Here is a 57671-nt window from a genome sequence, read left to right on the forward strand (position 1 = left end):
TTGATGACTGCTCCCCATTTATAAGGTGTCTGCAGTTCTCTATATACTCGTTCCATCTCTTCATTGGAAACAAATGGAGTATCCTTTATATTTTTTTCTAAAATTGGTATCATGCTGATTTTCCTCCTGGTTCTTCATGCTTTTGCCTGTTGACAAGCATAATTATATAGAATATATTTAGGAAAGTATATGTTTTCCTGGAACCGTCATTTGTTATTTTGGAAACTAAAGCAGTATTTATCATTCAGTATAGTATCCATCTTATCAAAGCTTCCATTTACAATAAATAATATGAAAGGGGATTTTTATGCCTGTATCTACATATAAAACAGCCTATCTTTCCAATCTCTCCCACAGCATGCCTTCTTTTATTTTTTGTGGGCGTAAAGACTTTGTGCCAAACGAAGTTCATGTTAAAAGAATTTTTCCCGCATTTAACATCATGTTTGTCCGTTATGGCTGTATACACATTATGGAGAATAACCAGCTTTACATTTTAAAGAAAGGGGACTGGTTTATACAGACTCCGAATCTGCTGCATTATGGGGTACACCCCCAGCCGGATCCGGCATCTTTTTATTTCATACACTGCATGCCCCTGGAGGAATGGAATATCAGTGATCGGGGTGTTCCCACTGCGCCTTCTATGGAAATCCTGGACACCGGTTCAGGCATGTTTCCGCCCTATTTTAAACTGCAGATGCCATTGCAATCTTCCTGTTCAGAAAGCACAATGGAACTGGCCGAGCAATTCGTAACACGATACCATCATAATACCCTGTTGGAAAACCAGAGTTCTTTTCAACAATTGCTTCACAGTATGATTCAAAAATCACGCAGATTTACATCGGAACAAAACATTGGAGATGATATTGCAGCTTATATGTATCTTCACTTTTTAGACCGAAATTTCAATCTGGATCTGCTATGCAGTAAATTCGGATTTACCCGGCAGTATGTTACAAAACTGCTAAAAAAGAAAACAGGGAAATCGTTCCTGGAATACATCCGTTATCTTAAAATTGACTATGCCAAAAAGCAGCTGTCTGCAGGAAACGTACAGATAACTGCTTTGGCTGAAAAACTGGGATACAGTGATACGGCTGCTTTTAGTCATATGTTTAAAAAAGAGCTGGGGGAGTCCCCCAACTCTTATTGTAAACGCGTATTTCAAGCATAGGATAGAGAAAATATAGTGTTTTACTTTGCAACACTGATGCAAAAATGCTGTTACCAACATGAATAGCTTACAGTGTTTCTCTCACGGTTCAAAGCGCTTGGTCGCGTACATCGGGCCGTTCATATATGGGATTATGTCCCGCCCCAGGAACAACGGTTAAGGTTTTTACCTTGTATAGTCTACCCCGCCTGGTATCTCATATATTTCCTTACGCCGAAGATACTGCCTCCCAGAATCAAAAGGAATGAACACCCATAACTTAAAAAACGTTCTATTGGCATTCCCCCTGTCAATATATTAGCAGGCAGATAGATTGGAAACCATTTGACTATCATACTGCATAACATAATAAACCTGGTAGGTCGTAACGGCGACAAAATGATTGAGTAAATAATTAAAGGCAGAAGATACATCAGCAGTCCCCAGATCAGCGCAGCAAAACTCTGTTTATGCCTGGCGGAAAAATATAGCGTTATGCAGGTAGTTACCCAGGAGGCAATGAGCCCTGTTACCACATATTGTAACAATACATCTCCTACTGTTCCATAATTTGTATTAGAAAAAACCAAATCTGGAAAAACCAGATCTGCACTTACGGAAAACCCACTGATTCCATATGCGGCTGCAAAAGCACTAAATACCAGGGCAGTGACCGCCAAATATAAAATTGAAGAAAAGCATAGTGCCGCCAATATTTTAGAAACTGCGCTTTTTCGTCTTCCATGTACGGTAATCAGAAGGATATCCGCCGTATGCAGAGCATATTCATCGGAAAATACAGGCGCTGCCGCAATGATAATCAGAACGGAAGTGATCACCATAACCATCATCTGCATCTCCCGAAAATCGTTTCCCCATCCATCTGTGTAACCAAAAGTGTGTGATCCATCCATTAGCTTAGCTATATTCGGTGAATCCTGCTCAGTAACCAGCCTGATTTTTTCTTCTCGGTCAAACCTTTTCGTTGTTAAATTTTCCGTGATATATCTATTGATGCTGTTTTCATAATATCCTTGTTCTGTATTTCCGGTTTTAACGTCTACATCCATTTGGTCAGCTTCAATGGTATATCCAAACCGTTTTATGATATCCTGCACTTTTTCTGTTGTCAACGGTCCTGCATACTCCTGAGCTGTCTTGATATTTTCCCTGATTGCGGCTGTTCTGGTATAGCATTTTCCATCGATATACATATATTCACTGCCAAGAACCGACATCCAGAAGTAAAATGCCAGAAACAGGAGACTACCGATCAAGCCGAAATATATTATTTTTTTTGAATAAATTTTGAACAATTCCATTTTAAAAATTGTCATGCTGTCCACCCGCTTCCTCTGTAAAATACAAATATACATCTTCCAGATTTGGTTCTTCCGGGACAGCATTTTCCATAGGCTTTTCTTTTGCAATAATACGAAGCATTACCTGTCCATTCATATTTTTCAGGTTGCTGATGGCATATTTACAGTTATATTCTTCCGCCTTATTTTCAGGAACGAGACATTCCCATACGTTGCCTCTGGCAAATTCTGTAAGATCATCGGGCACTCCCTGTTTTATAATCCGCCCCTTTTTCATGATCAATATTCTGTCTGCTATATACGCAATATCCGAGACAATATGTGTGGATAAAATTACGATGCGGTTGCTGCCAAGTGCGCTGATAATATTGCGAAAACGGATTCTTTCCTTGGGATCTAGTCCTGCCGTAGGTTCATCTAAGATCAGGATTTCCGGATCATTCAGCAGAGCCTGGGCTATTCCAAGCCTTCGTATCATCCCTCCGGAAAAGGTCTTTATTTTCTGTTTTGCCTCCCCAGACAGACCTACCAGTTCTAATAGCTCCCTGCATTTTTCTTTTGCCATTTCCTTTGGCAATGCTTTTAATGAAGCCAGATACATCATATAGCGCCATGCCGTAAAATCCGGATAGTAACCAAATTCCTGTGGAAGATATCCCAGCATTCTCCGGTAATCTCCACCCAGTTTCTGGATCGGGCTCCCATTACACAGAACCTCTCCTTTAGTAGGCCGCAGTATATTACATATCATACGAAGCAGCGTTGTTTTACCTGCTCCATTGGCACCAAGAAGCCCATATATTCCATTGTTAAAAATAAGGTCTATATGGTCAACTGCCGCCTTTTCGTTGTACTGCTTACTTACCCCCTCCAATTTTAATTCCAGCATAATTCTTTTCCTCCCGTCTTCAGTTTACGTAATAATGCATAAATTTCAATTGCCAATAATATGGTTCCAATTAAGAATACTGCTGTCCATACCGGCAGATAAACTGTGCGGTAAACCCTGGGAATGACAGCCGGTATTGCCGATCCGATACATAAGAAAACAGCCAGGATTATCTGGATCCATTTTCTTCCTGAATTTCTGCCTGCAGACACAAAAAACAGGTAACAGACATTTGACACCACAAACGGAACTAAGATATACAAGCACACTGCAAAAATACTGTACTTCATTTTATCTGCCACGCTAAAAATCATTGCCGTCAAAATACAAAGGTCTATTGCTCCTGAAATCAGCATTTTTATACTCCATATCTGTCCCAGATTCAGAAAACAGCTCTGCTCCAGTTCTGCCATATTCCAGGACAGGCTGCGGCTGATTTCAAATACAGACACCAGCCCCATCAAGGCTGCCAGCATGGATGCCCCGATCAGATACTCCTGCATTTTATCCGGAACCACCCCATACTGTGTAAATAGCAGGATTGCTGCAGCTGCTAAAAGTGCCTGCCCGCTCCAATATTCTTTGGAAATATATTGTAACTGGATTTTCAGTATCTGAAGTTTGGAGGGGCTGTACCTGACTTTCTTCAATTCAACATCCTGACGGATATGATTTAATGCCGCTGCTCTTCTATCCTGGTCAATGAAAATCCGTGGGTCCGGGATATCCTTTTTATTCATAAAAATCCTCCTTCTTCAATAGATGTTTTAACTTCTCCATTCCCTGCTTCATTCTGGATTTCACCGTTGCCGTCTTCGCACCAGTCATTTTACTGATTTCTCTGTATTTCATTTCATAATAGCAATGAAGAATAATGACCTCTTTCTGCATCTGCGGAAGAGCTGTCAGCGCCTTCCATATATAGCCCGAATTTTCTTTCTTTATCATTTGAAACGTCAGATCATCTCCCGATATCTGTTCTTCTTCATATCCCGCTTCTTCATCATTGAGGGAAATATCCACCTGCCGTTTTTTCTCTCCATGATAAAAATCACGGCAGACATTCATTGCTATTGTCAGAAGATAACCTTTTAAATTGCGGTAACGGTAGTTATCTATGTAACGAATGAAACGAAGAAATGTTTCCTGGGCAAGATCATAGGACTGGTCCCGGTCTCCGGTCTGATAACAACAAAACCGGTAGATGTCATCATAATATTTTTCTGCTATATCATTTAGATATTGTTTATTGCCATGTTGTACTTCATGAACCAACTGCCTGTCATCCAAGTATCTTCCTCCTCCTATGTCTTTTTCTCCATAGCTTCTCTTTCCTTCTAAAACTAAACTTTTTCTCCATAACTTTTCTTTCCTTCTAAAACTTTTTCCTCCATAACTTTTCCTCCACAACCTGTCTTTCTTGTTAAAAATAACCCTTATATTTAATATAACTGATCTCTGTCCAAAAAGGTTTTAATTATTTCAAAAAAATACTGCAGGCCTACACATTTTTAATGTGAAGCCTGCAGTATCATATAAATTTGCACTTATTTTATTTGGTTAAATCTATGTCTATGCCGTACAATGCTCTGGAAGCCATTGCTTTCTGGTCTTTTTCCTTAAAAGTAGAGATTGCATTTTCTCCCACATAGACAGACAGTTTCGTTATTTTCCTTCCCTGCAGCGGATATACCTGATAAGATCCGTTTTGGGAACCTTCCTCATAGCTAAAATCCAGTTTTTGGCCATTTTGATCGAAAACTGCCGCTGCATAATCACCGGTTGTCGCAATCCAGTAATTCTCATCTATCTCTTCATCAGTCAGATCCTTCCAAGTATTCCCCTCCTTAAGTGCCGCTGCTTTACCCTCTTTATAATATTTTTTCTTAACTGCAAAGATCTCTTCCTGATTGGCATATAAGCCAGGCAGTATGGTTTTCACCTTGACCTCATACGGTGTTACGATCACTTTTTCTATACCAAATCCATTGCTTTCCTTATTTATATCATAAACTTTTACAGAATCTGTATCAACCTTGACATTTAAATCCATCTGCCAATTCCCCTGTGTTGTAACCAATGGAATGATTGGCTCATATCCTTCCTTAAACTTAGGCTTTTCATTTTCTCCTACCGGTATCTCATATTCCTTTTCATTTTTTATCGATTCCTCTGCCAATTTACTGTCTTCATAGGTTATCGAATCCAGATTCAGCTTAAGATTGAAAGATTTATCTGATTGGGTGTAATCCTCATCCAGATCTATTTTCATCATTCCCTGAAATGTATGTTCATCAATTAAACGCCCTTCTATTTTGCTTATTGCATTATCCTGCAATTCTCCTCCTTCACTAATCTGGGCATTACCTTCGAGCATTAAAGTTGGCAGATGCGTTATTCCATCTTCGTCAGTGTACTCATCATACATATTCTGAAACGGCTGCTCTCCCGAAATGGAAAGTGTTACATAAATGGAAGTTCCATCACAATAAGCCTCTTCTGCTTTCACTAACAGCCCTGCATCATTTGATTCCATAGCAGCACCCTCCAGATTTTGTGCCTTTTCAGAAAAATTTCCTGAAAACTCTACTTCATTTTCTATATCTTTAAAAATCCCCCCAATCACCGGTATCTCAGCTGCTAAAACAGGATTATAAAATCCCCAAATAAAAAATGCTGTAATTAAGGCTACTGTACTTCCGGCGCCCAAGGTCACCTTTTTTATTACCTGCTTTTTACGGATTTTTTTCACCTGTTTCATGCCTCCCATAATTGTTTCATCCAAACGATCCGACGTAGGTACCTCATTCCAATTATTGAACATAAATATAATCCTCCTTTAAGTATTTGCGTAATTCTTCCCTGCCTCTACTCAGATATGCTTTCACTGAGCCTTCCGGAATATCTAATATATCTGCAATCTCATTTACTTTTAAGTCATCAAAATATTTCAGTAATATAACATTTCTATATTTTTCTGGTAGTATATCGATAGCTGCATACAGATCCCATTTTTCTTCCAGTGATACTTCCCCTTCCGGGGCTGAAAGGGGAAGGTCATCATATGGTACCTGATCTTTGTGGCTGCGGAAATAATCTTTTGATGCATTGATTAAAATTCTGGTCAGCCATGTTTTAAAATATTTTGGTTCTTTCATAGTTTTAATAGACGAAAACGCCTTGACCACGCAATCCGAGACGATGTCCAGAGCAGCATCTTCATTTTTTGCATAAAGATACGCAGTCCGGTACAAATAAAGCTTATGCATCTCGATTAATTGCCCGTAAGCATTCACATTGCCATGCATTGCTTTCTTCGCCAGTTTTATTTCATCCAATTTTTCTTACCGCCTTCCTCATGTTTTTCCGGAAAAATCATGTTTTGTAAGATTTGTTTTAATTTTACACTATTTAGACGCGTTAAAGAGGGAAATGGTTACAAATAATTGAGAAAATGATAAGAACTTTTAGAAATGATCTAAAGGATTTTAGATCCTGACCGGCTTGAATTTATCAGCAAAAACTTGACATTCCATGTCTTGTTTCATATGATGATATCTATGAGGTGAAACAAATGAAAAGTAATCGTATGTTTGGCATATTATGCATTTTATTAGAGCAGAAAAAAATTACTGCAAAGGAGCTTGCATCCTATTTTGAAGTATCTGTCCGAACCATTCACCGGGATTTGCTGGATTTATCCAGTGCCGGATTTCCGGTTACCGCTCAGCAGGGAATCGGAGGCGGAATTTCGCTGATGCCGGATTTTTGCTATAGTAAATCAGCTCTTAATAGAGATGACATGGACTTCCTTATTGCCGCCATTCAGGGGCTGGCAAGTATCGACGATCAGGTAAAAATCAAAACCCTTCTGGCAAAACTGCGTTTCAGCAATGAGGATCATTTATTGTTGGAAAATGATGTGATTATTGATTTTACTTCCTGGAATCAAAAAAGCACGTTGACTCACAGTATCAAAAAAATCAGATCTGCGATTGCCGGTCACCAGCTTTTAGAAATGTGCTATTATAGCGGAAGCGGTTATTCCCGCAGAACAGTGGAACCCTATAAATTAATTTTCAAAGAAGAAAACTGGTATCTTTTTGCTTATTGTACCTTCAGGGAAGATTTTCGTATATTTAAGGTCAACCGTATCACTGATTTAAAAATCCGGGAAACCACTTTTGTAGAACGGAAAAATTATAAAATTCCTTCTTTGAACAGTCAATTTGCAAATAACAGCGGTGTTCAGGTCTCCATAAGAATGGATCAATCCTTTGAATTTCTGGCAATTGATCTTTTTGGTTTTGAAAATATAAATACAATAGATAACAATTTATTTATTACATTCTCAACCGAGAATCCCCAATGGGTGATCAGTACCATCGCCAGTTTGGGAAATAAGGCTGAAATACTTGAACCGGACAGCCTGAGGAAGGAAATGAAGCAATTTCTAAATCAGGCGAAGAATTTATATGAAATATGACAGACTGTTGTCTTATTTATGCTTTATACTCTGATTTAGGAATAAAAACAGATAAGAAACGGAAGGTGCTGGAAATGACTGTAGAAAAAAAGATTATAGAAAAACAATATTTTTCTGATATTGAGGCAATATTATCCCACAAACAGGATAATGGTGCAGATTATTGGGCTACACCTGATAAGAATCTGATTAAAGGTTCTCCATTTTCAACTTTGGAAAGTGTACTTTATCTATTGGATTTAGGTTTGAATCCGGATGATCCTGTTTTAAAGGCATGTGCAGAACTGATATTCAGTGTCTGGAGGGAAGACGGACGTCTGAAGTTAACCCCAAAGAGCGCGATCTATCCGTGTCATACCACCCATGCTGCCAGTATACTCTGCCGCATGGGATATTCTTCTGATGAAAGAGTTAAAAAGACATTACAGCATCTGCTGGATACACAGTACCACGATGGCGGATGGCGCTGTAATAAATTCAGCTTCGGCAGGGGACCGGAAACGGAATACTCAAATCCCCATCCAACTCTGAATGCCCTGGATGCTTTCCGGTACAGCAATGATTTCGGCAAAGAACCGGCGCTTGATCAGGCTGTTGATTTCCTGCTTTCGCATTGGACAATCCGTAAGCCAATTGGTCCATGCCACTACGGAATCGGCAAGTTATTTATGCAGGTGGAGTATCCGTTTCGCAGCTATAACCTCTTTTTTTATGTCTATGTCCTATCATTTTATGAACGTGCGAGAAAAGACAGCCGCTTCCTGGATGCATTTCATGCACTGGAATCCAGAATGTCGGACGGACAGATTGTAGTGCAGCGTATCAACCGGAAACTGTCCGGGCTTACGTTATGCAGACAGGGAGAACCCAGTGCATTGGCAACATTGCGGTATCAGGAAATTCTGAAGAATGTGGAACCAAACACGCTCTAAAACGAACAATTTCATCTTAAATTGGGGTTTAGCTGAGTAACCTGACAATCGTTTGATTACCTATAATGGACTTGGACATGCAGCCTACGAAGAAGCCAAAGACTTTTATACACAAGTGAACGATTTTCTATTGAATTGATTTTGACGACCTTGCGGCTTACAATGAGCAAGTACACCAATTAGTTAGCACTGCAGTGGTTTAAACAGACAAAAGGATGGCAACGGAATATGCTTCCGCTGCCATCATCATTTGGAGACAGTCCATTTTTCGGCTGAAATTCAGTTGATCGGTATTACCTTAACAGCTTTGAAAAACACGGATTCCTTCCTGCATTCCATAAGGAATCAAATCATATTTATCTGCCCCGGGTCTTCCAAACCGTGGTGACTGCCTCCACATCTCCGGCCATGCCGACCTGCGCGGCTGATCTGCGCAGTGGTGGGGTCCCAGAAGATTCTTGAAGCCGCCGCAGACCCGGACTATTATTTCGTTATTTCCGGGAACGCAGTATTCTGTAATGTCAAAGAGATAATTTCCATTTACTCCAACCAATCCCGTTTCTATACCGTTTACAAATAAGGAAGCACAGGTGGTCTCCATCTGCGGAACGGATACTATCACTTTCCCCGCTTTTTCTTTTGAAAATGTATAGCTGTACAGCACGGCCCCTTCATACATAGGATATCCCTGTTCTATCCAGGTTCCGTACTGAAGTTTTTCCTTCTTCGTAATAGTCCAAATTCCTTCTCTTGGAACTACATGGAATTCACCCCGTATATAAACAGGCTCTACTTCCAGTCTGACATCAAATCTATCGGTTTTTAAAACTACAATATTTTCGCCCTTTTTCAGCATCCCGGCAATATCAGCGACTGCAGTAAGGTCATCCAGATAATATCCTTCTCTCCATATAACAGGTTTCCCGTTTAGCATAACTTCATACTGCTGCCCCTGTTCTGCTGCAAGCTCCACTATTTCCGGAACATCTTCCACGCTGAAGCGGTAAGATGCCGTAAACCCAGTACCTTCCCCAAATAGATTGCTGTCCAGATAACGTCTCTTATACTGAACCTGGTTATCCCAGGGATTATCGGGATATCCCCGATGCCGGTAGACCTCTTTGCCCGCAAACAGCGCACACATATCCTTATATATCCTGCCGTCCAGCTCCAGATCACAGTAATCTATAATCATGCTGTTTTTAGATTCGGCTTGGATTTTATCTAACACTACCGGAATTTCTGCTTTGTCCTGCACTGCTGGTTTTGAAAAGGTTTCATCTGTGGAATTAATCTCTGACTCATCTGCACCCGGTTGGCCTACCAGGAACATTGCTGATTCATAACGGTCTAAATCCAGTGAAAAAGAAACTTTTCCATCTTTTTCCTGATAAGGATACACCTTTGCTTTGCCATCCCATAAGTCCAGGTATTTCACCTGCCTGCCATCTAACGTTATTACATTTTTCACTTTGCCCAGACTGTGGTTCACAAAATAATAGACATTGTATTTCTCATCTAACACACGTCTCATATGTTCCACTCCTGTCTCAAAGGGGTGCTCTGCTTCGATTCGGCTGTTTAAAAATTCACGCAGCTTTCCCGACATTTCATAAGGGGTATTTACCATTATCCAGTTCTTATGATGACATAATTTTTCTTCCACAACATGGCTTTCCCTGCCCTCCACGTAACCTCCCGGAATGCCAAGACTGATTACATGACCGCCTTCGTCAAGGTATTTCTCCAGCAGATCCACCGTGGTCTGAAGCATATTTTTCATTTCACCGGTTATCAGGATTACCTGATACTCCTGGTTTTTCAGCTGTATCCTGCCGGATATGGATTTGCCATGACGCTTTATAATGTCTTCATTTCCAAGATCAAAATCCCACTGATCATCGATTAATTGCTGCATGGCGGCATAATACGGACGCATATCCGGTGTCTTAGCCAGATCATCCTTTACAACTAATCCCGATGGCTCCCCGTCCATAATTCTCATATATCCGGTAAGTGTGGGGTGCATCAGCAATACGCGCTGTTCCATATGTCCCTGGGATAAAAGTGCGCATACCCTTCCAAAATAATCATTCACACCGGTAAACTGCTCCCACCAGGGCTGTCTCCAGTCAAATGACTGGGGATGATCCCGCTTTCTGGCTCCGATATAGGAGGTATAGGTCAGATGCTCATTGATAAAATTAACACCATTTACCATTAGCCAGTCCCCGATTCTTTTGAAATCCGCCAGTGTGGAATCCCATCCCCCCGCACCAAACGCTTCGCAAAAACATCTTTCCTGTCCGAATTGGTTAACGGCACTTCTTAATTCCTGCATAATTAAGCCCACATGTTCATTGGGCCGCTCCAATAACTTATCATTGACCAGCATATCAATTGCAGGCCATCCCATATATTCAAAATTTGCCATAATATTAGGTGATGTGGTACCAGCGCTCGCCCTTGGCCAATCATCTTCCATATAATGTCCGGTAAGAGCAATCCCGTGTTCCTCACACCATCTTGACAATGGCAGCACAAAATTCCGTACCCACAATTCCCGTGTTGTATCATAATAATCATGGCGTACTTCTTTATCCGTATGTACAAACCACTCTGCTTCTGCGTCCGTAAACAAAGACGGGAGGTAGTCCTCCAGATGATATCCATTTCTCTTGTAGAATTCATGGGAAAACCAATAGCTGTAAGGCAGTGCTTCACTTCCGGCAGTTCCATACACACCGCTTCCGGTTATGGCAGGCTCATCCATAAAAATTGCCGGAATCGCCTTGCCGAATTCTCCGCCAAAGTGATCATAATAAGGCTGGTATACCTTTTCGATAAATGTATCTGTTACTTCTCTGCGCAGGAGGTCCACGTTAGCAAATCCTGCCATCCATCCGGTCGTCTCCCCTTTTACAAACCCCATGATGATAAACCAGTCTGATGTTTCTGCCCACTTATTTCCCGGAAGCTGGGTAATGTCTTTTAATAATCTGATCTTCTCACCAATTTCCTTCCCGCCAGCTATCTTCTCGCAGGCAAATACCCGGACCTGACTGATATCGTCAAACCATTTCTCTGCCTTTTCTTTTGTCTTCAGCTGATCTTTATGTACCAGCTGATAGCTGACGGAAGTTCCAAGGCAATCCGGCAACTCTGCCGATACATGCCCCCCTCCAAATCCGGAAGGATATGAATTTTCATCATAGATATAGAGCTTCATTCCCCGCTTTTTTGCCGCATCCAGGGCATATCCCCATTGTTCAAACCATTCTGCGGATAAATAGGTAATTACCATTCCGGGCCTTGGATGTACGATTGCCCCTCCGAAACCATGGCTTTTTAATTCATCCAGCGCATGGTCAATCTGGCAGTCTGTCATGGTATCATTCCATACCCACAGCGGAGCCGTCCGCATAATTGCACTTGGATTTTTCAGTTCCTCCATAAATTTTTCCAGTTGAAACCCCATAAAAAATACCTCCGTTCTTATAATAGATATTGCGATTTCTCATCTTCTGCGTTATCATCATTATATCAAGGAATAACCAGTATTCAATCATGATAATTGCGGAATAATATCAAATAATTGCGGAGGTATGCATATGATTCATTACAATATGGATGTCCTGAAGGACTCTTTTACTGCGGCTGTTGCTCCTGATTCTGTTAATGCTCCTTTTCCTTTTTCTGTACTGGCAGACGGTATTTTTTCGACCGGACAGAATTATTTTACGGAGCGCTCCGGGCAGAATTTTCATATTCTTCTCTATACCCTTTCAGGAGAAGGACTGATTACCGTAAGAAACCAGCAGATTACACTTTCCAGGCATCAGGCGGTTCTTCTGCCATCTTATGAATACCATCGATATCAGAACGCATCCGCCAGTCCCTGGGATTTTGCCTGGGCACATCTGTCCGGTAGCGGTGCAGCTGACTTTGCAGCTTCTTTAAACATGGAAAAAGTCCATGCTATTTCCCCAAACGACACCGACCATTTTTTCGAAACTTTCCAGAATTTGTACCGGATCACAAAAGAAGGAACACTGCTTTCCTGCGCCCGGTGCAGCCATTATATTTCCGGATTGCTGACCGGAATGCTGGAGGGTCTTGTACAGGATACCGGTCTGTCCTCCCCCGGGAATTCGGATATTGCCGCTACCGTTGAATATTTACAGATGCATTACCAGGAGGCAGTCTCCATTGATGCCCTTCTGGAAAAAGTGCATTTTTCCAAATTTCACTTTATCCGTCTTTTCAAAAAGCAGGTGGGCACAACCCCCTACTCTTATCTGACGGGTTACCGCATCAGCCAGAGCAAACGCCTGCTGTGTACCACCCACGACAGTATCAGCGATATTGCCAATCAGGTAGGATTTACCGGCGAGAGTAATTTTATCCACCAGTTTAAATCCATCGTAGGTGAGACACCTGCGGCATACCGGAAAAATAATTGGGGGTTCTAAACTATTTTTTCCTATATTTGGTAAGATCAATTGCAACTGCTACAGCAATGATAATACCCTTAATCACCTGCTGCCACATTGGGCTTACGGCGATAAACTGCAGTCCGTACTGGATAACGGAGAAAATCAACACACCGCTGACGATTCCACTGACTTTTCCAATACCACCGTTTAAGGAAACACCGCCCACAACGCAGGCCGCAATTGCATCCAGTTCATATCCGTTACCGTACTGGTTTGTGGCTCCCGCTGTTCTTGCTGCTTCCAGTACTCCGGCAACACCATATAAAACAGATGCCAGAACGAAAATCCCCATAATGGTTTTGAATACATTCACACCGGAAACGATTGCTGCTTCCCGGTTTCCTCCGATTGCATACACGTTCTTGCCAAATTCTGTTTTGTTCAGGATAAACCAGATGAGAACTACGAAAAAGATGGCAATGGGAACTAAAATAGAGATTCCCGGAAATCCGCCGATTTCAAGAATTTTTTTCTGTCCCAGCACGATAAAATCACTGCGGATACCGCCGATGGGCTGGGATTTGTTTGGTGCCATGTCAAAATAAAGGGAACATGCTCCATACACAATTACCTGTACAGCTAACGTGGCAATAAATGGATGCATGTCGAATTTCGCTACTAAAAATCCATTTAAAATTCCAAACAGGGCACATGCCGCAATTGCTAAAAGAATTGGGAAAATGACTGCCATGTACGGAAGGTCCGGAAAGAATCTGTTGGCATAATCAGCCGTCTGCAGCATGGAAGTCGAAACGACTGCCGCCAGACCAACCATACGTCCCGCCGAAAGGTCTGTACCTGCTATCAGCAGTGTAAAACAGATTCCCAGTGCTACAATCATTTTTGTAGATGACTGGGTTAAAATATCCAGCAATACCTGCAGCTGCATAAAACGCGGCTGGATAAACATAATCACGACAATTAAAACCAGAAGTGCGATCATAATCGCATTATTTGTAATAAACCTCTTTGCCGTCTTACCTGACAGCTCTACATCTGTACCGTGGAATCTCCGGGCTGCAAGCTGATTGATTCCATAACCCAGGGCTGCTAACCCTACCAGGGCTACATACAGGTAAAGATCATAAAAGACTGCCGGATCTAATGCCCAGTATAGAACAATACCCAAAGCCAGCAGCAGAACTCCTGCTGTAATAAATGAAACGGCAAATGGCTTACGCGCAACCATCTTCCCTGATTTCTGCATATGTATTACCTCTCTCTCTATCAAACTTAAAACCTTGCACAAGGATTAAGAACTTTATTTCATAAATTTCGTTGCACAATTCATGACACTTACCGAGTCTGCTTCTTCTGTTTCTAAAATTCCGGTTACCCGGCCTTCGCACATTACCATAATGCGGTCTGACATTCCCAGTAGCTCCGGCATTTCCGATGAAATCATAATGATAGATTTCCCCTGACTTGCAAGCTTGTGCATAATTGTATAGATTTCATATTTTGCCCCTACATCAATACCTCTGGTAGGCTCGTCCAGAATTAAGATATCCGGTTGGGTCAGAAGCCACCTGGCAAGCAGTACTTTCTGCTGATTTCCTCCGGACAGGTTCTGGATTGCTTCTTCCAGGTTAGGAGTCTTAGTCCTTAACTCTGTATTTGATTCCTTTGCAGCTTTTACCCGTTGGCTCTCTCTCAATATTCCCATGCTGGCATATTTTTTCTGGTTGGCAATCACGGTATTATCCAAAACAGATAGAATCCCGAATATCCCGGTTGCCCTTCTTTCCTCGGTCAGCAGCGCGATCTTTTCTTTAATCGCATCCCGTGGGGATCTGATCGCCAGTTTTTTTCCATTCTTTGCAATGGTTCCTTCCGCAATCTCCCTTAATCCAAAGATCGCTTCCACCACTTCTGTTCTCTGGGCTCCTACCAGTCCGCCAATACCCAGAATCTCACCTTTTCTTAATTCAAAACTAACATTTTGAAAAGATTTGGGAAGCGGAGAACATAAATTTTCTACTTTTAGTATCACTTCATCAAGAGGCGAATACTCTTTTGGAGGAAAACGGTTGGTCATATTTCTTCCTACCATCCTGCTGATAATCAAGTCCGTTGTCAGGTCTTTCGCATCCCAGGTACCCACATACTGTCCGTCCCTCATAATGGTTACTTCATCTGATATCTTCAGAATTTCCTCCATTTTATGAGAGATATAAATGATCGCACAGCCTTTGTCCTGGAGCTGGCGTATGATCTTAAATAAATGGTGTGTCTCATTTTCCGTAAGTGACGAAGTGGGCTCATCCATGATAATAATCTTTGAATGATAACTGACAGCTTTTGCAATTTCAACAAGCTGCAGGCTGGATGCAGACAGGGAGCCTGCCAATGCCTGGGGATCTACGTCCAGATCCACTTCCTGGAAAAGCTCTTTTGTCTTACGGATCATATTTTTCTTGTCTACAACAATTCCCCTTTTGGGAAATCTTCCAAGCCATATATTCTCCATTACAGGCCTGAAACGAATTGGATGCAGCTCCTGATGAATCATAGAGACTCCCAAATCTAAAGCCTGTTTGGAGGTCATGATTTTTTCAGGCTTCCCATCCAGGATGATTTCCCCGCCATCTTCATGATATATTCCGAACAGGCACTTCATTAACGTTGATTTCCCGGCACCATTTTCACCCATCAACGCATGTACACTCCCTTTTTTTACAGTAAGGCTGACCTGGTCAAGTGCCTTTACCCCTGGGAATACTTTCGTAATATTTTTCATTTCTAATACGATATCTCCCATGCTGCCGCTCCTTTCTATCAGAAGGGCTGTTACATTAACATACTGTCAATGAACAACCCTAAGTCTGATATCTATCCCTTTATTTCATATATTCCTGATAATTGTCGGCAGTTACTTTTACATAATCAATCCAGACATATTTGCCGTCGGTAACCGGATAGCCGATATTCTGCTCATTAATTTCTTTGCCTTCTACTGCTGCTTTTGCAACATTAATGGTAGCATTTCCCTGATTGGCTGCATCGTTTAATACGGTACCTAACAGAGAACCATCTTTCATCGCTTCCAATGCAGGAGCTGTGGCATCCACACCAACTACCGGAATATATTTTGCTTTGTCTTCTTTATTGTAGCCCTCTGCCTTCAATGCCTCTACAGCCCCCAGTGCCATATCATCATTATTGGAAATAACTGCCTCAATCTTGTCCAGTCCCTGTCCGGTAATAAAAGCTTTCATTAAATCCGTTGCTTTTGCCTTGTCCCACATAGCGGTATCTGCCGCCAGTTTTTCTGTTTTAAATCCGGCTTCTTCAATGGCTTTAATCGAATATTCTGTACGGAGTGTCGCATCCTGATGTCCAGGTTCGCCCTGAAGCATTACGTACTGGATGGTGCCGTCACCGTTTTTATCAGCATCCGGATTAGCTTTAAAGTAATCAGCAATAATTTCTCCGGATAGCTGACCGGACTGCTCTGCTTTCGCACCTACATACCATACCTTATCGTAGCTTTTCATATCCGTTTCTTCCGGTTCACGGTTTAAAAATACAATAGGAAGACTCTTTGCTTTTGCCTTTTCTATAATAGGACCTGCGGCAGTTCGGTCTACCGGGTTAATTGCAAGTGCAGTTACGCCCTTAGTAATAAAGGTATCTACCTGTTCATTCTGGGTAGGCTGCTTGTTCTGGGAATCCACCAGTTCAAGTTCTATTCCTTCTGCTTTTGCCTGGTCTGTCATAGCTGTTCTTACACCTGTCATAAAGGTATCATCGAATTTGTAAATTGCAGAGCCGATCATTACATTCGCGTCACTTTTCGTTTCGCCGGATGTACTGCCTGCATCTTTGGCAGCGGACTGGGCAGTTCCCGTGGCCGCGGTTCCTCCGCCTCTTGTTCCGCACCCGGACATAACACCCATTGTCATAACTGCTGCTGCTCCGCAAGTCAGAACCTTCATTACTGTCTTTCTTTTCATCTTAAAATCCTCCTTTTTTATATCTCAAATAAGATATGGAAAAATACGATTATGTAAGGCTTATAATTTGCCTTTTCGTTTTTCTTCGTCATTATAGCATTTAAGTATAAAAAGGCTTTAGTATTTAATTTATTAGATTTTATACTATTTTGGGCTTCTTTTTCCTCCAATTAGGAGATTATTAAGAGATCGGTACTTTTTAGGCAAAAAAATTCAGATACCGATGATTTGGTATCTGAATTTTTTCTATAGCTGTGGAACCTGTTCTATTTACAATAAATCCGAAATTTAGATTTTCCATATCCATCATTTACATCCACCTGCCACTGTATCAGAAATACATGTTCTGTTTTACCTGCATGATTCTTATGTTCCATAACCTGATAAGATATTTTTACATCCGGATCATCTATCTCTACTGTACAATCCTCATTCCCTCCGCAGATCTGCACTTTATTGCCCCTGATTCTTGGCACATACCTGGTAACCAGATTTTCCTTAACATCCACCAGTCCGTTCCCGCCTGTAAAGGTATCTGTAATCTGCATCATACCGGTTTCCCTATTGAATCTGATTCTCCTGACAGCTTCATCCAGTTCGTCCAGATCATATGCATTTCCAAAACTGATTTCTACATTGCCATTCTTATCTGCTTCAAACCGGTCACAGGCAAAACGCTCACCTTCCATTTGTAAACTGCCATTAATTACAGGTACATTATGGCCAAGGGAACTATTGCACAATATTTGGTAACGCTTGCCGCTGAAATAATCTTTCGTATACTCCCCGGCCCCCAGATCAGCCAGAAGCATGGTATTTTTACTTAGGTACAAGAAACTGCCCACATCATTATGGTTATGATGTTCCGCATTATTGCCGCCTTTAGCCGCCATGCCGCACATATTACCACTCTGTGCAATATACCACTGGGCCTGTTCAAAAATGACAGGCTCTTTTACCAGCCCACTGTGTACTTTTCCATGAACAGAGTTATTTGTGTCAGGGCAAGGCTGTATGCGTTGGTATTGATTTTCTGAAATTTTCTCCAGATAAGCTTCTACCCATATATAATCCCGGTAAAGTGTCATAAAACGATAACAGCTGTCTGAATCAAATGCTGCCGCACACTTTCGGTTTGGAAACCGGACATTCGGAAACCTGCCCGCCAGATAACAGGTCAGGCCCATATGAAAACAATCGTTCATATATCCATCCGAAAAGCTTACGGTCAATCCTGAATCAAAATAACATTTCTGCTGAAACTCTGCTATGGAGGCTATTATCTCATCTGCCATCAAGTCTGCTGCCCCATGGCTGTATTCCAGATACTGTTGGGAAAAACCTGCATAATATGACATTCCATATGAAAAATACGCCAGTCCTTCCATGCAGGCACCATCATCCGTAAATCCTTTCAGATAATGTGTCAGGGAGTATCGGATCCGTTCCAGACATTTCTCCGGTACATCTTTTAATAAATAAATACTTGCACTTCCTATTGCCCCCGCACATACGGCACACCAGTTATTGGTATTGTATTCCCAGGGCTCGCAGGGTGCCTCTGACTGATAAAATGGAGTCAGAACACGGCTTATCACTTCTTTTTTCACACGCTCTCTCAGATCTTTTTTCAAATCCTGTTGAAATATAGTGATCAGCTCTGCCAATGTCTGCCCAGTCTCACAGGCAAATAAGTCCACTGTATTTCTCCAATCCGGATTGTTTTTACGATCTGTATGAGCAGGAAGCGCCCAGCTGTTCTCCATACAGACTGCTTCAATGACTTCTTCCAGTTTATTTAGATCTTCTTCTTTTCGCCCAATCCAATAAGCCATTGCATATACCGCCAGATATTTTCTTCTGATAAAATAATCTTCTTCATAGATCATACGGTTTCCTGTCTTTTCGAACAGCGAAAATTTCTCTTCCGTTAATTCCGGCATGGGCTGGTTTCTCAGCTCCAAAGCATAATTTTCCACACAGCTTCTGTATTCTGCCAGATATTTTTCCAGGTACTCTTTCATACGATTAACTGACCGCCTATCCATTTTATTCTCACATTTCTATATTACCAAAGTATTGATCCTGAATGATTTTATTCTCTAATTTATTTTCAATCAGTTCATTTTCTTTAAAAACATTGAAAATACAGTTATTGATGCTGACTTTCGTAGTTCCATAGTCTTCTAACGCATGATTTCCATGAAAACAAATGGTGCTGTCACCAATTACGGAATTTGTTATATGCACGATATCTACCGGAGTGCCGATCTCCATAAGGTGTATTTTCTTTTTATGAAGAACCCGGATACCATCAAATAATACTTTTTCCTGGTAAGGCACCTCAGCCCCGGGATAATAAGACCTGCTGTATCTGTCATTATCAAAATGTATGGAAAAACCGGTTCTGGGTTTCTGCAGGAAAATATTACGAAACATTACATTTCTTACGCCTGCAGTATAGGTTATCTCATTCTGTACAACAACCCAGTGAATTCCTTCTTCGATTTCCATACCCTGTTCGTGAGAAGGGCAGATGGTGGATATATATTCTGTCCCGTCTGCATCTTCTTTGACACGATATAGCTTTCCATTGGCAGCCACCGTATCTGATTTCTGCAATTTTATCCCCGGAAACCAATCTGTCCAGCCCCCGGCCAGCATACGGCAGAAATATCCGTCCGTAGTCTCTCCATCATGAGTCAGATCCTGGCAATTATCGATCAGACCATCCTCAATCCATCCCAGTTCCGGATTTCCCACATCGTAATCATGTCCGTTCAAAGCAATGGCGTCGTCATAGGTGTCGAAGATTCCATCCCGAATTGTAAAGCGCCTTCCCCTGCCTAAATGCACACCGTCTTTATCCCCTTTTATAATTATATTCTGTATTGTAATATCTTCAAAAGTGCAGACCTGTATGCCATACTGCAGTTTCCCCAGATCCATGCACCGAAACCCCGTAATCAGCAGATCCCGGATGTAGAAAAAAGCTAATTGGCCGTGAAGCCCCTCAACCTCAAACTTTCTGATGTCATTTCCATTAACAGCCAGATGCAGGTTATGGATCTGAATTCCGGTATCATAGATTCTTGTCAGTGCGCCCTGATTTAAAAATACATGAGCGTATTTTCCAAGGTCTTCTGTTTTTTGTATGATAACACCATTTCCAAAAATCAATGTGGTGCAGCTGCTCAGATAGACTGTCCCTGCCAGCCGGTAGGTGCCCTGCCTGGTTATAAGAATTGTCCCGCCATCTTCTACAGCAGACTGCAGGGCTTTTTGATTTTCAACGCCGTCAGCATCCGGGGAGAATCCATAGTCAAATGCATTTTTAAATCCTTCTTTTAATAATGTTGTCATTGAATCGTTCTTCCTTTCTTTTGTCTCATTGGCTTTCATGCTGCATTACGGATCCTTCTACATATACTTCTACGATTGTGATCCCTTTTTTTATTTCATATTGGAGATAGGGAAGCAGGGTTCTTGGATGGAGCAGGTTTACATTTGCTTCGCACAAAATCACTTTGCCCATTCCCTGTCCTTGTTTTAATTCTATGCGGCTTCTTCCCCGGTTGCTGCGGGTCTCTGCATATCCCTCACGTTCTGTGCAAATGACCTCATTTATTTCATCCACCGGCAGTGGAAATCCACCCTCTGCAGCCATACAGTCCTCTTCTGCCCTGATGATATGGCGCCTGAAATGGCCTGCTCCATTTGGAACCAATACCGTCTCTACCTCTACCCCGCTCATCGGGCTCCACCATGAGAGAATCCTGTCTTCACTGATCTTAACCCTTTCACACCTGCGCCTTACATGATAATATCCGTCTCTGTAAAAGGCGAGCATATTATCAGGTGCTGTCTGAGCCAGGGAACAGTATGAGCGCGGTGTCTGAAATCCAAAATAACTGGAATAGGCAAATTTACTATATTTTTCAGCACAATGAACCGGTTCCCACTCTGCATACTGTCCGGAGGTAAGCGCTGTAACATATCCATCCTTACCTCTTTGCATCATCATCATAGGCTGCTTTAAAACACGAAGTTCCTTTAACTTTGGCAAAGGTTCTTCTTCTGCCTCCCAAAATGGATGATTGGATGGCAGTGCCAGAATTAAAAAGCTCTTAAATGCCCAGTAGGGTGAATTAGGTGAATTATAACCTTCCCCCACTGTCAGATTCGGGTAACAGTAACCCAGCGTCAGCTTATCCTCACAGTCCAGAATCGGCTTTTCAAACCAATATCGAAAGTGCCTGTTTATGATTCCTTTCATTACACCCCAGGAGAATACTTCTTCGTCTGCAAAAGCCATTGCACACCAGAATCCCGCCTGAGCAAACCGGTATGTAAGAGAACGTCCATAGGGAAGGGCTTCCCCCCGCTCACCAAACCAGTAAATATAATCTTCTGCAAATAACCTTGCCCGCTCTCTGTATTTGGCAGATCTTACAGGATCCTCATTTTTTTGTACCTGTGCATAGATTAGAGAATAGAAATGCATGGCAAATCCAATATAATAATCTACCTGCTTTGTGGCTCCGTCTGAATACCAGCCATCCCCCAGATAGAAGTCATCTATCCTGTTCAAATCCTGTTCCAACTGTATCTGACTATATTCTGCATTTACATTCTTCAAGCCGCAATTAACCAGTACCCGGAAAAAAAGCCAGTTATTATCCGATATTCTGTGCTGGTTTATCTGCATCAGCCACTCATGAAAGTTTTTCTTATCTTCCAAAGCAAGCGGCTCCCAGACTTTCCCGGGAGCCAGCAGCAAAGCCAGACCAAAAACTGCCATTTCCACGTAAGCCTGTTCGCCATCTCCGTAGCTTCCCCAGTATTCCTCAGATTTTTTATCGCTTCCATGCATAATTCCCCGGCAGAGGAACTCATCCAGGCTGCTTTCACCGCCTCCTGCCCACAGCGGTACCAAACCCCAAAGTATTCTTGAGAAGCCTTCTAACCCAATTGTGCTGCTGCCATAGTGCGTTGCCGTATATCCGATATTAAGCCTTGCTTTTCCCGGGGAGTAATATTTCTTTAAAGCATCTGCCATCGTTAATAATGCCTTACTGTAATCTTCCCTGGTTTTAAAATTGTTACGATCCATTTCTGCTCCTCTCTTACCAAAACAGCACATCGCTTTCTGCTATTTTCATCAGTGCTTCTATAAAATAATAATCTCCATAGATAATTGGAATATTTGTTCCTTCCCCATACCGTTCGGTTCCGCAGATTACAATTCCATCTTTATTCATATCCCAGCTGCAATAGTTTTTCTCGATACTGCGGAGTATTTTTACTGCACATTTCTGGTACAGTCCTCTTTCTTCCTCCGGTACAGCTTTCCCGATCTCCCACAAACCGCACGCTGCTATCGCTCCTGCCGTGGTATCTTTGTAAACCGGTTTTTCAGGTGCACGGAAATCACAGGGCGGCACATAATCCCTTTCCAGAGACAGTGCAGCCAGAAAGTAGTGTGCCGTCTTTTTAGACGCATTCAGGTATTTTTCATCTCCCGTATGCAGATAGCTTAATAGGAATCCATAGATTGCCCATGCCTGTCCTCTGGTCCATGCAGAACCTTTCTGAAATCCCTGTCCACCCATTTCCTCTATGAAGTTCCCATCCTGAAGGTCAAATGAAACAATATGCCGCACACTTCCATCCTCACGGATAAAATGATCCATCACCTTATCCGCATGACTTTTGGCTATATAGTAAAAACGAGGATCCTTCAGTTCCCTGCTTGCCCAATAAAGAATAGGTATATTCATCATACTGTCTATGATTGCCCACCCTCCATTCTCTTCTCCATTCCAGGCTCTGATGAAATTCCCCCGTATGTTGAATCTGGATGCCAGCACCGATGCCGCATGAAGTCCTCTCTTTCTGGACCTGCTGTTTTGCGTAATCCGATAATCTGCCACTGCAGAAGTCAGCCACATGAATCCCGCATCATGATGCAAACCTTCAAAATGATTAAGCGGAATATCCAGCATACTTTCATAATCTTCAGCCAGTGTCCTGTACTTTTCATTTTTGGACATCAGATAGAGTTTCCAGAGTATGCCGGGATAGAAACCATTGGTCCACCATTCATAATCATGCTCATATTTTGATTCCCGGAATCTTCCCTGCTCTACTGTATAAGGGAAAAAATCTTTGGGATTTCTGTCCGTTATTACGCTATATTTTTCCTGAATTCGCTGCAGCACCTCTGCAGCCCAGATCTGATCCTCCGTTTTGCTCATACTTATACCTCCTGCATATCGCAGGTCTGCCTGCGATACTACCTTAATAAGTAGTTTGAAAGTGCTTTCCTTTCAAACTTGACACCATGAATAGCGCAAGCCTGCCTGTGCTATTCCCAAATCAGTAGTGTGAAAGCGATTTTCTTTCACACTTTCCTCCATTGAAAAACTGTACCATCCTAAATGGCATAGAATGATACAGTCCGGTTCTCTATTTACTTTTCCATGTATCAATCTGCTTTTGCAATTCTTCTACGATTACCGGCAAGCCCGCCTGTTCTAATTTTTCTTTCTTCTCTGTAATAAATGCATCGATGTCATTGGCGGTAAACTGGCCGTTAAAATACTCTTTATTCACTGCAGACACCTGCGCTAATTCGGCTTGTACATTCGACGGGTTGAAAGTAAATCCACGTAGTACGGACACCTGGGCTTCTCTATTCAGTTTATCTGTTTCTTCCCATAATCCTTCTTCCTGACCCGGTAAGTACCATGCATTAAACTGGTTACCGATTTTCCATGCGTATGCGCTGTAATTATAGGTAGAATCCTCTGCCGGTTCCACACTGTTTTCTCCTGTTTTTGTATAATGGGTTCCTTCTAAGCCAAATAATAATTCATTAAAGATTTCCTTATCCGTGTATACCAGATTTAACAATTTCATTGCTGCTTCCGGATTCTTGGAATTGATATTTACAGCTGTCATCGTTTCAATTCCGGATGTTGACTGAACATAAGAACCTTCAATAGGCACTGCGATATATTCAACTCCCTGTCTGGAGGAGAATTCTGCACCCTGTCCCGGTTTATAAGCACTCAGGGAGCACACATAGCGGTTTGCTTTTACGTCTGCAGAATTATCTGTCACGGTTGCAATATCCTGTCTTATATATCCTTTTTTGTACCACTCATTATCCAGTTTCATCTGTTCTTCAATAACATCGGTAGCCGGGATTAAGGTTGCCTCCGGGTCATCCTTTCTAATATATGCACTAGAATTATTAGCTACCGTTGCCAATCCTTCATATTCTTTTTCAATTGCAGGATCTACCCTTTTATCGATTGCAAATAAAGCAGGCTCATTTTTGACGATTTCATCCATAAAAGGTTCCAGTTCCCGGATATCTTTTAATGATGTTTTATCAAATCCGTACTTGTCAGCATATTCCTTCTGAATTACAACGCCCAGCTGTCTTGCAATCACCTGCTGGTTTGGAACCGCATAGAGTTTTCCGTCTACTTTTGCAACATCCAGCAGCCATTCCGGCATAGAATCTTTGATCCCCTGACCATACTGCTCAAACAATTCATCGATAGGCATAAATGCGTCTCTGGAAATATTCTCATCAAAGCTGTTTAGCCAGTTTGAAGTAAATACAAGATCAAAGTCTTCTCCGGCTGTACTGGCAAGCTTCATTTTATCGTTAAATTCACCCTGTGGAATTACATCCATTTCCAATTGGATATTAATTTTCTCTTTCAGCTTCTTGTTCAGATCTTCCATAACCATATCATGATCCTGTGCCTTGTCACCGAATACGCACCATTTTACGGTAACTGTTTCATCTGTACTGCTGTCTTTTGCAGTTGTCCCAGCTTCTGATTCCTCTTTTGTACCGCTCTCACTGGATTCTGTCTTCACTGCCTCTGTTGTTTCCTTGCTGCCTGTGGAACATCCTGCAAGCATACTCGCGGTCAATACACCCGCCATACCTAAAGCCGCTAATCTTCTTTTCATTAATAAAATCCTCCTTCAATTGTTTTATATAATAAATGTTTGCACAATTATTTCTTATATGAGCTTGCTTATATGAGATTGCTTATATGAGCTTGCTTTTCTGATTCTTGCTTATATAATTCTTTCTTTTCGATTCTTGCTTATATAATTCTTGCTTATCGATTCTTTCTTTTCGATTCTTGCTTTTTTGTTTCTGGCTTCATCATCCTTTAACAGCTCCCACCGTCATACCTCTTGTAAAGTATTTCTGGAAAAACGGAAAAATCAATAGCATGGGGCCTATGGCAACAACCAGCATCGCCATTCTCAGATTTTCTCCAGGCAGGTCCTGAAGATTTACCATTGCAGGCGCATTCTGCATTGCATCCAGCAGCGCCCTCAGATTCATCATCATCCTTTGCAGCAGATATTGAAGCGGCACCAGTTTGTCATCTCTGATATAAAGCATTGCATTATACCATTCATTCCATTTCGCCAGTGCACTTAAAAATGCTACCGTAGCGATTACCGGTTTGGATAATGGGAGTGCCAGTTTAAAGAAAATATGATATTCACTTGCCCCGTCTATTTTTGCTGCCTCAAACAGTGCTTCCGGAAGCTGTTTGAAAAAGGTCCGCAGCATAATTATGTGGAAAACATTGATCAGGCTTGGCAATACCAGTGCCATTAAAGTGTTTGTCAAATGCAGATACTGGGTATTAATAATATAGCTTGGTACCAGTCCCCCACTGAAAAGTGTAGGGAAGAAGATGAAAAATGTCAGTCCTCTCTTAAACCGGAAGTTACTCCTCGCCAGGCAATACGCTGTCATTGACATGAACATGACTCCCAAAAAAGTACCTGCTATTGTGATAATAATTGTAACCATATAAGAATTAATAATCAGTTCCGGGTTCTTAAACAAGTATTGATAAGCTGTAAAGTCAATTTTCCTTGGCAGCACTGAGAACCCGTTTACCGCCAGATCTGTTTCCCCGGAAAGGGAAGCAGAAATGATAATCATAAATGGCAGGATACATAAGATTCCAAAAACGATAAAGAAGATATGTACCAGTATACTTGTTTTTTCTTTTTTCTGATCCTTTATCTGACCCATTTTTTACTCCTCCTTTCTTAGAACAATGCATTATCCGGCGACAGTTTTTTCACTATAAAGTTGGTCGTCATCAGTGTCACAAAACATATGACAGACTGGAACAGTCCCACTGCACTGGACATTCCGATATTCCCCTGCTGCATTAATGCCCGGAACACATAAGTGTCAATAACATCTGTTGTAGGGTAAAGTGCTCCCACATCCCGTGTAACATTATAGAACAAACCGAAATCCGCACGGAATATTTTTCCTACATCCAGTATTCCCATGATAATAATAATCGGCACAATCTGAGGCAGCGATACGTACCAGGTCTTTTGCAGTTTTCCTGCACCATCTATTTCCGCCGCTTCATACAATTCATTATCCACACCCATTAAAGCAGCATAATAAATAATACTTCCAAGCCCCACACCCTGCCAGGTCTTTGTTATCAGTAAAATAAACGGCCAATACTTCGGTTCTGAATACCAGGATATCCCTTCTTTTCCAAAGAACGCTAATATCTGATTCATTAAACCTCTGGTTGGGTCCAGCAAAGCATATACGATATATCCAACTGCAACCCAGGATATGAAACTAGGAATAATCGATGCTGTCTGATATATTTTTACATGTCTGGCTTTCTTAACTTCGAACATTATCAGTGCAAATATAACACCGCAGATAATACCGATTACAATAAACATCAGGTTTAATCCGATTGTGTTTCTGGTTACCCTCCACGCATCCTGGGACTTTAAAAAGAATTCAAAATTCTTGAATCCCACCCATGGACTGCCAAATATCCCTTTTGGCACTTTGTAATCCTTAAAAGCAAGAACAACCCCGGACATTGGCCAATAGGAAAAAATGGACAGTAATATAATGGTAGGCAAAGCCAGCGTTAACAACTGCAGATTATCTTTGAAATGTCCCTTCTTCTTCCCTTTCACTTTTCTTCTCTCTTTTATCAATTGATTCCCATCCTTTCTCTTTGTTTCTGTTGTGTTTACTCCATAAGTATACTGAATATTCCTGGAAGTTAAAATGACACAAAACGGAAAAAAGGGGGTACAAATTTGACCTGTGCACCACTTCTGACAACACTTTTAACTATTGATTAAGGGGAATCTAAGCTTTACTGTGGTTCCAACTCCCTCCCTGCTGTCAATGACAATGCCATATTCCTCACCAAAATAAAGCTTCAGCCGCTGGTTGACGTTTGTAATGCCAATATGCCCGCTTTCCCTGATCATCCCACTTCGCATATTCTGGTTGAGTTCTGCAACTTCCTCTTCCTTCATTCCAAGGCCGTTGTCTTTCACACACAGCTGCGCCACTCCTTCTGTGATCTCTCCGGAAACACTGATAATTCCTTTATTACTCAAATGCTTGATTCCGTGATAGATGGCATTTTCAATAATGGGCTGTAAAATAATGCGTATTGTCTTACAGGTGTACAGCAACTCCGGTATTTCCCAGACCACCTCAAATTTATCCTCATAGCGCTTTTTCTGTATCTCAAGGTAGCACTTACAATGATCTATTTCCATTTTCAAGGGGATGATGATATCCGTATTTTGTAATGACATCCGCAGCATTTTCGATAGCGCTGACGTCATTTCAGAAATCTCATTTTTCCCTCCCAAAAGGCCAATTGCCATCCAATTAATCGTATCCAGTGTATTGTTAATAAAGTGGGGGTTAATCTGGGACTGGAGTGCCACAGACTGTGCTTTTTTCAACAGTCTGACCCGTTCTAAAAGCTCCTCCTCCACATCCTTTTTCTTACGAACGGTCTTCTGAATGGAATCCATAATATACATCAATTCATCTTTGCCTTTGAGCATATCATCCTCCCCTGTCAATATATTGCTGTACTCCTTAATTGAAGAAAATATTGTTTCTATGGGACTGAAAATACGTATGGAAATTAAAGTTGCAAGACAGAACGTAATCAGAACCATAACCAGCAGAAATGTCAGCATAAAATTGCGGATTGTACTTAATTTATCCTGATAAGTCTGAAGATCAAAGTACGATATCACCTCCAGTCCAGACTCTCCCAAAGACTTTGAAGAAATACAGAATTGCCGGTTAATAACGGCACTGTCCTTCTTACTTTCCCGAAATCCTTTCATGTTTTCTATTGGCTTGCCTGTCTGCTGCACATCGTTGGACAACAATATATTTGTACCGTCACTGACACAGATCTGAGCCTCATCTGACAGATTTAGTTCCTTTATTAATTCATCCAGCCGGAGATTCATAACAATTGTTCCGGTACAAAGTGACCCGTAACAGATATCCTGAAAGATAGACAGCTGCATCTGGGGATATCCCCGTTCATTGCTGGTAGTCAGCATAACCCACTGCCTGTCCTTTTTTGCCTGCCCCGTATACTGCAGCAGGCATTCCCTATCCACAAAAGTTTCAAAATCACTGATCCCCTCCATGGTAATCACCTTACCACTTTTAAAAGAATGTATATAAATGCTGTCTATATAATCTTTGGAAACTACCGGCAGCCTGATCAGTTCCGAGATACTCTTAACCTTATAATTCAGCTGTCTGATTTCTTCCGTATCATACATGTAAAGCTCTACATTTGAATTAAATCCAATGTAAATCAACTGGGTTCTGGCTTCTTTTACCACTCTTTCCAAACCGGAAACAGCCTGATTCAAGATGGTTTCGTTATAAGACTGAATTTCATTTTTCTGCATATTATTATAGGAATAATAGGCCAGAACAACCGTGCCTGAAATCGGAACTATGATTAACATTAAAAGCAGTATCAGATTCTTAATAAACAGGCTGTTAAACTTATAATCCTTTACATATTTTTTTACCACTCTGCTAAATTTCATCTGCTCCTCCGCCTATATTTAATACTTTCCCCCGGTATTCACTTGGATTCATTCCCGTCTGCATCCGAAAAAGCCTTGAAAAATACCTGGGTGTTTTATATCCCAGAGCTTCACTTACCTGATAGGTTTTATATTGGGGATTCTTTAATAATTCGATTGCTTTTTCCATCTTCATTCTAGTTACAAACTGTGTGAAATTTTCCCCGGTCTGCTTCTTAAACAGCCTGCTCAAATAAGACGAACAGATAAAAAGCTGATTAGCAGTCTCTTCCTGTGAAATATCTTTGTGGATATTATCAATAATATAACGCTTTGCTTTACTGATTAAAGCCGTTGTATCATAGTACTCTTTCTTTTCCTCTGCCAGTTTGATCCGGTCAAAGATACGGTCACAATAAGCTTTTAACTCTTCCACACCACTAAAAGACAACACCTGGGAATAATTAAAGTATGTACGCAGGGAATCGGATAATTTTACGTTTACTTCCTTTATTACCGTGTTCATTGTGGATAAAATCTCTATTACAAAATTATTGCGGAAGATAGAAGGCGCTGTATTTAATTCCTCCAGTATACTGTGAAAGATCTTCTGGGCGGTGACCATATTTCCCAAACTAATATTGGACATAATCAGTTTCTTCTGCTCCTGAAGGTGCTGTTTTAAGCTCTCTTGGGAATACCCCTGGCTAAAAAGCCCCTCCTGGATTCCATTGATATCAAATATATTATGATAAATCTGTTTTATTTCATATACAGCCTGAAAATGAAAGCTGCTCATTAGTTCCTGTACCAGCAGATCCAGCTCTCTCTTGCAGATTTCAAGTGCATCTGTTTCATCACTCTGCTTTATCAGAACACCGAATATTTCCAATATTTCCCCTGATTTAAATACCAGATGGAAAGACATTTCTTTATGATAAATCTGTAGAAAATGATGGATATTTATTTCAAACTGGTCATAATTGTACTGCCAGACATGCTTCATAAATTCCGGATAATTTTCTATCCGGATATCAGCAAGCAGGCAGTGGCACAGGTTGATATCCATCTGTGGATATAAGACAGCCATCCTGCTTCTGATATACTCCTCGCTTCCAGCCACACCTAATATCAGATCTGAGAAAAAGCGTTCTTCCAGCAGCGGAATTGCCTCCTCCATCCGGTATTTTTCTTCCTGCGCTTTCCTTTCCTGTTGTTGTTTCTGATCCAGTTCCAACTTCAGCTTGCTGAATGTTTCTATTAAATTGTCAACATCAATGGGCTTTAGCAGATAATCTTCTGCTCCGTATTTAATTCCCTGCAATGCCAGTTCAAATTCCTGGTAGCCACTGATCAGAACTACTTTACATGGCATTTTGTGGTCAAATACATACTTTGCCACTTCAATGCCCGAAATATGGCTCATTTTAATATCTGTCAGAATAACATCCGGTATTGCATAATCCAGATATTCAATGATTTCCTGCCCATCCGTAAAGATATCTGCAATCTCAAACCCCAGATCATTCCAGTCGACTACATTTTTTAAACCTTCCCTGATTATTTTTTCATCATCTGCAATCAATAACTGATACATTTTTTCCTCCTTCTCATTTACACTGTCTGCTATTAGACAGTTTTTCTCCCTTTATCCCTGTCAATACCTCGTTGAAATTCATTTCTATTCATCCATATAAATAATTGACCACCCGGTCTATTTCTGTTATACTACAAATAGACCGGTCGGTCAATTATTATTTATCAGGAGGAACCATTCATTGAAAAGAGAATTGAAAACATTACAAAGCCGAGAAAAAATATTGCATGCGGCTATAACTGAATTTGGCAAAAACGGATATGACAAAGCATCCTTAAATGCAGCGCTGGCGCAGAGCGGCATTTCAAAAGGACTGGTATACCACTATTTCAAAAATAAAGATGAATTGTATCTGTGCTGCGTAAAATCATGCTTTCAGGCTCTAATGGAATACCTGAAAACAAATTGCACCAGTACCAATCAGTCTAAAATCCGGCTTCAGGAATATTTTGATACACGCCAGCGTTTTTTTACGGAAAATCCCTTTTTTATACGCATTTTTTTCAATGCTGTCATACAGCCTCCTTCTCATTTGAGCACGGAAATTAATCTGCTTAAGAAGGACTTTGACCAGCTTAATCTTCAGCTATTCGAATCTGTACTGTCCGGGCTGCCCCTTCGGAATGGAATCTCGATTGAAGATGCCTGCTCCTATTTCAGTGCCGTTCAGGAAACATTTCACCAACAATATTTTAAAGAACTTTCCAATTGGGATACCGACAGCAACTTTATTGAAGTTCACGAAGAAAAGGTACGAAAATCGGTAGATATGATTTTATATGGCATCGCAAAGGAGGATAATTTATGATACCTGCAATTTTACGACTGGCAGCAGCAATTGCTTTGGCATATGCAGCTGGTAAATTAGTCTCAAAAATCAAACTGCCCGCAATTTTAGGCTGGCTCATCGCAGGCATGATTCTGGGACCTCATGCCCTCCAATTATTAAATGTTTCACTACTGGACATGAAATGGTACCAAACTTCCAACCATGTACTGGAATGTGCTGTGGGACTGATGATCGGTACCGAAATTATCTGGAAAAATATAAAGCGTTCCGGCAACCAGATTATTGTAATTACAGTTGCCGAATCTCTGGTAACCTTTGCTGTAGTTACGCTTACTTTTGGCGTGATCTTTTATATTTTCCAGATACCGCTCTATCTTGCTGCTATTATGGGAAGCATCGCTCTTGCTACAGCACCTGCTCCATCCTTGTCCATAGTAAGGGAATTCCATACAAATGGCCCGGTAACGAAAACTTTGATTCCCCTTGCAGCAATTGATGATATTATTGGTGTTGTAATCTTTTTCACGATTATATCAATTGTATCTGCTCAAATATCCGCATCTGCCATGCCAGTTTATATGATTATACTCACCCCCGTTCTTCCAGTGTTAATCGGATTAGTAATCGGCATACCCGCAGGTTTTCTGTTCAAAAAAACATCTTCCGCAAACCTCTGTTTTATAGAACTGTGCCTCTTTATCCTATTAGCAGCCATATGCGGATTTATATTTAATACTTATATCCTTCCGGAACCTGTTTTGAATTTTATGTTAATCGGAATGGCATTTTCCGCTGCATTTTCCAATATTATTCCGGAAGAACAGCTGTCCACACTTATGAAAAAATTCAATCCTGTTCTGGGATTCGCCCTGATAGCAGTTATCCTGAATCTGGGCGCTCCGCTGGATTACCACCTGATTCTGGGTGCCGGCATATTTACGGTTATCTACATTTTGTCCAGAGCTTTCGGCAAATACAGTGGTGCCTATCTTGGAGCGCGGCTCTCTCATTCCCCTGAGGTGATCCGAAGATATCTGGGATTCACCCTGCTTCCCCATTCAGGTGTATCGCTGGTCTTTACCGGAATTGCCGTTGCTGCACTGGAGGGTCCTGCACCGGATTGTGCCCACATTATTCAGGGAACAATTGCAGCTGCTGCCGTAATTAATGAAATTATAGCTGTTATTCTGGCACAAAAGGCATTTAAATGGGCCGGTGAAATTCCAGAATGTGATGCAGCTGTTTAACTAAGCAGCGCATCAGCTTTCATCAGGCAGGCGGCAATGAGAAAATAATTCTCACTGCCGCCAATTTTATACCTTTATACGTTTCCTACTTTGCCTTTATTGTGATCGGGCTGCTGTAACGGCCATAGATATTCTTGCCTTTTACTTTACAATAAGTTTTTACTTTATAAGTGTAAGTCTTACCTTTTACCACCTTGTGATCAACGAATTTGAAAGTTTTATTATTTACAACTGCAATCCGCTTCCATGATCCTCCGCTCTTCTTAAAGATCCGGTATCCCGTAACTCCGGAAACTTTATTCCAGCTTATCTTGTTCTTTCCTTTATAAGCCTTTCCATTTATGGATACAGCCTGTGGTACCACCTTAATTGTCTTACTTTTCCATTTACTGTAAACAGTTTTTTCTCCTGTTTTCTTATATGCTTTCACAGCAAATGTGTAATTCTTTCCAAGGCTTCCTTTCGTGTAGTAAAAATAGGTTCGGTTCTTTTTCACCGTTTCCAGCTTTCTATATGTCTTACCTTTTTTCAGATAAATAATATATCCGTCTGCTCCTGCTATTTGATTCCAGCTCAGTTTCACATTATCTGTTTTGCTGTTTTGTGCTTTTACCGCCACTGTCGCTGCTTTTAATCCGGCTGCTGCCGCTTTATCAGAATCCACTTTCAGATTCCTAATGGCTTTGTCCAAAGCTTCTGTCTGGGCATTCACTGTACTTTGTAATGCATTCGGGTCATCTGCCGTCTTTTGCGCCTGGGAAATGGCTGCGGTCAGCGCACCGTAAGACTGGTCTGTATAATTACCCGGTTTAATTGCCTTTGCTTCCTCAATCTTTGCCAGTAATGCACGTTTGTCCGGTTTGACAGGCTGTACTTCTTTTTTAACCAGACCTTTTACAGATGCGATTAATGCATTGGCTGCCTGATCAACTTCTGACTGCTCTGCATTATCATTTCCTAATACTGCCCGGGCATAGGCTAAAGCATCCAGCATCTGATCTACGCTTTTCTGTGTATACAAGGTGAGATCTATTCTATCTGCCTGTCCGACAGCATCTTCCAATGCCTTGTAATCTGCCCTGAGCCGAAGTGCCTCTAAACGGATACGAAGCTCTTTTAAAATGCTGTTAACGGCTGACTGGCTCTTTGGATTTACGGCTTCTTCTTCTGCAAGCCGCAGTGCATTTACAAATTCCTGCTTGCCTGCTTCTCTGTAAGCATCCAGTTTTCCTGAAATTTCCGCTGCCCTTTCAAGTTCCTTGCTCAGTCTTTCCAGATCAATCACCAGCATGCTGTTCATCGACGCCAATAATTCTTCATAGGCCTGCTGCAATTCACTTTCTAAAGGCTGGTCATCCTCTAACAGCTGCTTCGCCTGCTCCATTGCCAGTAAGAATCTTTCCCTTGTTTCCTCAGGATACTGTTCTATCTTTGCAGCCATGATTTTCCCTGCTTCTGTAAGAGCAGCCAAAGATTCTCTCACAGATTCCCCGTATTTTACCTGGATAACAGCCTGTGTTAATTCAAATCCTATTCTGTCTGTTTCTTGTTGTGATGCACTGCCATCGGCTAAAATTTCCTTTGCCATAAGAAGTGTGTTCCGGTAGAATTCTGCTGTCTCTTCTGCCGTATTTGCAAGATCTTCCTCTGTAATTGTGTTTTCTGCATTCGAGATGATCTTATCCAGCCCGTCTTTGCTGACGCCGTCTTGCGTTACCTTCACACTGCATTCTGCATGTATTTCAGGATAACCTTCCGGATACACCCGTACTGTTGTCTCCCCCTGAGTGATGCCGGTAACTGTTCCCTGCGTAACTTCTGCTGTTGCTGGATCATCTGAAGACCATACCAATGATATTTCTAATCCTTCCGGCATCATCTTCGCACCAAGTGTGATGCTCTCTCCGGCTTTCATGTTAACTTCTGTCTGATCCAGTTCAATGCTATCCGGCGTAATTACTTTCACCAGATTTAGTATGGCATTTTCCAGTTCTGCATTCTTCGCATCTACTATTTCCTGGGCTGCCCCGTCGTTTTGTAATATTTCTTTTGCGGCCTTAATTGTGTCTTGCAAAGCCTGATAACTCTCTTTTGTGTAGCCGTCCGGTAATATCGCTTCCGCTTCCTTTAGGGTTTCTGTCAAGGCATTTTTATCCGCGGTAACTATCACTTTACACTCAGCCTTTATGTCCGGGTAGCCCTCAGGATATACGCTTACTGTTGTAGTTCCAATGCGGTATGCCGTCACTGTCCCTTCCTCTACCCTTGCAATTTCATATTCGTGAGCCAGCCAGTTTAACGTTACTTCTGCGTCATTTGGTGTTACTTCAGCATGAAGCTCTGCCGTATCGCCAACTTTCATTCTTAACTCCGTCTGGTCCAGCGAGATGGTTTCCGGAACTATTTCTTTTATTTTGGAGAATTCAATCTTCAGGTCATCGAAATAGACATTAGATGTTCCATTTCCGCCTGAGCCTGACCAATAATCTCCCAGCGCAACGGTATTAAATCCTGTCCGGTAATCGGTAGTATCAATCAGGGTATCATCTATGAAGAGTTTGCAGTCTTCCCCCGATGAATAATCCCACTTCAGTTCATGCCATCCCTCCGTACGAACAACCTCTGACCGGTAGTTCTGGCTTCCGATACGGTAATAGTATTTATCAGGTGATCCGGGTGCCCGTGTTTCAATTCCCATTGCTATGAAGTCGCTTGTAGAAGGGTCTTTGTCATCCGTAGTTACATTTGCCACTACCTGGGTTAACGGCGCTTTTGTCATATTATCGTATAACCAAACAGAAACAACCCCGTTTTTGACTTCGTTAAATTCTTTTGAAATAACAACCATATCCTGGTCTATTTTAAAACTTTTTTCTCCGCCATGTGCTTTCTCAGTGCTAGTCACAGGAATTCCTTTTTCTCTGTTCCATCCCGTAAATTCATTATTTTCATATTCAAAATCATAGGTGAGTACATCCGGATCCTCGTTAGAGGTGGTAAAGCAATATGTCTCACTTGTTTTCGAAGTGCAGTCCATGCCATCACCCACAGCAGTTACACGCCAGTAGTAGGCAGTGCCTCTCTCCAGGGCTGACGCATTTGCCCAGTCATTTTCTGTGATCTCTGAATAGATTACGTCATTAAATTCTGCATCCCGGGATACCTCCAAAAAATATTTTACTGCATTTTCTGCTTTGTTCCAGGTCAGTTTCACACCATCGATAAAAGTGAGATTTTCCGAATTATTTTCCGGAGATGTTAATACCGGTGTGCCGGTTTCTGTTTTCACAACCGTTCTGTACTGATCTGAATACAGACCCACTTTTGTTACATCAAAGTGGTTTTCTCCCATGACTTCTTTAATCATGGAATTCTCTTTCACTTTAAACTGGGATAAAGAAGAATTCTCAAATCCGATATCTGTTCCCGCGGGCAGCGCATGTTCCCGTTCTACCGTTCCCAGTTCATCTACTCTTTTGCTGATATTGCCATATGGATTGGCAACACCTGCCAGTATATTGTCCTTTACAACTGCATTGGCCGGTTTGCGGGCGTTCAGAAGATTCCCCTCACTATCACAGGTTTCCACATCCATAACCGCCAGATCCGGATATTTCTCATCCCACAATGCTTTGTCATAGCGCTCGTCGCTTCTTAAATCCATAAGTTCGGCATAACAGTTACCATTGGGTTTCTGTGCATGATAATATGCCCAGCCTTCACCCCGGTTATCATAATGAAGACCTCTTCCATTGTTTTGGTTCAATACAATATTATTGGTAAATACGTTATCCTGCCCGCCGCCTAACAGCATGACGTATCCGGTAATATTATTGAATAAATTGGCAGTGATTTCAATACCGCTGGATAAATCGTCACAGTATACTCCGGCAGAACCAATGCCTCCATTGGAGTAAATATCATGAAGATAATTATTGGTAATCTTTACGCCCCGGTAGGTCCATGTTCTTACTGAATAGATGGCTCCGCAGTCGGATGTCTCGTAGCACACATTAAATATATCATTGTTGCTGATCACATGATCATTGCCATCGTAGCTGATTGCCATGTGGGGAGCATTATAGATCTTGTTATTGGATGCCGTATTTCCACATCCGAAAATTTTAACAGCCGGTGTGTAGGTTCTGTTAATTACCGAGAAATCACTGATATCATTATTGACTGCCCGGTTATTGCCCGGAGTTAGGGTATAACGGTCGCCGCCTCCCAGAAAGATTCCTCCCTGTCCGGTTCTGGTGATATTACAACTGGTGATGGTATTATTAAATCCACCGTGAGCACCAGTATTAATAGTCTCGTAATCGGTGCCTTCTATTCCCACTACTACTGCCTTTTGCCCTAAATCCGAAAAACCGCAGCCACCGATTGTGACATTATTACAATCTACTAAAGAAATACCATGACCGTTGGAATATCCAAAGTTCATATTTTCTACTTTTATGTAAGACGCATTTTCCATGCTGATAAACGGTGTCCGCGCCATTGAAAGTGCTACCTCGCTATCGGAAAGAGCTTTCTCAGGATACAGGTATAATTTTCCGTTTTCTCTGTCCAGATACCATTCTCCCGGCTGGTCTACTTCGCAAAGCAGGTTAAAAGCGTAAAAATTCTTACCGCCAAACACCCCGTATCTGGAGGGCTGAAGTGCTGACATCTTCATTCCGGCAGCAGTTTCCTCAAGCTTATTAATCTTCATCGTATCATCTGCCCAATCCCAGCAGAAATAGCCAAATACCCACAAGTCACTTTCCAGGGACCACAGCGGGTACTTATTTTTAAACACAGATCCTTCCACTGTGAAGATGCCGCCTTTTTGATTGATCCATTCATCCTCCGGATATTTACATTCACATGGATTTCCACTGTTTTTGCTGCAATCCGGGCAGGTTCCGTCAGGATTCGGCATATGGTCTCTTGGAACGAAGCCTTTTTCCAAAGCTTTAGACGTCTTGATAAATCCGCTGTTTGGATACCTGGAAAGACGCTGATCTTTTCCATCTACAGAAACGGATATACCCGGTGCCTGTGAAGGCCATCCAAAACCATTCTTTACAATCTCACCAAAATCTGTGATACCCTCATTCGCCGTAATATCATATACGACTATCTGATCACTTGCCGCCTCCGGCAATCTTGCCAGAATTTCCGAATCTGACACCGGTTCGAATTTTTCACCGGGCAAAACCAGATTGCCGTAGAAATTAACCTCTTCATCATTATATGCTCTGTATACGATGGGATTTTCTTCTGTTCCGGAATCTTCTTCCGTCAGATGAAAACTATCTCCCAGCCGCCTGTAGGTTCCGCCTTTTACATTTACCGCAACTCCGCCGTCCGGCAAACCCCTTGTTTCTTTTAGAACTTTTACGGCATCTCTTGCCGCCTCCAGGCTGGCAAAGGGCTTCTCGATACTTCCGTCATTCGAATCATCGCCGTCAACTGCCACATAAAATTCTTTCCCCGGTTGAAAATCCCGGGCAGCTTCCGTATGACCGGAATCCGACGCTGCATTTGCCGGTAATACGCTCGTCAAAAGCATCGCAGACACCATAAATAAGCTCAGTACTCTTTTCAATCTACTTTTCATACCTTCTACCTCTTCTTTACATAAATTTGTATTTCCTTCATCTCTCTGTGCATCCTCCCCGTATCTGTCTTTCCTCCTTTCTCATTGAAATATATAGATTTTTCTGTATAATAAAGGTACTTCGACTATGGAGCTTCCTTTGCCGTGCCCTTATTACCTTTTGTATAACCGCCCGTAACAAGATCATTTCACCTAGTACTATTCCGGACAGTAATAATAGTGACAGCACTGTCCGGATGGAGCACTATTTTTAACTTTAATATACTTAATTTACCATTTTACGGCAATGTCAGGATTCTGCTATTTGGTGCTACTATTTTGACCAGTTTTTAGAAACCGGCGGAACTTTCATGTTTTCATGAACATTCCAGGCTAAAAAAGGGATATCATAACCTTTTAATGGCTACGATATCCCTTTTTTGACCTGGATTAGCAAATGAATTACTTTTTGGTTTTCACTTTCTCTGTTTTACTGTATGCCCCGTATACCTTCTTTCCGGCTGAATCCTTTTTGAATCCCCGGACTTTTACATAATACGTCCTGCCTTTTTTCAATTTCTTAATTGTCTTACCTGTATTTTTTGTCTCTAAAACCTTTCTTCCTTTGGTCATTCTGGAATTATTTCCATAAACAATCTCATAACCGCCTGCATTTTTTACTTTTTTCCAGCTAATTTCCATGCTGCCGGCTTTTTTACTCTGGGCTTTGCTGATGGATGCCTTTGCAATCTTGATTTTCTCCCATTTTGCGTAAACTTCGACGTTTTTCCGTGTTGATGATGGAATACTTGTTATTTTCTTTTTATATTTTTTATCCGAATACCAGCCCTTGAAAGAATATCCTTTTCTGGATGGTGCCTTCAAGGTTACTTTTGACTTATAACAGGTTTGTGGATTCCGCCTGCTGTTGGTTCCTTTATTCAGGTTATATTTAATTTTATAACCTGACGTTACTTTACAGGACGCATATTTTCCACTGCCGTCAGCTGCCTGTACTTTGATCACAGCGGTTCCGTATCCCTTTGCCGTCACTTTACCTGATTGATCAACTGTTACAGCTTTTGCGTTGCTTGTGGTCCATACCACATTTTTATTCAACGCATTGGAGGGGGAAACTGCTGCCTTTAACGTAAATGATTCTCCCTTAGTAATCGTTTTGGAAACTTCATTTAGAGTAATTTTTTCAACACTGCTTCCTACCGTTACTTTACAGTCTGCATATTTTCCGCTGCCATCGGCTGCTTTTGCCCGGATGACTGCGGTTCCATATACAACTGTGGTGACTTTACCGGCCTGGTCTACTCCTGCCACCTTCCCATCACTGGTGGACCATATGATTTTTTTATTATCTGCATTGGATGGTAAAACTGTTGTCTTCAGTATAAAACTTGTTCCTTTTACAACTGTTTTTTCTGTTTCGCTCAGTGTAATTTTATCTACCTTAACTTCCGGGTCCGGTGTGGGTACCGGTACGGATGACTTCTTTATCCGTATTTCTGCAGCTGCCTTTTTATCTGAACCATTTACGGCACCTTCCACAAAGATTACACCTGGATCTGCCACCATATCCGGTGTTATGTTATCCCATTTTACCGCTTCTTCTTTTGTAGTAAGATCACTGTAAACTGCAGTAACTTTCTCCGGCATTTTGGGAATAACCCCTGTTGCGGTCTCTGCATACACCGGATAATATCCTGTAATTGTACTTTCCTGAGTATCTGGTGCACATAATATCTTTATTTCAGCCAGTCCCCGTTCACTTGCTGCCTGATGGTATTTTTCTTCGGGATCAATGGTAAACTTTATGCCAGAAGCTTTTACCGGCTGCTCCAGTTCCACAAGATTATCCTGGGAATTTTCCCATTTCATATCCTGCACTGATTTTTCATACACTTTCTTTCCGGTATGATCATAGAATTCCAGTAATCCTTCTCTTATGGCATTCACTTCATGTCCACGCTCATTCAGTATCACTTTCTCAATCATTTTTTCTTCATCAAAACTTAGTTCAATCCATGGAGAATGATCGGATTGTTTTGCAGCCCAATGGGTTTTCGTATCTCCATCTATTGCTTTTTCGGCTGTATACCGTTCGTCTGCGTCATTACCATCCGGTGTTCCGGTACGGGAACGTACGGAAGAAACTCTAACGTCTGCTTCCGGTGCAATATTGCTTCCTGCTGCTTCTAATGTTATGGTATTGCTGACTGCCGTTACACCGTCAAGAGTTACTCTGACACTTACTTTTACCTTCTGCCTGGTTGGTATTTCCTGCGGCATGCAGATGATGTCAGCGCCTTCCACCTTCTGCAGGGGGGCTCCTTCACTAAAGATATATTCTACCTGAGCGTCCGAAAGTCCCGCCGGTTTCTTTGTATTTAACATGCCCTGAATCCGAACGGCTGCCGGATGATTAACACTGACTGTCTCCGTATCAGCAGTCAATGTGACCTTCTCCAGATAATCGCCAAAGAAAATATGGCCATTCTTATCCACATCAGCGTACAGAGAAGTCTCTGCAATTGCTCCGGCTGCCACAGCAGTTACCGTTATCCGGGTTCTGCCCCCGGACACAGCTTTCAGTTTGAAATTGTCATAAACGGAAATGATCTGGGGATTGCTGCTTTCTACGGAAATGTCTGCTCCGCTTATATCCATTTTGGCACCTGTTCCATCATATCCGGTAATCACAAGTTCTGCGTCAGTGTCGGTAAGTTTCTCACCTTTTGCTGTAAGCTTTGACAGACGTCCTTCCATAGATTCCCCGTTTAATGAGACTTCCAGAATATCAACTGCACTGCCGTTACTTCCCTTGGGGAAATTCAGTCTTACATATTTTGCAGTAACTGGTTCCACGTTATAAATATCGGAAAATCCAAAATATGCTTCTTGTCCTGCTGATGGTGGTATCACGGTTTCTACTGTTCTCCATGCCTCCCCGTCATCGCTGATCTGAATCTCCATTTCCTTTGGTGTATTATAGTATTTCTGGCTGCGTGTATTGAAATGGATTTCTACATTTTCAATTTTACTTTGATTCTCCAGCTCAAAGGATAAGAAGGATTCTCCCTTTCCGGACACGGACCATTTCCCTGCATCAAAATCTGCACCTGTTATCAGTTCTCCGTCCAATACCCGCTGTGGTGCATAATCCTCAATCTGTCCGCTTGCGGTGACTTTCGCACCAGCCATTAAAGACTCATATGGCTGAATATCCATATATACCCTGTTTGTGGTAAATGTTTTGCCATCCAGCTGCACTTCTGCCCATACGGCAGCACGGGTAGTTTTCTCTACAGACTTTGCAAACAGCTTTCCGTCTTTAAAAGAAATGAGATCACTCTCTGTAATAGCCACCGGAGTATATTTATCACCGCCATCCAGGTCTACGATTCCACATTTCATCGTTATCTGTGCGGCATTTAGTCCAATGGAACCGCCCTTGTCGGATCTGCCCTCCAGATAATATGGATATCCTTCCAGATTGTGAAAGCTTCCATAAGCGCCTTTTTCGTCTACCCACAAAGACGCTCCTATCATGTTTTCTCCAACATAAACTTTACCATTTGCTGCCTTCACTTTTAAAGTGTCTTCCTGCGTAACTCCCTCATAAGTACCGGTTACCGTTATTTCTGCCTCACCATTACCTTTCGGTATTACGAGTCCTGTTTCATCCACGGATGCCACCAACGGGTCTGAGCTTTGGAAAGTCACTTTTTCCAGATTTGCTTTTAATGCCTGATACGTCATATAACCCTCTGCTTTTACCTGCAGGCAGTCATCTGAGAGCTGCTCACCTTTTGCAGTTATATTTGTCAGCTGATAGCTGCGCTGGGTATTATCCGTTACAATCTTGATAATGGTGTCAACCTGATCTTCTGTGACATCTGCCAAATCTATGCTTACGAAGTCCCCATCCTGGGTAAAGGAAAGTTCCTTGTCTTCATTGAGCCAGATTACTTTTTCAACGTGATCCCTGATCGGATCAGCCACCAGAGTCTGATCGGTTATTGCATCAAATCCAATTTTTCTGTCCGGACCTTTCATAATATGCAGGTACACGTTATTGTCCCGGGACATTGCATATCCCCATTTTGGTCCATGCCCATCTTCGAAATGGTCAATATTGCCTGCTCCATCATCAGCACACTGACAATCCGATCCATTCAAAAAGCAGGGCTGGGTTCCGGTGGTAGATTCATGACGCTCCGGCTTCCCTTCCGGGGCAAACCAAGCCGCCAGTTCTTCTCTTGCATCCACAAATTCCTGAACTGATTTTGGATATCTTTGTGCTACATCCTCGGGAGAATCCCAGTTAGTACCTCTGCTCATTAACGGCATCTGGTCATTATTATCTACCATGCCTCTTCCGGCATTCATAACCATCTCCTGGGATACAAGCCGGTAGTCATCCCTTCTTGCATAGTACGGTGTATAATTATTTTTTGTATGCAGGGATTTCCATGGTTCCATAATAGTGCGCTTCGTTAATTTCGATCCCCGCTCATGTCCATAGATACCGCTGCATTCCCCGGTTCTTAAATCCGGATCTCCGTATTCCGAACCCCAGACGTTGGCATTGATAATAATTTCATCGCTGTAGTTGCGCACATTACTGTACATGACATCATAATTTGCACCGCCCATTGCCTGGGGACCGTCAAAATAAAGGTATGCCGGATCGTAGCGTAAAATTAAATCCTCCACATTCTGCACAAATACATCGGTAGAGTAATGCTGCAGTCCGCCTCCCTCTGTAGCATAATACAATCCAAACTTCATTCCATAGCGCTTTACTGCTTCCTCAAACTGCTTTAATCCATCTACCACATTTCCGTTTTCATCCTTTGGCAGATATTTATTCCTGTCGTGGTTCGGATCTGCAAAGCGGGATGGCCAGTAGTAATTCTGCTGCAATGCCTCAATGGATACCAGGGAATGCCCCTGTCTGCTGGCACGTTCTGCCCACAGATCTGCCGAAAAATTCGGATCTGCAAAATACTGGTAGACAGGAATACAGTGGCTTAATGCGCTGACACGTCCTTCCTCAAACCATTTATTCGGGCGTTCTTTGACCTTCAGTGTATAAGTCTGCTGTACAGCAGCCCCATCCTTGTCCGTTACCTGTACGGTAAAGCTGTAATCACCGGGGTCTGCTTCTACGATTCCCCCTATGGTTCCATCTTTCTTAAGCTCCAGTCCATCCGGAAGCGCTCCTTTTGTTACTTCCCAAGTATAGTCAGGCCTGCCTCCGTCAGCCATGAACTGAAAAGGGGATGCTTCCAGATTAAACTGATTCTGATTATACTGAGATTTATTCCACACGTAAGGCCACTCCGTATATCCTATAGGCAAAATGTTCTGGGGCAGGCCTCTTCCCGGCTTTCCATCCTGTACCACATCATCAGCAGAAAGCCCCGCCGTGGTGATGGATAAATCGCTGTCTGTTCCCGTCACGGAATAGGTTAAACCTTCCGGCTCATTACCGTCTTTATCTGTAATCCTGCCATAAAATCCAAGATAATACACATCATTATCTTTTGCAACCGGCACTCCATTGGCATTCTTGTCATCTGTATAAGTATGCTTGATCTGGAGCAGAATCTTATTCCATCCTTCTTTGAGCTGAATGTCCTTAACTGCCATATCCTTCTGTACTTCAGAAGGCTTGGATGGACTTGTGACTGCAGTATCATTTACATACAGACGGTGTTCACCGCTGCTGCCAAAACGAAACTGTACTGCCTGTTCTATATCACTATATACGTATGTATGGGCATACACATATTTATTTTTGGTGTCAATGCCCTTTTTAACACCGTAATATCCATATAAGTCCTGGTAATCATCATAGGTACGGTTCCAGATGCGGTCATCGAAATACTCCCATTTCTGTCCGTCAAAAGTCATGCTTTCTCCCAGTTTTGGAACGATGGTTTCTTTCGCTGCTGTCTTATCCGTAAGTAATTCCTTTACTTCTCCCTGGGTTTCAGCTTGTTCTGTCACCGCCTCTGGCGCAGCTGTTTCTTTCGTTGTTTCCATCGCTGCTTCTGGCATCGTCTCTGGCATTGTTTCTGGCTCTGTTTCTATCGCTGTCTCTGGCGCTGTTTCTGGCTCTGTTTCTATCGCTGTCTCTGGCGCTGTTTCTGGCTCTGTTTCTATCGCTGTCTCTGGCGCTGTTTCTGGCTCTGTTTCTATCGCTGTCTCTGGCGCTGTTTCTAGCTCTGTTTCTAACGCTGTTTCTGGCGCTGTTTCTGACGCTGTTTCTGACGCTGTCTTTTCCTCTGTTTCTTCCGTTAACATTTCCTCTTCTGGTAACCCGGCACTTACATTCAATAAGCTTTTCACAGCTATTTCCGTATCTTCCAGTGGATATGGGTATACTTCTATTTCGCTGATTCCTGTAATTCCAGGATATGGCTCAAGCCCGTCATCAACGATTACCTGCAATTTTTTCACATTTTCAAAAGGGATCTCAGGCTGGTATACAGTTGGATAATCAGCATTTTGACAGGTACTTTCTATTCGTATCGGATCACTTGCAGTTCCGTCTTCATAAGTAAAAATCAGATCATACCATTGGTTTCTATGACGTCCGTCATTCCACAGTGTGATCCCAACACTGCCTGCCGTAATTGGTTCATTCCATTCCAGCTGTGCCCAACAGGGAATCTCTGACCCTTCTGTCACCCATTGGTTTCTGACGGACCCATCGTTAAGAAACTCCGGTGGATTCGAACTAAGAGTAGCGGACGATGCAGAAGTTGCTGCCTGCTTGGCTAAATTTGGATTGTCCGGGATCTCCGTGCCATAAATCTCATCAGCAACCGGTGACTCAAAAGGTCCCGCAACCAGCCATGAATTTATGAATGGGGCTGTTCCATTTACATGCTGCGCGTTTACTATAAGCGGGTTCCAAGACCCTGCTGCCAATATGGCTGCCATTGAAAGTGCTGTGGTGCGCTTCCACAGGTTTTTAGAAAATCTTTTTTTCATTATAACCCTCCTGATTTAGAATGAGATTACCTTATCACATATTTCACTAATTTCAGACACTAAAAAGTACTGTTTTTATTGATATTACCTGTTTTTATCACTCTTATTTTTAATAATTTCTCACATTTTTACAATGTTTAAACCTTTCTTCCTCCTTCTTCCTGCTTTTTATGATTTTCCATTTGTAATAACTGAATTCTCAGGGTGCTTCATTCTTTCTGTTTACGGAAACTTTATAAATCACATTATAGCAATCATCCGATTCTTACTGTGAGGAAGTATTTTACTTGTTTATGGGGATTATTTTTACCCGCGTTCGTACAAAGTTCTGAAAATTGCTCTCTGACAGCTGTCTGGCAGGAACTGATCTAAACTGCTGTTCTTAAGTCGAAACTTTAAAAAACAGCATCAAAAGCCGCTCCCAAATTACACTCTGGAAGCGGCTCTCTTAACCCAATTCTTTTTAATTTTACTTCTGATTTTACTTTTTAATTTTCACTTTCTCTGTTTTACTGTATGCCCCGTATACCTTCTTTCCAGCTGAATCCTTTTTGAATCCCCGGACCTTTACATAATACGTCCTGCCTTTTTTCAATTTCTGAATGGTCTTGCCTGTCCTTTTTGTCTCTAATACCTTTCTTCCTTTGGTCATTCTGGAATTATTTCCATAAACAATCTCATATCCGTCTGCATTTTTTACTTTTTTAAAGTTTACTGCCATACTGCCGGCTTTTTTACTCTGGGCTTTGCTGATGGATGCCTTTGCAATCTTGATTTTCTCCCATTTTGCATAAACTTCGACGTTTTTCCGTGTTGATGATGGAATACTGGTTATTTTCTTTTTATATTTTTTATCCGAATACCAGCCCTTGAAAGAATATCCTTTTCTGGATGGTGCCTTCAAGGTTACTTTTGACTTATAACAGGTTTGTGGATTCTGCCTGCTGTTGGTCCCTTTATTTAAGTGATAGTTGATTTTATAACCTACCGTCACTTTACAGGACGCATATTTTCCACTGCCGTCAGCTGCCTGTACTTTGATAACAGCGGTTCCATAACCTTTTGCAGTCACTTTACCAGTCTGGTCTACTGTCGCTGCTTTTGCATTGCTGGTGGACCATACCACATTTTTATTCGCTGCATCTGCTGGCAATACCTCCGCTTTCAAAGTGAAACTTTTCCCTTTTAACAACGTTTTCTTCGTTTCATTCAGCGTGACTTTATTTACCTTTACTTCCGGTTTCGGTTCTGGTTTCGGTTCTTGTTTCTTTGGCAATACGGTTACAATGGCTTTTGCCTTTAATGCTGTGCCATCCACAGAACCCAGTACCGTAAAGTTACCGGGTACTGCTACCTGCTTATCCGTGATTGGCTCCCAGCGTGCCGATACCATGGCTGTTGTTCCGTTATTGTAGGAAGCCTTCACCGTCTGGGGCAGCTTCGGGATGATTCCCTGGACTGTATCCGCCTGAACTTCTTCCAAACCTGTGATTTCCGGCTTATGGGTTTTGACCACATAGGTTTTCTCAACCACTTCACTGTAGAGGGAATCACCGGCGATTGCAACGCATTTTAATGTCACCGGATTATCATTTTCCGGCAGTACAAAGCTTTCATCATAATAGATACCATGTTCCGGGTCTTTGGGATCACTTCCATCCAGCGTGTAGAATATCTGATCCTTTTTGGATGCCGGTGTAATTTTAACTTCAACCGGCTGCTCATATGTTCCGGAATCCGGTTCCACACTCGGCTCCGGGGTCTGGACTTTCGTCACTTTCATGTCATCGATATCGTATTCTCCCCCAAGGCAATTAAAGCCGATACCTCCGGACTGTAAGGTTCCATCCACTACGGTTCCTACCAGATTGCCATCCAGATAACTGCTGATCTTATCACCGTCTGCCACAATCTTCAGATCATACCATCTTCCTGCAAACGGAGGATTCAAAGGCTCCAGTCCTGCCTCTTCCGGTGTCTTGGCGAAGAAATCCTTATCACCGGAGGACCGCATATAAAATTTTAATTTACCTGACTTCTCCATCTTTAATGTATAGCGGCGTGGATTTGATTTGCTGTTGGAGTCTTCTTCAAAACGAACGCCTGCCGAAAATACGTCGTATGCTCCGCCAAGGGGGCCTTCCCCGGTCCATCGATTCAACCGTACCCTGGCTTCCAGTACATAGTTCTTCCAGTCGCTGCCGCCTGTATAATAGAAGGTATTATCCTGAGAATTAATACGAAGATACTGATTGTCATCTTCCCTGATTAATTCTTTTACCATTTTTCCGCCTCCTACCCCTTTCCAGTCAGGCAGTATATCCTCTGCATTCATGGAAGATGCAGCTGTTTTCTGTATTTCCATTTCCTGCTCATTAGCCTGGGGCTCGCTAACCTGCTCTATTGTCTCCGGTGATTCCGTCTCCGGTACTTCCGTCTCAAGTACTTCTGTTACCGGTACTTCCGTCTCAGGTACTTCCGTTTCAAGTACTTCTGTCTCCGATACTTCCGTCTCCGTTTTATCTCTTACCCGGACTTCCGTTTCTGTCTCAGAAGCATTCTGGTTTTCCAATTCTTTATTTGCAATATCACTATACTGCAATGCATCCTCCCGATGACTTTTGTTACCTGCTTCGTCCACAGTCATCTCATAGCCTTCAAAATCCTCTTCATACAAAACCCTGTCTTCCGGCTCTGCAGGTGGTTTTGGCAGCGGCACTTCGCCTGCTGGGGGAGCTTCCACGCCTCCATAAATCATAGCTTCATCGTAGTACACGGTGCCTTTTCCTGCATCACATCCAATTTCCAGAGTATCAAATCCTCTGCTGTTTACCTCTTTCACCAGCCTGCCGTCAATATACATCTGTAATGTACCGGGCGTACTGTAATCGAACTTCAGCTCATGCCATCCAAAAAGACGCGGAACATTTGTGGGGATCTTTTCACCGTTTATGTTCATGTAATAACAATCCCATTTCCCCCACTCTATGCCAAGACCAAACATCTGGTCTTTTGTTCCTGTGCTGACATAAGAAAGAGCATTTCCAGAATTCTGAACGCCGGAATCATATCCAGCCATATTGCCGGACTGGCGGTCAAACATTTTAACGGTAACTGTTTTATTCAGAAGATCCTGAAACGTTCTGGATAATACACTGTCCTGGTTTACGATGAGACCCTGTTTTCCCACAAACGGGTCTTCTGACATCCACTCTGTGGTAATCTCCGGCTGTGCATTACGGAACGTCCATTTGCGTTTCTGGATACCCTTTTCGAAATCATCTTCAAAATATATGTCTTCCGGTTTTTGGCTGGTTTCCTTCTCTTCCATATATTCTATTGGGAAGCCCTCGGTCAATCCAATCTTATCATACTCCATTTTGGAATCATCAAATTCATCCAGATGATTTACCAGGGTTCCATAGTCGATATTTACATTGTCAAAGAGAATATCATCTTTGTACTGCAATATAGTATTGACTTCAATATTAAAGTTCATGGGATTGACAGATTTCACATTATGTAGTTCAAAGCCGGAACATCCCATATCCAGGTTCATATTGTTGGGACTTAAATCCCTCATGGTAGGATTGGCACCGGTGCTGTCGATTACCATCTGGTTGATGATATTGGGTTTCCCCTTGCCGTCTTCATTTCCATGAAACAGCATACATCCAAAAAATGCGCCGTCATCCCCGCCGTCCTGCTGGCAGTCATGTATGTAGCAGTATTCATAACGGTTGCTATGGGTATATAAGTGCTTCATCGCATCATAATCTTTATCGGCTCCATTTTTTTCCCTGCTTGTTCCGCCTGTGGTAAAAATTCCTCTTCTGGGTGAATTATACACCTCGATATTAGAAAATGTACTGTGGCTTACCTGCTGTACCGTTAACCCGGAAGCCTGTCCGATTAATTCACCAATATCATGTATCAATACATTTTTCACCATATTGTCCCTGGAATATCCATCTCCGTTTTCATCTCCTGCCAGTCCCGGATAACCGCCGTCCATACTGATACCGCCATGACCGGTATAATCAATCAGACAATTTTCCACCAACGCATTTGTATTGGCATCATACATAGCAATGCCAAACATTCCCGAGTTGGTCAGATGACAGGCTTCAATCCGGATTCCGTCGGTATTTTTCAGCGTCATCACCCCGTAGCGGAAATCATTCTGTTCCCTCTGTTCGCAGTAAGATGGCTGCGTACTTCCTTTGGATTCGTTTGGCCAGAATCCCAGCGCTGCTCCGGTATCCTTTGCATTCCAGCCGTAGGCATACCAGTCTGTGCTCTCCGTATCCTTCATTTCAATACCACGGAAGGTAAGATTGCTGACTTTAGAATTTCTGTCTTCGCCCTCTGCGCGGATTACCTCTTTTACCAGAGGGATGATAACCTGCTGATCTTCTATATTTCCTGACGGATAGTAATACAGATCCCCGGTTGTCTTGTTGTAATAGTACTCACCCTCCTGATCCAGTAATGCCAGATTGCCCTGCAGGAAATACCGTGCATTGGTTCCGGTAGTATATTTAGGGCGATAACGGGCAGAACCATCCAAATCAATTTCTTCATCTTTATAATGCAGCCTGCGCTGTGCAGTATTGATTCCTTTCAGAGGAATTGTATCTGTCATCCAGTCCCAGTATCCGCCGTCCCACATATATACAGAAGCATCCAGATCGCCCCGTGCCTCAGCGTTTGATAAACCGTCTGTCACCGTCTGCGGCAGATCCCCTGCTTTCCACTGGAGATCATGCATTCCTCCCCCGGCAGTAAACAGATAAGGAGTCAGTGCCGCTGTAAACCCCTCATACTGATCCAGGTTAGGGTAACGTGCCTGGGTTGCCCGACTGTCATTGACGTACAGCGTATTGAAGCTCCGGTCTGTTCCAACGTTCGTTTTATAGACAAGACCTTCTGCCTCTGCCGGAAGGTCGGCATCGGTTGCCCCTTCCCTCTGCACCAGCTCCCAATCACTGTTATCCACGGGTTTCCCCCCAATTAATTTAGCACGGGCAACCCCATCCTTACTGGTATAGACAATCTGATGTCCATTGGTGCCGGAATCTTCGGGTCCAAATTCTACCGTTTCATCCATATAGTACTCTCCGCTGTCCAGATACACATAGATATCCCCTGTCATATCGGAATTGATTTTCTGCACTTCACTTCTGGCTCTTTCCAGGGATGCATATGGCTTTTCCTGACTCCCGTCCCCGGCAGCATCATCACCTGCCGGGGAAATATAGATTTCTTTTTGTACCCCGGATGCCTCTGCTGTCACGGAATACGGTGCCGACATGCCCAGGGTGCCCGTCAGCATGGCTGCAGACATTAAAACCGCAAGCTGCTTTTTCATCTTATACATATCTTTTCTCCTTTTTCATACAGATTCACTTAAATCCCACAATAAGTTTTGTAACCGGCATTACCTATAAGCCGGATACAGTTCAGGGTGGATATGCAAATCTTAGCATAGTCCACCCTGTAGTAATCCTTCTTCAACCAGAAACAGTTACGCTCTGAAGCATCCACATATCATGAACTCTTTTCGTTTTCACTTAACCGCAGGCACTGATCCTGATTATGATACCGTTTTAAATACTTCCTCTTCTGAAGATTCTTTTGCCGCCATACAAACTTTCGCACTTATGATACCTTCCCCAAGAGGTGCCACTGATTCTGTTGTTTCTCCCAGAATCAACTGCACAAAATTCCGTGCCAGTTCGTAATCTCCTCCACCATGCCCTGCAGGCGGAGTGCCTATCTTAATCACAGATACCTGATCACTCATATGATCGTACACCTTGATTTCATCTGTTGTAAAATTAAATTCCAGCGTTCCTTTGTATCCATACAACCGCGCGCCCCGCCTTGCTGCTCCTTTTCTTGCGAAAAAATTCTGTGAATAGACTGCGTGCATACCGGATTCATACCGGATCAGCATACTGCCGCTGTCTTCGTTTCCGGTATCTACCCCATAACAGCAATAATCACTTCTTGGGATATCATTTCTGGTCTGGGTAATATGATAGGTGCTTTCCATGCAGCTGCCGCAGCAGTCGCACTCACTGCAGCGCAGCCCTGCCCTCATATTACCTTTGAAAATCTGCTTTGATTTCATCCCACAGACCTGCACCGGTTTTTCTCCGGTCAGATAATTGATTACATCCACATCGTGGGTTGCCTTCTGTAAAAACATACCGTGAGATACCGCTTCATTCCGATACCAGTCATGGAAATAGACAAAACCGTAAGGAACGTCATTAAATGCCTGCACATGCTCTACTTTTCCAATGACACCGCTGTCTATGATTCTCTTTGCTTCCCTTACCATCCTGGTTACCCGAAGCGGAAAAGACACTACCACAGGAGCATGAGGTTCTCTGTCACAGCATTCCAGAAGCTCCAGATCTTCTCTTGTGACACCTACGGGTTTTTCCAAAAATAATGGAATCCCCCGTTTCATTACCATTTCTGCCAATTGTGCATGGGTATCACAGTTGGTGCCTACTAAAACACCATCCAGTTCTTCCTGATCCAGCATCTCTTGTGCCGTATCATAAAAGTGTATTGATTCCGGATCCATCGGACATTTTCTCCATAAGCCGTCAATTTTGTCAATTTCCATTTCATGCATGATTTCCCTGGAATCCGTCTTGGTTAAAAGCGCTTTCACACGTTCCGGATTTTTATCAGCTATTGCTGTAATCTGTACTTTTTCCAATAGGCCCATAAATTCATCTGCCAGCATATCCATGCGGACACCATAGCCTATTACACCCAGCTTTACCATCATTCTCCCCCTATTTTGCTGCTTTCCAGGCATCCATCTGTGCCTGCTTTTCAGCAATGACGTTATCTACGCCAGCTGTTTCCAGTCTCTTTAAAAAGTCAGGAAGTGCCGTTTGGGGATCTACAGATCCTGAGCTTAAAGCAGGAACCATTTCTGTAATCACAGAGGTACAGTTTGCCAATTCCGTCTTGACTGGTGTCGGATCAAACACAAATCCGGTTACCGGTGAAATCTCAGCTTTCTTATCTTCTTCAAAGACCATGCTCTGGGATTGTTTCTGTAAATCTCCTGCTTCATTGCGGTTATATAATGCTCGGGTAAAATCAGGACTGTAAGACTGTCCAATCTGCCATTCATTAAAGTTAAAGTTATATTTTCCTTCCTGCAAAGCATAGGTTCCGTCATCGCCATAAACGTAATCCACGCCTTCTTCACCCTGTGTGATCAGCAAATACAGTTCGTCATTTGTATTCAAAAGCTCAATTAATTCAACTGCTTTTTCAATATTTTCAGACTGAGCATTCACTGCAACGGCAGCCGTAGGTCCTGCCGCAGCAGGAATCACTGTTCTGGTTGTGGAAACTGTTCCAGCCGGTGCTATATCCTTGGTACACATACTCATTTTTGCAGAATCCTCATTACCCGGGAAGTCCACGCTGTCCGGCCATCCTGACCCGACTTCTGCAATCATCTTCGCTGCTTTTCTGTCCGGGCTGGTATCTTTCACCGTAGCACCGTCTTTTCTGACATAGCCTTTTTCATACCAGTCACGCATAATCGTACAGAATTCTGCAAATTCATCGGTACCAAATTGATTAATTACTTTATCCGGTTCATCAAAACGAATCCAGCCCGGGGTAGCCATATCTCCAACAGCTTCCATATCCCAGAACAGAGGTTCATTCGCAAATAAATTCCAGGTGGAGGAAGTTTCCCAGCCTATCATATCCGGGTGTTTCTCCAGCGCTTTGCCTATGAAATCCCCAGTCATCTGAAGTGCTTCCAGGGTAGGTTTACCCTTAACTGCTTTCCAGTCAAATCCTACCTCATCCGCCAGATCTGTCCTATAACGGAAGCCTTGTCTCTTTGCAACGCCCCATTGCTGGTAGTTTACGGAGCCATAGATTTTACCATCCACCTTAACGCCTTCCCACAGGCCTTCCGGAATTCTCTTATAAGTTTCCGGTGCATATTGGGGAATTAACTCTGTAAGATCTGCATAAGCGCCTTTTGCCGCATTTTCATAAAAATTGATGCCGCCCCAGTTTGCGGTAAAACATAAGTCCCAGGCATCTCCTGAATTAATCATCAGGTTCATTTTTTCTCCATAAGTAGCACTGTCAATCATAACCAGGTTCAATTTTGCATTAATCTCTTTTTCAATGATCTGGTTCGCTTTTTCCATAATACGCTCAGCATCATTTACCGGTCCGTTCATCATATAAAAGCTTAATTCTACCGGATCGCCGGAAGCTTCTTTTGTTTCTTCCTTATCCCCATCCTTGCTTTCCCCGGTACCCGCATCACTGCCCGGATTCTCCGTACCATTTGTTTCTTTCGATGTTTTCTCTGTTGCTGCTCCACATCCTGTGAATGTAGTTGCCAGCATTGCCCCAACAAGTAAGACTGCTATCAGGTTCTTTCTTTTCATGTTGTCTTCCTCCTTAAATTTAATTTATTATTTTTCTGATTTTCATCAGTAAAAATCACTCTTTTACTGCTCCAATTGTCAATCCTTTTTCAAAATACTTCTGGAGCAGCGGATATAATAGTATGATTGGTCCGATTGCCAGAACACAGGTTGCCATTCTCGCACCCTCGCTTGGCAGTACCCCCAGTGCCTGTTCAATGGAACGGGAAGCCTGGGCATTGGATTGCAGATACCCGATGTTATTCATTAATGACTGCAGCAGATACTGCAATGTATATAATTTCGGGGTTTCAATATACAGGGAACAGGTCATCCAGTCGTTCCAGTATGCAATTGATACAAATAGTCCAATCGTTGCCAGGGATGGTGTGGACAGAGGCAGTACGATCTTAAAAAATGTCCGGAACTCTCCGGAACCGTCAATTCTTGCCGATTCAATCAGCGAATTGGGAATTGACTTAAAAAAGTTTTTCATAATCAGTACATTTACAGCCGATACCAGATTGATTAAAATTAAAACCCAAATGGTATTCTTTAGATGCAGGTATCTGGTCATTAACATATACTGTGGCACCAGACCGCCGTTAAACAAGACCGGTATGTATACAAAGAATGAGATTTTTTCTCTCCAAGTCACTTCATCTCTCGTCAGCGAGTATGCCAGCATAGCGGTGATCAGAAGATGCAGTGCCGTACCCATAACCGTTACCACAATCGTTACTACATATGCCTGTGCCACAGATGCCGCTCCGCTGAACACATAGCGGTAAGAGTCCGTGCTGAACACTTTCGGAATAAAATGATAACCATCCACCATCAGAGAGGTTTCCCCGGTAAATGAAATCCCCACAACCAAAAGCAGCGGCACGACACAGATTAAACTAAGGCATAAAAAAATCGTATGAATGCCTACCTTAAAAACACTTACAGTTCTTTTCTTTTTCATAGGATCTCCTTCCCTTAAAATAGTGCGCTGTCCGGATCGATTTTCTTAATGATTTTATTGGAAATCAGAACCAGGGCAAATCCAATTGTAGACTGATAAAGCCCCACTGCCGCCGACATTCCATAATCATTAATTTTTTTCAGGGATCGGAAAACGTAAGTATCAATGACATCTGTTGCCGGATATAGTGCACCTGCATCATTTGGCAGGGTATAGAATGCATTCCAGTCTCCAAGACCGCCGTTAAACAGCTTTCCTACCCAGAGCAAGGACAGAACGATCATGGTTGTACGGATCAGAGGCAGTGTAATAAACTTAATCTGCTGCCATTTCGTAGCTCCATCTAACTGTGCCGCTTCATAATAGTCTGTATTGATACCCGCAATTGCAGCAACATACAGGACAGAGTAGTAACCGACATTTTTCCAGAGATAAGCCAGCGGCATAATCGCTCTCCACTTAGACGGCTCGCTGTACCATTGTATCCCTTCTATCCCGAATTTTCCCAGGACATTATTAATAATACCTCTGTCTACGCTTAAAAAACTAAATAATATATACTGAATAACGATCCAGGATAAAAAAGTAGGAATCAGTATGGCGCCTTTATAAGCAGCGGATACATATTTGTTTTTCACTTCATTCAACAAGATGGCAAGTGCCACCGCCACTACCGTTACCAGAACTGCTTCTATAATATTGTACAGAATCGTATTCATCGTAACAATTCTTGCTGTATCGGATTTAAAGAAAAACTCAAAGTTCTTAAATAAAGGGTTGATAAATTCACTGCCGAAAATCCCATCCGTGGGTTTATAATTTTTAAAAGCCAGTATTACCCCCGGCATTGGCAGATAAAAAATCAATGTGATCATGAAAAGTCCCGGAGCCATCATTAAATAAAATGGCATTTGTTTTTTTACCGATCGTTTCCAATTACGCTGCCCGTTTACTGCAAAACTTTTACCTTTCTTACGATTACTTATTTTCTTCATTTTAAATTTCCCTCCTTAATCTGTTCCCTATTATGCCCTTAATGCCTACGCTTTTCAACAAAGATATTTTCGAAAACCTTCGTTTTCTTCCTGTTTTAGCATTTTTATCTCTCTGAAAACGAACACTTTTCAGGATTACAGCAGATTTCATGATTTTAACACGATGCAGCGGGAAGTCATGTGCTCCAGCATGACCGGCAAAAGTATCCCGCCTTCCCTTTTTTCAAATTGCAGCGGAACCGGCTTTCCTTCTTCTCTGGAAATTTCAAATGCGTCCTGTACCGGAAATGGAAGATCTAATTTCACATTTTCAAAATCATCCGTTGCATAATTGAACAGTAACAGCACTTGCTGTCCCTCCCGGCTAAAATGACTTACGGTTACATAGGGACAATTTTCTATGATTACAGGCTGCCGTACATCCTTCATGGATAAGATGAGGTGCCTTAGCATTTCCTGTCTCACCGGGTTTAACAAAAAGTTATGCCTGTCACGCATATGGCCGTAGGGCAGTATCACGGCGCGGTTCGTTACATAGACAACTCCTTCTCCTACGACAAAACCATCCGGTGCTTTTAGCACAGAAACTGTCTGGTGCGGCTCTTTTGTATACGTTATATTAAGGTAATCCCCCGTTTCCCCCATGGTCTGAGCAGAAATCCTGGCATACGGCAGGTTCTGGAACCGTTGTTCTGTAATCACCTGTTCGTAGCTGTGCTTACCGGTATTTGCCGGATACCATTCACAGGAAGTAATTCCCAGCAGACAGCCAAGCCCCATATCCACCAGGGTTTCCACTGCTTCTCCTTCCAGCAGGAGGACATTGTCAGAAAACATCTTCGTGATTTCACATGGTTTTAAATTTCGAAAATACTGTCCGCTGACCGCCATAATCTCTCCTGTTTTGGAACAGTCATCACAATAATGGTTCGCCATGCCAAATGCAGAAAGGTATTCTGCCCAGAATGTCTCCCAGGGCTGTATGGCTGATAAACATCTTGTTCCGTCTGTATGTATGGTATAGGAAGAATTGCTGCTGTACATTACACAAATGCCTTTTTCCTCACTGCCTTTCAGATGCAGACCTGTGATCCCGGTTAAATATGGTTTTGCCCTGCTTAGCAGTTCATCATATTTTTGTTCCTTATTTATGCCGTTCCCTATCATATCGAAGAGATTCATGGTGATTCCGTCTGCCCCCACAGCCAGGGCACTTTCTATTTCCAGGCGTGTAAAACGGTGAGATTTAGAAAATGTTGTATGGGGGAAATTATCCAGCTCAGGCCAAAGCTGCGCCTGGCCTTTTGTCATGGCTGCACTCAGTTTGGTAGTCTTTTGGAAATCCAGTGCATACTGGCGGGGCGAAGCTTCTGCATATGCCGGCAGATGCGGGCGGTTCAAAGGCGCCGTCTCACCTGATAAACCGGAGAAAATACCGTTCCAGTCACGTCCCTCCACGCAGTGCACCTCCGGACCGGAACTCATAAGTCCCATCCTTGTATGGGGAGATATCTCATGGACCGCCTCACCCAGAAGAGCTGCAAAACCACACATGGTATCTCTTGCGGTATCCAGCCACACCTTCCGGTAAGGATGTGGGGAACCCTGGCACAGAATGCCCTCCAGAAAACTTTCCATATCCACTTCTTTTCCTATACGTTTGTCAAACTCTCTCTTATGCAGTTCACAAAAGCATCCTCCCCATTCCAGCGGGGGATGATTGTGCAGCCTGAAATCATCTTCAATCCATATAACCGCAAAATGAAGATCTGCATACAAACCATAAACAGCTTTGATATAGTCCTGAAATTGTTGATCCAAAGGGCAGGCTACTACGTCTGCTTTCCTGCCGTTATAATCAGCCATAGTGG

The 57671-nt window shown here is 42.4% G+C and carries 34 protein-coding genes (2 of these 34 cut by a window edge); 6 read left to right on the plus strand and 28 right to left on the minus strand.

Annotated features, from left to right (window positions below):
* Nucleotides 1–113: the start of a glycoside hydrolase family protein gene (locus QR40_RS18520; protein WP_044288955.1), read on the minus strand. The gene continues 922 nt to the left of window position 1, outside the view; 113 of the gene's 1035 nt are visible here — the first part of the coding sequence; it begins with the start codon at nucleotides 111–113; its stop codon lies off the left edge, out of view.
* Between the two features lie 194 nt (nucleotides 114–307).
* Between QR40_RS18520 and QR40_RS18525 the strand changes: the two genes are divergently transcribed.
* Complete coding sequence (locus QR40_RS18525) at nucleotides 308–1180, plus strand: helix-turn-helix transcriptional regulator (protein WP_044296350.1); 873 nt, start codon at nucleotides 308–310, stop codon at nucleotides 1178–1180.
* 179 nt (nucleotides 1181–1359) lie between these two features.
* Here the strand turns inward: QR40_RS18525 and QR40_RS18530 are convergent, their stop codons facing one another.
* The 6 genes from QR40_RS18530 to QR40_RS18555 form a co-directional block, all read right to left on the minus strand.
* Entirely contained in the window at nucleotides 1360–2496 is a 1137-nt protein-coding gene (locus QR40_RS18530) for an ABC transporter permease subunit (protein ID WP_044296351.1), read from the minus strand.
* Entirely contained in the window at nucleotides 2483–3370 is an 888-nt protein-coding gene (locus QR40_RS18535) for an ABC transporter ATP-binding protein (protein ID WP_027292970.1), read from the minus strand. Before QR40_RS18535 ends, QR40_RS18530 begins: the two co-directional genes overlap by 14 nt.
* Entirely contained in the window at nucleotides 3358–4110 is a 753-nt protein-coding gene (locus QR40_RS18540) for a bacteriorhodopsin (protein ID WP_027292971.1), read from the minus strand. The genes QR40_RS18535 and QR40_RS18540 overlap by 13 nt, the downstream gene beginning before the upstream one ends.
* A complete protein-coding gene (locus tag QR40_RS18545) occupies nucleotides 4103–4660 on the minus strand; it encodes an RNA polymerase sigma factor (RefSeq protein WP_027292972.1) in 558 nt (185 codons plus the stop codon). Before QR40_RS18545 ends, QR40_RS18540 begins: the two co-directional genes overlap by 8 nt.
* Nucleotides 4661–4922: 262 nt before the next feature.
* Nucleotides 4923–6194, minus strand: coding sequence for a DUF4179 domain-containing protein (locus QR40_RS18550; RefSeq protein WP_027292973.1), 1272 nt, complete (start codon nucleotides 6192–6194; stop codon nucleotides 4923–4925).
* Nucleotides 6184–6708: a sigma-70 family RNA polymerase sigma factor gene (locus QR40_RS18555; protein WP_027292974.1), complete on the minus strand. Its 525-nt coding sequence runs from the start codon at nucleotides 6706–6708 to the stop codon at nucleotides 6184–6186. The genes QR40_RS18550 and QR40_RS18555 overlap by 11 nt, the downstream gene beginning before the upstream one ends.
* Before the next feature lie 236 nt (nucleotides 6709–6944).
* On the opposite strand from QR40_RS18555, the gene QR40_RS18560 reads away from it, so the two are divergent.
* Both QR40_RS18560 and QR40_RS18565 read left to right on the plus strand, forming a co-directional pair.
* Nucleotides 6945–7856 (plus strand): helix-turn-helix transcriptional regulator, encoded by a 912-nt coding sequence (locus tag QR40_RS18560; protein ID WP_027292975.1) that lies wholly within the window; start codon nucleotides 6945–6947, stop codon nucleotides 7854–7856.
* Between the two features lie 74 nt (nucleotides 7857–7930).
* Nucleotides 7931–8788, plus strand: a complete 858-nt coding sequence (locus tag QR40_RS18565; protein WP_027292976.1) for a prenyltransferase/squalene oxidase repeat-containing protein — start codon at nucleotides 7931–7933, stop codon at nucleotides 8786–8788.
* Nucleotides 8789–9086: 298 nt separating this feature from the next.
* Here QR40_RS18565 and QR40_RS18570 read toward each other — a convergent pair whose 3' ends face one another.
* A complete protein-coding gene (locus QR40_RS18570) occupies nucleotides 9087–12266 on the minus strand; it encodes a glycosyl hydrolase (protein WP_027292977.1) in 3180 nt (1059 codons plus the stop codon).
* 133 nt (nucleotides 12267–12399) lie between these two features.
* Between QR40_RS18570 and QR40_RS30040 the strand changes: the two genes are divergently transcribed.
* The gene (locus QR40_RS30040; protein WP_027292978.1) at nucleotides 12400–13260 is read left to right on the plus strand and encodes an AraC family transcriptional regulator; all 861 of its coding nucleotides are present in this window, start codon (nucleotides 12400–12402) and stop codon (nucleotides 13258–13260) included.
* Nucleotide 13261: 1 nt separating this feature from the next.
* Here QR40_RS30040 and mglC read toward each other — a convergent pair whose 3' ends face one another.
* From mglC to QR40_RS18635, 12 genes are all read right to left on the minus strand, one after another.
* Nucleotides 13262–14491 carry a galactose/methyl galactoside ABC transporter permease MglC gene (gene mglC / locus QR40_RS18580; RefSeq protein ID WP_027292979.1) on the minus strand — a complete coding sequence of 410 codons (1230 nt, stop codon included), beginning with the start codon at nucleotides 14489–14491 and terminating at the stop codon, nucleotides 13262–13264.
* 54 nt (nucleotides 14492–14545) lie between these two features.
* Nucleotides 14546–16045, minus strand: coding sequence for a sugar ABC transporter ATP-binding protein (locus QR40_RS18585; RefSeq protein WP_027292980.1), 1500 nt, complete (start codon nucleotides 16043–16045; stop codon nucleotides 14546–14548).
* Nucleotides 16046–16124: 79 nt separating this feature from the next.
* Entirely contained in the window at nucleotides 16125–17240 is a 1116-nt protein-coding gene (locus tag QR40_RS18590) for a galactose ABC transporter substrate-binding protein (protein WP_027292981.1), read from the minus strand.
* Between the two features lie 266 nt (nucleotides 17241–17506).
* Nucleotides 17507–19264, minus strand: coding sequence for a heparinase II/III family protein (locus QR40_RS18595; protein WP_044288957.1), 1758 nt, complete (start codon nucleotides 19262–19264; stop codon nucleotides 17507–17509).
* A gap of 31 nt (nucleotides 19265–19295) precedes the next feature.
* Nucleotides 19296–20603, minus strand: coding sequence for a glycoside hydrolase family protein (locus tag QR40_RS18600; protein WP_152614245.1), 1308 nt, complete (start codon nucleotides 20601–20603; stop codon nucleotides 19296–19298).
* Nucleotides 20604–20628: 25 nt separating this feature from the next.
* The gene (locus QR40_RS18605; RefSeq protein WP_044296438.1) at nucleotides 20629–22353 is read right to left on the minus strand and encodes a DUF2264 domain-containing protein; all 1725 of its coding nucleotides are present in this window, start codon (nucleotides 22351–22353) and stop codon (nucleotides 20629–20631) included.
* 13 nt (nucleotides 22354–22366) lie between these two features.
* Nucleotides 22367–23497 (minus strand): glycoside hydrolase family 88 protein, encoded by a 1131-nt coding sequence (locus QR40_RS18610; protein WP_044296352.1) that lies wholly within the window; start codon nucleotides 23495–23497, stop codon nucleotides 22367–22369.
* Between the two features lie 211 nt (nucleotides 23498–23708).
* Nucleotides 23709–25235 (minus strand): ABC transporter substrate-binding protein, encoded by a 1527-nt coding sequence (locus tag QR40_RS18615; RefSeq protein WP_044296353.1) that lies wholly within the window; start codon nucleotides 25233–25235, stop codon nucleotides 23709–23711.
* 202 nt (nucleotides 25236–25437) lie between these two features.
* Complete coding sequence (locus QR40_RS18620; protein ID WP_044288958.1) at nucleotides 25438–26331, minus strand: carbohydrate ABC transporter permease; 894 nt, start codon at nucleotides 26329–26331, stop codon at nucleotides 25438–25440.
* 17 nt (nucleotides 26332–26348) lie between these two features.
* The gene (locus tag QR40_RS18625; RefSeq protein ID WP_242858561.1) at nucleotides 26349–27287 is read right to left on the minus strand and encodes an ABC transporter permease; all 939 of its coding nucleotides are present in this window, start codon (nucleotides 27285–27287) and stop codon (nucleotides 26349–26351) included.
* Nucleotides 27288–27422: 135 nt separating this feature from the next.
* Nucleotides 27423–29183: a sensor histidine kinase gene (locus QR40_RS18630; RefSeq protein ID WP_027292987.1), complete on the minus strand. Its 1761-nt coding sequence runs from the start codon at nucleotides 29181–29183 to the stop codon at nucleotides 27423–27425.
* The gene (locus tag QR40_RS18635) at nucleotides 29173–30759 is read right to left on the minus strand and encodes a response regulator transcription factor (protein WP_027292988.1); all 1587 of its coding nucleotides are present in this window, start codon (nucleotides 30757–30759) and stop codon (nucleotides 29173–29175) included. The genes QR40_RS18630 and QR40_RS18635 overlap by 11 nt, the downstream gene beginning before the upstream one ends.
* A gap of 181 nt (nucleotides 30760–30940) precedes the next feature.
* Between QR40_RS18635 and QR40_RS18640 the strand changes: the two genes are divergently transcribed.
* Together QR40_RS18640 and QR40_RS18645 are read left to right on the plus strand one after the other, a co-directional pair.
* On the plus strand, nucleotides 30941–31567 hold the full coding sequence (locus QR40_RS18640) for a TetR/AcrR family transcriptional regulator (RefSeq protein WP_027292989.1): 627 nt from the start codon (nucleotides 30941–30943) through the stop codon (nucleotides 31565–31567).
* Complete coding sequence (locus QR40_RS18645; protein WP_027292990.1) at nucleotides 31564–32796, plus strand: cation:proton antiporter; 1233 nt, start codon at nucleotides 31564–31566, stop codon at nucleotides 32794–32796. Before QR40_RS18640 ends, QR40_RS18645 begins: the two co-directional genes overlap by 4 nt.
* An 85-nt stretch (nucleotides 32797–32881) precedes the next feature.
* Here the strand turns inward: QR40_RS18645 and QR40_RS18650 are convergent, their stop codons facing one another.
* The 8 genes from QR40_RS18650 to QR40_RS18685 all read right to left on the minus strand — a co-directional run.
* Nucleotides 32882–38404 carry an Ig-like domain-containing protein gene (locus tag QR40_RS18650; RefSeq protein ID WP_044296354.1) on the minus strand — a complete coding sequence of 1841 codons (5523 nt, stop codon included), beginning with the start codon at nucleotides 38402–38404 and terminating at the stop codon, nucleotides 32882–32884.
* Nucleotides 38405–38845: 441 nt separating this feature from the next.
* A complete protein-coding gene (locus tag QR40_RS31890) occupies nucleotides 38846–45400 on the minus strand; it encodes an Ig-like domain-containing protein (RefSeq protein ID WP_044296355.1) in 6555 nt (2184 codons plus the stop codon).
* A gap of 481 nt (nucleotides 45401–45881) precedes the next feature.
* Complete coding sequence (locus QR40_RS18660) at nucleotides 45882–50780, minus strand: Ig-like domain-containing protein (RefSeq protein ID WP_044296356.1); 4899 nt, start codon at nucleotides 50778–50780, stop codon at nucleotides 45882–45884.
* Between the two features lie 216 nt (nucleotides 50781–50996).
* A complete protein-coding gene (locus QR40_RS18665) occupies nucleotides 50997–52211 on the minus strand; it encodes a Gfo/Idh/MocA family protein (RefSeq protein ID WP_200889760.1) in 1215 nt (404 codons plus the stop codon).
* A gap of 7 nt (nucleotides 52212–52218) precedes the next feature.
* Nucleotides 52219–53859, minus strand: coding sequence for an ABC transporter substrate-binding protein (locus QR40_RS18670; protein ID WP_044296358.1), 1641 nt, complete (start codon nucleotides 53857–53859; stop codon nucleotides 52219–52221).
* Nucleotides 53860–53914: 55 nt separating this feature from the next.
* On the minus strand, nucleotides 53915–54805 hold the full coding sequence (locus QR40_RS18675) for a carbohydrate ABC transporter permease (protein ID WP_027292995.1): 891 nt from the start codon (nucleotides 54803–54805) through the stop codon (nucleotides 53915–53917).
* Between the two features lie 14 nt (nucleotides 54806–54819).
* The gene (locus QR40_RS18680; RefSeq protein WP_027292996.1) at nucleotides 54820–55800 is read right to left on the minus strand and encodes an ABC transporter permease subunit; all 981 of its coding nucleotides are present in this window, start codon (nucleotides 55798–55800) and stop codon (nucleotides 54820–54822) included.
* 147 nt (nucleotides 55801–55947) lie between these two features.
* Nucleotides 55948–57671, minus strand: the 3' portion of a protein-coding gene (locus tag QR40_RS18685) for a hypothetical protein (protein WP_052430937.1). 304 nt of this gene lie beyond the right edge of the window; 1724 of the gene's 2028 nt are visible here — the last part of the coding sequence; its start codon lies beyond the right edge, outside the window — the gene reads right to left on this strand; its stop codon occupies nucleotides 55948–55950.

This window comes from Robinsoniella peoriensis, from assembly GCF_000797495.1.
Classification (GTDB): Bacteria; Bacillota; Clostridia; order Lachnospirales; family Lachnospiraceae; genus Robinsoniella; species Robinsoniella peoriensis.

What these genes read in the sequence shown, in the direction of transcription:
- QR40_RS18525 (WP_044296350.1), top strand. Translation starts at nt 308, where the DNA reads ATGCCTGTATCTACATATAAAACAGCCTATCTTTCCAATCTCTCCCAC.
- QR40_RS18530 (WP_044296351.1), bottom strand. Translation starts at nt 2,496, where the DNA reads ATGACAATTTTTAAAATGGAATTGTTCAAAATTTATTCAAAAAAAATA.
- QR40_RS18535 (WP_027292970.1), bottom strand. Translation starts at nt 3,370, where the DNA reads ATGCTGGAATTAAAATTGGAGGGGGTAAGTAAGCAGTACAACGAAAAG.
- QR40_RS18540 (WP_027292971.1), bottom strand. Translation starts at nt 4,110, where the DNA reads ATGAATAAAAAGGATATCCCGGACCCACGGATTTTCATTGACCAGGAT.
- QR40_RS18550 (WP_027292973.1), bottom strand. Translation starts at nt 6,194, where the DNA reads ATGTTCAATAATTGGAATGAGGTACCTACGTCGGATCGTTTGGATGAA.
- QR40_RS18560 (WP_027292975.1), top strand. Translation starts at nt 6,945, where the DNA reads ATGAAAAGTAATCGTATGTTTGGCATATTATGCATTTTATTAGAGCAG.
- QR40_RS18565 (WP_027292976.1), top strand. Translation starts at nt 7,931, where the DNA reads ATGACTGTAGAAAAAAAGATTATAGAAAAACAATATTTTTCTGATATT.
- QR40_RS18570 (WP_027292977.1), bottom strand. Translation starts at nt 12,266, where the DNA reads ATGGGGTTTCAACTGGAAAAATTTATGGAGGAACTGAAAAATCCAAGT.
- QR40_RS30040 (WP_027292978.1), top strand. Translation starts at nt 12,400, where the DNA reads ATGATTCATTACAATATGGATGTCCTGAAGGACTCTTTTACTGCGGCT.
- mglC (WP_027292979.1), bottom strand. Translation starts at nt 14,491, where the DNA reads ATGCAGAAATCAGGGAAGATGGTTGCGCGTAAGCCATTTGCCGTTTCA.
- QR40_RS18585 (WP_027292980.1), bottom strand. Translation starts at nt 16,045, where the DNA reads ATGGGAGATATCGTATTAGAAATGAAAAATATTACGAAAGTATTCCCA.
- QR40_RS18590 (WP_027292981.1), bottom strand. Translation starts at nt 17,240, where the DNA reads ATGAAAAGAAAGACAGTAATGAAGGTTCTGACTTGCGGAGCAGCAGCA.
- QR40_RS18595 (WP_044288957.1), bottom strand. Translation starts at nt 19,264, where the DNA reads ATGAAAGAGTACCTGGAAAAATATCTGGCAGAATACAGAAGCTGTGTG.
- QR40_RS18600 (WP_152614245.1), bottom strand. Translation starts at nt 20,603, where the DNA reads ATGACAACATTATTAAAAGAAGGATTTAAAAATGCATTTGACTATGGA.
- QR40_RS18605 (WP_044296438.1), bottom strand. Translation starts at nt 22,353, where the DNA reads ATGGATCGTAACAATTTTAAAACCAGGGAAGATTACAGTAAGGCATTA.
- QR40_RS18610 (WP_044296352.1), bottom strand. Translation starts at nt 23,497, where the DNA reads ATGAGCAAAACGGAGGATCAGATCTGGGCTGCAGAGGTGCTGCAGCGA.
- QR40_RS18615 (WP_044296353.1), bottom strand. Translation starts at nt 25,235, where the DNA reads ATGAAAAGAAGATTAGCGGCTTTAGGTATGGCGGGTGTATTGACCGCG.
- QR40_RS18620 (WP_044288958.1), bottom strand. Translation starts at nt 26,331, where the DNA reads ATGGGTCAGATAAAGGATCAGAAAAAAGAAAAAACAAGTATACTGGTA.
- QR40_RS18630 (WP_027292987.1), bottom strand. Translation starts at nt 29,183, where the DNA reads ATGAAATTTAGCAGAGTGGTAAAAAAATATGTAAAGGATTATAAGTTT.
- QR40_RS18635 (WP_027292988.1), bottom strand. Translation starts at nt 30,759, where the DNA reads ATGTATCAGTTATTGATTGCAGATGATGAAAAAATAATCAGGGAAGGT.
- QR40_RS18645 (WP_027292990.1), top strand. Translation starts at nt 31,564, where the DNA reads ATGATACCTGCAATTTTACGACTGGCAGCAGCAATTGCTTTGGCATAT.
- QR40_RS18650 (WP_044296354.1), bottom strand. Translation starts at nt 38,404, where the DNA reads ATGAAAAGTAGATTGAAAAGAGTACTGAGCTTATTTATGGTGTCTGCG.
- QR40_RS31890 (WP_044296355.1), bottom strand. Translation starts at nt 45,400, where the DNA reads ATGAAAAAAAGATTTTCTAAAAACCTGTGGAAGCGCACCACAGCACTT.
- QR40_RS18660 (WP_044296356.1), bottom strand. Translation starts at nt 50,780, where the DNA reads ATGTATAAGATGAAAAAGCAGCTTGCGGTTTTAATGTCTGCAGCCATG.
- QR40_RS18665 (WP_200889760.1), bottom strand. Translation starts at nt 52,211, where the DNA reads ATGATGGTAAAGCTGGGTGTAATAGGCTATGGTGTCCGCATGGATATG.
- QR40_RS18670 (WP_044296358.1), bottom strand. Translation starts at nt 53,859, where the DNA reads ATGAAAAGAAAGAACCTGATAGCAGTCTTACTTGTTGGGGCAATGCTG.
- QR40_RS18675 (WP_027292995.1), bottom strand. Translation starts at nt 54,805, where the DNA reads ATGAAAAAGAAAAGAACTGTAAGTGTTTTTAAGGTAGGCATTCATACG.
- QR40_RS18680 (WP_027292996.1), bottom strand. Translation starts at nt 55,800, where the DNA reads ATGAAGAAAATAAGTAATCGTAAGAAAGGTAAAAGTTTTGCAGTAAAC.